Annotated in this window: 45 protein-coding genes and 1 tRNA gene (1 of these 46 cut by a window edge); 31 read left to right on the top strand and 15 right to left on the bottom strand. The window is 38.6% G+C overall.

The window, feature by feature from the left end:
* The 6 genes from serS to ABD000_RS10525 all read right to left on the bottom strand — a co-directional run.
* On the bottom strand, window positions 1-355 hold the start of the coding sequence (gene serS / locus ABD000_RS10550; protein WP_343767101.1) for a serine--tRNA ligase. 917 nt of this gene lie to the left of the window's left edge; 355 of the gene's 1272 nt are visible here — the first part of the coding sequence; the start codon lies at window positions 353-355; its stop codon lies off the left edge, out of view.
* Between the two features lie 92 nt (window positions 356-447).
* Window positions 448-1779, bottom strand: coding sequence for an HTTM domain-containing protein (locus tag ABD000_RS10545; RefSeq protein ID WP_343767096.1), 1332 nt, complete (start codon window positions 1777-1779; stop codon window positions 448-450).
* The gene (locus tag ABD000_RS10540; protein WP_343767092.1) at window positions 1776-2717 is read right to left on the bottom strand and encodes a bifunctional riboflavin kinase/FAD synthetase; all 942 of its coding nucleotides are present in this window, start codon (window positions 2715-2717) and stop codon (window positions 1776-1778) included. The genes ABD000_RS10545 and ABD000_RS10540 overlap by 4 nt, the downstream gene beginning before the upstream one ends.
* A 3-nt stretch (window positions 2718-2720) precedes the next feature.
* Window positions 2721-3347, bottom strand: a complete 627-nt coding sequence (gene pth, locus ABD000_RS10535) for an aminoacyl-tRNA hydrolase (protein WP_343767090.1) — start codon at window positions 3345-3347, stop codon at window positions 2721-2723.
* A gap of 84 nt (window positions 3348-3431) precedes the next feature.
* Window positions 3432-4073 (bottom strand): 50S ribosomal protein L25/general stress protein Ctc, encoded by a 642-nt coding sequence (locus ABD000_RS10530; RefSeq protein WP_343767088.1) that lies wholly within the window; start codon window positions 4071-4073, stop codon window positions 3432-3434.
* A 24-nt stretch (window positions 4074-4097) separates the two neighbouring features.
* Window positions 4098-5042: a ribose-phosphate pyrophosphokinase gene (locus ABD000_RS10525; protein ID WP_343767086.1), complete on the bottom strand. Its 945-nt coding sequence runs from the start codon at window positions 5040-5042 to the stop codon at window positions 4098-4100.
* 227 nt (window positions 5043-5269) lie between these two features.
* Between ABD000_RS10525 and ABD000_RS10520 the strand changes: the two genes are divergently transcribed.
* Window positions 5270-5349: transfer RNA gene (locus tag ABD000_RS10520), tRNA-Leu, on the top strand.
* Window positions 5350-5648: 299 nt separating this feature from the next.
* Here the strand turns inward: ABD000_RS10520 and ABD000_RS10515 are convergent.
* A complete protein-coding gene (locus tag ABD000_RS10515) occupies window positions 5649-6722 on the bottom strand; it encodes a T9SS type A sorting domain-containing protein (protein ID WP_343767084.1) in 1074 nt (357 codons plus the stop codon).
* A 116-nt stretch (window positions 6723-6838) separates the two neighbouring features.
* Between ABD000_RS10515 and ABD000_RS10510 the strand changes: the two genes are divergently transcribed.
* From ABD000_RS10510 to ABD000_RS10495, 4 genes are all read left to right on the top strand, one after another.
* Complete coding sequence (locus tag ABD000_RS10510) at window positions 6839-7417, top strand: HupE/UreJ family protein (RefSeq protein WP_343767081.1); 579 nt, start codon at window positions 6839-6841, stop codon at window positions 7415-7417.
* A gap of 80 nt (window positions 7418-7497) precedes the next feature.
* Entirely contained in the window at window positions 7498-7926 is a 429-nt protein-coding gene (locus tag ABD000_RS10505) for a deoxycytidylate deaminase (RefSeq protein WP_343767079.1), read from the top strand.
* Window positions 7927-9519 carry a S41 family peptidase gene (locus ABD000_RS10500; protein WP_343767077.1) on the top strand — a complete coding sequence of 531 codons (1593 nt, stop codon included), beginning with the start codon at window positions 7927-7929 and terminating at the stop codon, window positions 9517-9519.
* A 265-nt stretch (window positions 9520-9784) separates the two neighbouring features.
* Window positions 9785-10090, top strand: a complete 306-nt coding sequence (locus ABD000_RS10495) for a GIY-YIG nuclease family protein (RefSeq protein ID WP_343767075.1) — start codon at window positions 9785-9787, stop codon at window positions 10088-10090.
* Between the two features lie 785 nt (window positions 10091-10875).
* Here the strand turns inward: ABD000_RS10495 and ABD000_RS10490 are convergent.
* Window positions 10876-11076 carry a hypothetical protein gene (locus ABD000_RS10490; protein ID WP_343767073.1) on the bottom strand — a complete coding sequence of 67 codons (201 nt, stop codon included), beginning with the start codon at window positions 11074-11076 and terminating at the stop codon, window positions 10876-10878.
* Window positions 11076-11666 (bottom strand): MarC family protein, encoded by a 591-nt coding sequence (locus ABD000_RS10485; RefSeq protein WP_343767071.1) that lies wholly within the window; start codon window positions 11664-11666, stop codon window positions 11076-11078. The genes ABD000_RS10490 and ABD000_RS10485 overlap by 1 nt, the downstream gene beginning before the upstream one ends.
* 191 nt (window positions 11667-11857) lie before the next feature.
* On the opposite strand from ABD000_RS10485, the gene ABD000_RS10480 reads away from it, so the two are divergent.
* The 4 genes from ABD000_RS10480 (at window position 11858) to ABD000_RS10465 (ending at window position 16678) form a co-directional block, all read left to right on the top strand.
* Complete coding sequence (locus tag ABD000_RS10480; RefSeq protein ID WP_343767068.1) at window positions 11858-12433, top strand: DUF3109 family protein; 576 nt, start codon at window positions 11858-11860, stop codon at window positions 12431-12433.
* Window positions 12434-12460: 27 nt separating this feature from the next.
* Window positions 12461-12985, top strand: a complete 525-nt coding sequence (locus tag ABD000_RS10475) for a hypothetical protein (RefSeq protein ID WP_343767065.1) — start codon at window positions 12461-12463, stop codon at window positions 12983-12985.
* A gap of 185 nt (window positions 12986-13170) precedes the next feature.
* Window positions 13171-13782 (top strand): hypothetical protein, encoded by a 612-nt coding sequence (locus ABD000_RS10470; RefSeq protein ID WP_343767063.1) that lies wholly within the window; start codon window positions 13171-13173, stop codon window positions 13780-13782.
* 124 nt (window positions 13783-13906) lie between these two features.
* Entirely contained in the window at window positions 13907-16678 is a 2772-nt protein-coding gene (locus ABD000_RS10465; RefSeq protein ID WP_343767061.1) for a CHAT domain-containing protein, read from the top strand.
* Between the two features lie 230 nt (window positions 16679-16908).
* On the opposite strand, the gene ABD000_RS10460 is transcribed toward ABD000_RS10465, so the two are convergent.
* Both ABD000_RS10460 and ABD000_RS10455 read right to left on the bottom strand, forming a co-directional pair.
* Window positions 16909-17637: a tetratricopeptide repeat protein gene (locus ABD000_RS10460; protein ID WP_343767059.1), complete on the bottom strand. Its 729-nt coding sequence runs from the start codon at window positions 17635-17637 to the stop codon at window positions 16909-16911.
* Window positions 17637-18182: an RNA polymerase sigma factor gene (locus tag ABD000_RS10455; protein WP_343767057.1), complete on the bottom strand. Its 546-nt coding sequence runs from the start codon at window positions 18180-18182 to the stop codon at window positions 17637-17639. Before ABD000_RS10455 ends, ABD000_RS10460 begins: the two co-directional genes overlap by 1 nt.
* 228 nt (window positions 18183-18410) lie before the next feature.
* Between ABD000_RS10455 and ABD000_RS10450 the strand changes: the two genes are divergently transcribed.
* From ABD000_RS10450 to ABD000_RS10415, 8 genes are all read left to right on the top strand, one after another.
* Window positions 18411-19745, top strand: a complete 1335-nt coding sequence (locus ABD000_RS10450; RefSeq protein WP_343767054.1) for an OmpA family protein — start codon at window positions 18411-18413, stop codon at window positions 19743-19745.
* 23 nt (window positions 19746-19768) lie between these two features.
* Window positions 19769-20116 carry a DUF4870 domain-containing protein gene (locus ABD000_RS10445; protein WP_343767052.1) on the top strand — a complete coding sequence of 116 codons (348 nt, stop codon included), beginning with the start codon at window positions 19769-19771 and terminating at the stop codon, window positions 20114-20116.
* A gap of 135 nt (window positions 20117-20251) precedes the next feature.
* Window positions 20252-20764 carry an outer membrane beta-barrel protein gene (locus ABD000_RS10440; RefSeq protein ID WP_343767049.1) on the top strand — a complete coding sequence of 171 codons (513 nt, stop codon included), beginning with the start codon at window positions 20252-20254 and terminating at the stop codon, window positions 20762-20764.
* 24 nt (window positions 20765-20788) lie between these two features.
* Entirely contained in the window at window positions 20789-21328 is a 540-nt protein-coding gene (locus ABD000_RS10435) for a hypothetical protein (protein ID WP_343767046.1), read from the top strand.
* Window positions 21329-21658: 330 nt separating this feature from the next.
* Entirely contained in the window at window positions 21659-22636 is a 978-nt protein-coding gene (locus tag ABD000_RS10430; RefSeq protein WP_343767044.1) for a ribonucleotide-diphosphate reductase subunit beta, read from the top strand.
* A 228-nt stretch (window positions 22637-22864) separates the two neighbouring features.
* Window positions 22865-25357: a ribonucleoside-diphosphate reductase subunit alpha gene (locus ABD000_RS10425; protein WP_343767042.1), complete on the top strand. Its 2493-nt coding sequence runs from the start codon at window positions 22865-22867 to the stop codon at window positions 25355-25357.
* A gap of 198 nt (window positions 25358-25555) precedes the next feature.
* Window positions 25556-26902 (top strand): deoxyguanosinetriphosphate triphosphohydrolase, encoded by a 1347-nt coding sequence (locus ABD000_RS10420; protein WP_343767039.1) that lies wholly within the window; start codon window positions 25556-25558, stop codon window positions 26900-26902.
* A gap of 128 nt (window positions 26903-27030) precedes the next feature.
* On the top strand, window positions 27031-29643 hold the full coding sequence (locus ABD000_RS10415) for a T9SS-dependent M36 family metallopeptidase (RefSeq protein WP_343767036.1): 2613 nt from the start codon (window positions 27031-27033) through the stop codon (window positions 29641-29643).
* A gap of 46 nt (window positions 29644-29689) precedes the next feature.
* Here the strand turns inward: ABD000_RS10415 and ABD000_RS10410 are convergent, their stop codons facing one another.
* Window positions 29690-31459, bottom strand: a complete 1770-nt coding sequence (locus ABD000_RS10410) for a 1-deoxy-D-xylulose-5-phosphate synthase (protein ID WP_343767033.1) — start codon at window positions 31457-31459, stop codon at window positions 29690-29692.
* Between the two features lie 69 nt (window positions 31460-31528).
* Between ABD000_RS10410 and ABD000_RS10405 the strand changes: the two genes are divergently transcribed.
* Entirely contained in the window at window positions 31529-31981 is a 453-nt protein-coding gene (locus ABD000_RS10405) for a nucleoside deaminase (RefSeq protein WP_425545360.1), read from the top strand.
* Here ABD000_RS10405 and ABD000_RS10400 read toward each other — a convergent pair.
* Window positions 31978-34014, bottom strand: a complete 2037-nt coding sequence (locus ABD000_RS10400) for a kojibiose hydrolase (RefSeq protein ID WP_343767030.1) — start codon at window positions 34012-34014, stop codon at window positions 31978-31980. The genes ABD000_RS10405 and ABD000_RS10400 overlap by 4 nt on opposite strands.
* A 59-nt stretch (window positions 34015-34073) precedes the next feature.
* Window positions 34074-35093, bottom strand: a complete 1020-nt coding sequence (locus ABD000_RS10395; RefSeq protein WP_343767028.1) for a LacI family DNA-binding transcriptional regulator — start codon at window positions 35091-35093, stop codon at window positions 34074-34076.
* A 258-nt stretch (window positions 35094-35351) separates the two neighbouring features.
* On the opposite strand from ABD000_RS10395, the gene ABD000_RS10390 reads away from it, so the two are divergent.
* From ABD000_RS10390 to ABD000_RS10340, 11 genes are all read left to right on the top strand, one after another.
* Window positions 35352-38486: a SusC/RagA family TonB-linked outer membrane protein gene (locus tag ABD000_RS10390; RefSeq protein ID WP_343767026.1), complete on the top strand. Its 3135-nt coding sequence runs from the start codon at window positions 35352-35354 to the stop codon at window positions 38484-38486.
* A 10-nt stretch (window positions 38487-38496) separates the two neighbouring features.
* Window positions 38497-40077 carry a RagB/SusD family nutrient uptake outer membrane protein gene (locus tag ABD000_RS10385; RefSeq protein WP_343767023.1) on the top strand — a complete coding sequence of 527 codons (1581 nt, stop codon included), beginning with the start codon at window positions 38497-38499 and terminating at the stop codon, window positions 40075-40077.
* A 79-nt stretch (window positions 40078-40156) separates the two neighbouring features.
* The gene (locus tag ABD000_RS10380) at window positions 40157-43477 is read left to right on the top strand and encodes a VCBS repeat-containing protein (protein WP_343767019.1); all 3321 of its coding nucleotides are present in this window, start codon (window positions 40157-40159) and stop codon (window positions 43475-43477) included.
* Window positions 43478-43480: 3 nt separating this feature from the next.
* Entirely contained in the window at window positions 43481-46699 is a 3219-nt protein-coding gene (locus ABD000_RS10375) for a VCBS repeat-containing protein (protein WP_343767015.1), read from the top strand.
* On the top strand, window positions 46686-48035 hold the full coding sequence (locus tag ABD000_RS10370; protein ID WP_343767012.1) for a vanadium-dependent haloperoxidase: 1350 nt from the start codon (window positions 46686-46688) through the stop codon (window positions 48033-48035). The genes ABD000_RS10375 and ABD000_RS10370 overlap by 14 nt, the downstream gene beginning before the upstream one ends.
* Window positions 48020-48925 (top strand): GyrI-like domain-containing protein, encoded by a 906-nt coding sequence (locus ABD000_RS10365; RefSeq protein ID WP_343767010.1) that lies wholly within the window; start codon window positions 48020-48022, stop codon window positions 48923-48925. The genes ABD000_RS10370 and ABD000_RS10365 overlap by 16 nt, the downstream gene beginning before the upstream one ends.
* Window positions 48925-49368: a DinB family protein gene (locus tag ABD000_RS10360; RefSeq protein ID WP_343767007.1), complete on the top strand. Its 444-nt coding sequence runs from the start codon at window positions 48925-48927 to the stop codon at window positions 49366-49368. The genes ABD000_RS10365 and ABD000_RS10360 overlap by 1 nt, the downstream gene beginning before the upstream one ends.
* Window position 49369: 1 nt before the next feature.
* Window positions 49370-50557 (top strand): glycoside hydrolase 100 family protein, encoded by a 1188-nt coding sequence (locus tag ABD000_RS10355; protein ID WP_343767005.1) that lies wholly within the window; start codon window positions 49370-49372, stop codon window positions 50555-50557.
* The gene (locus ABD000_RS10350; protein ID WP_343767003.1) at window positions 50554-51189 is read left to right on the top strand and encodes a uridine kinase family protein; all 636 of its coding nucleotides are present in this window, start codon (window positions 50554-50556) and stop codon (window positions 51187-51189) included. Before ABD000_RS10355 ends, ABD000_RS10350 begins: the two co-directional genes overlap by 4 nt.
* Window positions 51190-51194: 5 nt before the next feature.
* Window positions 51195-52652: an MFS transporter gene (locus ABD000_RS10345; RefSeq protein ID WP_343767001.1), complete on the top strand. Its 1458-nt coding sequence runs from the start codon at window positions 51195-51197 to the stop codon at window positions 52650-52652.
* Window positions 52653-52733: 81 nt separating this feature from the next.
* Window positions 52734-54695 carry a trehalase family glycosidase gene (locus ABD000_RS10340; protein WP_343766998.1) on the top strand — a complete coding sequence of 654 codons (1962 nt, stop codon included), beginning with the start codon at window positions 52734-52736 and terminating at the stop codon, window positions 54693-54695.
* Window positions 54696-54698: 3 nt separating this feature from the next.
* Here ABD000_RS10340 and agaR read toward each other — a convergent pair whose 3' ends face one another.
* On the bottom strand, window positions 54699-55463 hold the full coding sequence (gene agaR / locus ABD000_RS10335) for a transcriptional repressor AgaR (RefSeq protein ID WP_343766994.1): 765 nt from the start codon (window positions 55461-55463) through the stop codon (window positions 54699-54701).
* A 111-nt stretch (window positions 55464-55574) separates the two neighbouring features.
* On the opposite strand from agaR, the gene ABD000_RS10330 reads away from it, so the two are divergent.
* Complete coding sequence (locus tag ABD000_RS10330) at window positions 55575-57182, top strand: glycerol-3-phosphate dehydrogenase/oxidase (protein WP_343766991.1); 1608 nt, start codon at window positions 55575-55577, stop codon at window positions 57180-57182.
* A partial coding sequence (locus ABD000_RS10325; protein ID WP_343766989.1) for an FGGY family carbohydrate kinase occupies window positions 57154-57671 on the top strand: 518 nt, incomplete at its 3' end. The genes ABD000_RS10330 and ABD000_RS10325, both read left to right, overlap by 29 nt.

The raw sequence follows: 57671 nt of genomic DNA, 5'->3' as shown, positions 1-57671 counted from the left end.
TTCCGTGAGGCACGCTCTCATTAGGAACATTAGGTAATATAAAAAGCAATTCTGTAAGCTTATCTGAAGCATGCGCCAATTCCTCTGCCAGTTCTTTGCTCTTTTGCTTCAGTTCTCCTGTTTTCGCCTTTAGCGCATTTGCTTCATCAGCTTTTCCCGCTTTAAACAGTCCGCCAATTTCTTTAGCCATCGCATTACTTTCTGCCAGGGTATTGTCCAACGCCAATTGCGAAGCCCTTCGTTTATCATCTAGCGCAATGATATCATCAAACATTTCTTTAGCGTCAATATTTCGCTTTTTCATCGCTAATATATAGGCTTCCTTATTCTCTTTAATATCATTAACTAAAAGCATGATGAATGGTCTATGAGGTGATAAAATTTGATTAGAACGTAATCGTAATGACTGTGTATTTAAAGGCGACAAAGGTACACAATGCACCTATATTAGTCCAGTTTTGATGGTAAAATCCAGGGGTTATGTTTAAAATGGTAATAAGGCGCTGCTGCCATATCAACAGTTGGATCGATTAGTATTTGAGACTTTCTACCATTTACACTTACTCTCGCCCTTACGTACACTTCTATTTCTTCTCCTTTTTCTGCATACTCTTCCTTTAATCGCTGGGCGAACTGCCATATAAAGTCAGGCTTTGTATTTATGCTCCGCAGTTGTTTAGGCGAAAGATAATCCCGCTTTCTAACATAAGTTTCCTTTCCTGTTGTTTTATTGACAATTTTAAACGAAGAACTTCCGCTTTTACTGCGTAACATCATACGCCAGCTTAGACGGTGGCCTTCTTCGGTCCACAGTACATTATCTGTAAAAAACCAGTGTCTTGATGGTAAGGCGACTTGGATAATAAACCAAACGCTAAGGGCTGCAATAAATAAATTTTTATACGGTGGAACAATAATCTTTTCTTCCTCATAATATGGCTTTCGCCGAAGAAAGAGGCGATGGATCAACTCTGAAGGAAAAAAAAACAACGTAAACGCCAATGATAAATACGGAAAAATCCCAATTTGAAAAATGATACTGTTGAACAAATGAAAAAAGATAGAAACCACAAATGCGAAGGTTCTGGTTCTTTTATACAATAATGCCGGAATGATCAACAAATCAAAGAAAATCCCTACATAAGCAATTATTTTATGAATCCAGGGTTCTTGAAGTACATCGCCTATCAACCAGTAGTCTGCTCTGGCTTTCATTAATATACCGGGCACACTTGAATCTAACCAATCCGGGTAAAGTTTTGCTAAAGCGGCGTAAGTATACACAATCCAAAGTTGTAAAATGATAAACACCAACACCCATCTGGGCATTGAGATCTTTTTGAAGGATGGTTTTAACAAAACATCAATAGACGCATATCTACTTGCCGGCAAAAAGCACATGATAAAGTTGAGAAGCATCAATAAGTAATAGTGATTATTGTACGAAGATTTTTGCATTAGATAAACACAAGCCCACATCACTGCATAGGCTAACATGCTCCAGCGGTATTTTAGCCCAATCATGACAAAAACCCCAAAAATTCCCATCAACCCAAAATAATAATACATCCCATCGCCTGGAAGTGGTTGCAAAAAATCGAATCCAATAAAATTAAAGGTGAATTGAGGTTCCACAAACACCCTCTTGACCCAGCCCGTAGCAATAGCTCCCCAGGCCTCACAGGTAATTAAGAAACCAAAACACATTCTAAAAACGACCAGTGCACTATTGTCGATCTGCTTAAAAAGATTTCGTTCAAAAAAATGTGTTGATATCATGGCCGTGTGCTGAATTTATTCAAAAACTCTTTTGAATAAGCCTCATCCTTTTTCATGGCAAGCACAAGTTCTTCAATACTCTCAAAATTTTCTTCGTCCCTAATGCGCTTGAGAAGCTGGACTGATAAATAGCTGCCATAAAGGTCTTGACTCAGCTCAAAAAAGTAGGCTTCAATGGTTTGCGCTTTTCCACCTACGGTAGGATTGTTTCCTATGTTCATCATGCCAAAATAAGGTTGGTTGTCAATCACAGATCTAATGATATAAACGCCGTTTCGGGGAATGATCTTGTACTCTTCGGCAACGTGAATATTTGCCGTAGGATATCCTAATGTTCTACCTAATTGCTTGCCTTTAACTACTTTTCCGCCTATAGAAAAAGGATAACTTAGGTATTGATTCGCCAAGGTGATATCACCTTCTAAAATAGCATTTCTTACTTTAGTAGAACTTACTGAAACAGCTTCAATTTCTTGTTTGGAGATTTCTTCGACTTCAAAATCATATATCTCACCAAAAGACCTCAATTCTTTAATACTTGCAGTTCTGTTTCGACCAAACCTATGATCGTATCCAATAATAATTTTCTTAACGTTAAGCTTGTCAACCAAAACCTCTTCAACATACTCTTGTGCAGATAAACGTGAAAATTCCTTCGTAAATGCATGTATGACTAAATGATCCAAGCCAATACTCGAAAGGATTTGGGTACGTTCCTCAATCGTATTGATCAATTTGATATCACTATCTTTTTGCAACACCATCCTGGGGTGTGGAAAAAAAGTTAATACAACAGATTCAAGGTTATAACTCTGGGCTGTTTGTATTAGCCGGTCAATGATTTTTTGATGCCCAACGTGCAACCCGTCAAAGGTTCCCACGGTAACAACCGTACGCCGACTACTTTTAAATGATGTTATCCCTTGATGTGTTTTCACTCTTTACGATTTCCCATTAAATGTATTCATTGTTCTGGCAATTCCTGCTGTACCAAAGGACTTAATCGCCTCTACACAATCATCCAAACGCTTATCTAATATTTCTTGCTCTTCTTGACTCCATTTTCCTAACACATAATCTATCTGTTTTCCTTTTGAGAATTGAGCGCTTATCCCAAATCTAAATCGATTATACGACGTCGTATTGAGTTGAGCCTGGATGTCTTTTAATCCATTGTGACCTCCATCACTTCCCTTTGTTTTAATACGTATTGTACCAAATTCAAGATTGAGATCATCTGTGATAATCAGCAAATTTTCTAATGCAATCTTCTCTTTCTCCAACCAATAGCGAACAGCTTTACCACTTAAATTCATAAAGGTACTGGGTTTAATTAAAGTAAATGATCGTCCTTTGAATTTATAGGTAGTTTTGTCTCCCAGTTTTGCAGATTCAAAGGATAATTCTTCTTTTTTAGCCAAATGATCCAAAATCTTGAACCCTATGTTATGCCTGGTATTGTGGTACTTTGGTCCAATATTTCCTAAACCGACGATCAAAAATTTTTTCATAGGATCTACCTCTTCTTTTTTTTCTGTTCTGAAAATTCTACCAAAAAATTGAAGCATGTATACGCGATATCAAATTTGAGTAAAAATAAAAAAACATCCGCCTAACGACGGATGCTTTTACATCTAATTACAAAAAAATAGTTATTCTGCGGCAACATCAGCCTGTGGCTCACCTTGCTCACTTGCCGGTACATCACCTGCTTCGGTCTCTTCATCATCCTCATCATCGGTTTCAACAATATTCCGAGAAGTACGTACTAAACAAACCACCGCATTATCGGGATGCATAAACGTATAATCTCCTGAAGCTAGATCAGACACTGATAATTTATTTCCAATTTTAAGTTTGGTAATTTCAGCTGTAATGAAATCTGGAAGTTTGGGAGGTAATCCCTTTACTCTAAGCTTTCTAAAGTTCTTTCTTAGCACTCCACCATTTTTCACTCCCTTTGGCGTCCCGATAAAATCTACAGGGATTTCCATCATCACCGGCTTATCATCAAAAATCTGGTAAAAATCGATGTGCAGAATACGATCTGTCACAGGATGAAATTGAATATCCTGTAAAATGGCATTGTGTTTTTTACCTTCTAGTTCAATTTCTACTGTATACACATTAGGAGTGTACACCAGGTTTTTGAATGCTAGCTCTGGTGCAGCAAAATGTACTGGCTGATCTCCCCCGTATAATACGCAAGGAACCTGATCAGCATTACGTAGGGCTTTAGTACTCTTTTTGCCCACGCTTTCTCTTTTAGATCCATTGATCAAAATTGACTTCATGTTAACTATTTAAAAATTAATAAATTACATTATAAACTTAGAGCTGATGGATTTATTCTTGTGTACGCGCTTCATCACATCTGCAAACAACTGTGCACAACTCACCACCTTAATCTTATTGCTCTTTTTTCTAAGCGGAATTGAATCTGTAACGATCAACTCTTCCAGCTTAGATTTTTCTACTTTTTCATACGCATCACCAGATAAAATGGCGTGTGTACAAATCGCTCTTACGCTTAATGCTCCCCGTTCTATCATTAAATCTGCCGCTTTAGTGAGCGTGCCTGCGGTATCTACCATATCATCGACCAGCACCACATTTTTACCCGTTACATCACCGATCAACTCCATGTGCGAAATCACATTAGCTTTTGCACGTTGTTTATAACAGATTACTACATCACTTTCTAGGGCTTTGCTATAGGCGTAAGCTCTTTTTGACCCTCCCATATCTGGCGAAGCCACGGTAAGGTCTGAGAGGTTTAGTTTCTGTAAATAAGGTAAAAAGATCGTTGATGCGAATAAATGATCTACCGGCTTTTCAAAGAAACCCTGAATCTGATCTGCATGCAAGTCCATGGTGATAATTCGCGTTGCGCCTGCTGTTTCCAGCATTTTTGCAATTAATTTAGCAGCAATTGGCACTCGTGGTTTATCCTTTCTGTCTTGACGCGCCCACCCGTAATAGGGTAAAACAGCGGTAATGTGTCGTGCTGAAGCTCTTTTAGCCGCATCCAGCATCAATAACATTTCCATCAAATGATCACTCCCGGGATGGGTTGATCCAATTATGAAAACACGCGTACCGCGCACAGACTCCTCAAATGAAGGCTGAAACTCACCATCGCTGTAATGCGATGTAATAATCTTCCCTAATCTAGCCCCATAAAGGTCAGCGATTTGCTGTCCTAATTCCTGACTTTGGCTACAAGCAAAAAATTTAGCTTCGGCGGTATGTTTAGCGGTCATGTTTAGATTACTTAAAACGAATGATTTACATCCTTTTTACAGGGCTGCAAATTTAGACAATAAATTACCATTATAAAGTAATCTATCTATTATTTTAAAGTGCATCCAAAAAAATGTTTTAATTTTGCACTTCAATTGCTTTATTGGCGGTACCAACGTATCGGGAGGTAGACGCCAAGCATTGAAAATAGTAATGGTGCAAGTCATTACTCCGCTTGAAATAAATAGCCTTGGTGGCGGAATTGGTAGACGCGCGCGACTCAAACTCGCGTTCTTAGGAGTGTGGGTTCGATTCCCACCCAAGGTACAATGCATCACAAAAAAGAGTGATTACAAGGCAAGTTTCAAAAATGGAGCTTGCTCTTTTTTTTTGAAATTTGTTGTAGGAATCGTTTTTTGTGATGTTCACGAGGAGCGTGAAGGGAACATTTGCTGTAAGCAAATGAATCCCACCGATGAAGTGCAATTCAAACGATTATTCCTTCTTAACTCATTCTAACGTGAGCAATCTCTTTTTTATTCTCACGAGGAGCGTGAAGAGAACAATGATTCACTTTATTTTTTCTAACGTTGTTATCTAATTTAATCTCCCAACTTCATCTATTCCTATTCTTTTACTAATTTTTTTATCGCTATACCTTCGACTGAAGATAGGTGTATAAAGTATATTCCCGGCGGCAAAAAAGAAACATCCAATTGATTTTGCTGTAGGTTAGCTGTCAATATTTGCTTTCCCTGAAGATTAAATACCTCCACCTTATCAATCACTACCTCTGAAGAAATCGTTACCACATCCTTCGCTGGATTAGGATAAATGCTTGCCACTAATGCGTGTTGATCGTTTATCCCTAACGAATTGGTTTGATAAAACACCATATCCTGATCTTCTCGAATGATGACTAAACGCTGTGCGCCATTGCCCAGTGTTTCAATTTCATACGTGAAAATTTGATTTGGATCATTATTCCCGTTATAAAATTCTTGATACAAAAGCTCAAAATCATAATTTGGATTGTTGGAACAGTCGGCAAGTGTAGAATTCATTCCTCCTGGAATCGTAAAGTCGTTGGAGTTGGCAATCTTTACGAATTGAAAAACGTGTCCATTACAAATACCTGATTGCGTTTCTTCATTTTCACTTACATTCATATAGAGATTGTCGCCGGTTTGCCCGGGGTAAATCTCATTTCCATCAATCTGTAGATGAGAAATATACCAGCTTCCTTCAAAATCATCTCCGCTAATAATTTGATTATTGTAAATAGCCGTATCACCGTCTGGATTTGTAATGATCAATTGATCAGCGTAAGTTTCAGTAGTAATCGCATACGTAAAGACTGCTCCAATAGGTTGATTTTGATAAAATTGATCGTGTATTGATTCAATCCCACCATTGGGATGACCAGAACAATCTAATAACGTGGCCGCCGCTCCAAAAAGCTCAAAATTTAAGGCATCTGTATCTAAATTAATATCCCCATATAAGCCATTACACGATCCTCCTTGAAAATTAGTCCCGCTTTCATCAAACTGCATGAGGTAAGCAAACTGATTGGACACAAATGATTCATCCCCATCAATGACTACTTTATCTAAATACCAATCATCAAAAATGATAGCTTCTTGAGCAAAATTAAAAAATGTAATAAGGCAACATACTGCTGTGTAGATGTGTTTCATGTGGTCATAATTTCTTTAAAATTAATAAAATAAGCTGAAAACTTATATGAAACACACTCTTTTAGATGAATTCCCGTTAATGTTTACCTTAGCAGGTATTAACAAAAAGAAATACTTTGTCACAATTTTGGATATATTTTGAACTGGGTTTATCTCATGTTCTGGATTGGAATGGTTATGATCATATTTTATTTTTAATTGTTTTAGCCGCTCCCTTTACGTTTAGAGATTGGAAAAAAGCACTCATTTTAGTCACTTTATTCACACTGGGGCATACAGCAGCGTTAGTACTATCTATCTATGAAATTATTGCGGTTAATGCTTCGTTGGTTGAATTCTTGATTCCGGCGACAATTCTTGCTACAGCCGTGTATAATATCATTACCGGAGGTAAAACTGCAGCAAATTCTAAAATACTATGGATAAGTACTATTTTCTTTGGGATTATTCACGGGTTGGGATTCTCTAACTATTTTAGACTTATTGAGAGTGGCAGTAGTTCAAAAATGCTTCAGTTAGTCTCTTTTGCTTTAGGTATTGAACTCGCGCAAGTGCTGATCGTTATTTCGGTCATTATGCTTACCTTTTTAATGACGAGTGTCATACGCTTTTCAGAAAAAGAATGGGTCCTTATTGCCTCTTCTGTCGTCATTGGGCTTTGTTTACCTATTCTAAGAGATACTGCCTTCTGGTAATTTTCCGAAGAAAAAACAAGACCCATATCAATAAAGAAAATAGCATAAATCGTATCTTCGAAACATAGAGATATTTCTGAATGACAGATCAAAAACAACTTAAATTTGACAAAGCTTATTTGCGTATTGCCGAAGAGTGGGCACAGCTTTCGCATTGTAAACGCAAAAAAGTTGGCGCAATAATTGTTAAAGATCGTATGATCATTAGTGATGGGTATAATGGCACTCCAACAGGTTTTGAAAACCCGTGTGAAGACGAGGATAATTACACCAAATGGTACGTGCTTCATGCCGAAGCGAACGCGATCTTAAAAGTTGCAGGATCTACTCAATCCTGCAAAGATGCCACACTCTACATTACCATGTCACCATGCAAAGAATGTAGCAAGCTAATACATCAATCGGGTATAAAGCGTTTGGTATACCGCAATCCCTATAAGGATAACAGCGGAATCAAATTTTTACAAAAGGCCGGTGTTGAAATAGTTTTAATTGAAGAGCTGATATAAATGAGTACGTATTCAAAAAAATATCTTCCGCTTATCATTGGTGCTGCCTGCTCTATCGGTATTATTATCGGCGGCAGACTGGATTATTTTGATGATTCAGGGTCGGTATTTAGTACTCCTAACAGTAAGAAAAAACAAAAACTTACCCGCCTAATCGATTACATAGACTATGAATACGTAGATGATGTAAATACCGATAGTATTGTGGATGTGACGGTCAATGGGATACTTAAAAACTTAGATCCTCACTCTACGTATATTCCGCCAGAGCAGTATGAACGCGTTGCTCAAAATATGAAAGGAGATTTTGTAGGCATTGGCGTAAGCTTTTACAATATTAATGATACCATTGTCGTGATAAGAGCACTGGAAGACGGCCCCAGTGAACGTGCCGGGATAAAAGGAGGGGATCGCATCTTATTTGCTAATGGGCAACAACTTTTCAATCGTAACCTGGATAATGATTCCATTACCCGCCAACTTAAAGGCGCAGCAAATACAAAGGTTAATCTTAAGGTATATCGCAAAACCGAAGATCGATTACTGGACTTCACTGTTACACGGGGAACCGTTCCGCTTAAAAGTGTAGATGCAGCTTACATGATCACCGATGACCTAGGCTACATTAAGATCAATCGTTTTGCAGAATCGACCTACAAAGAATTTAAGAAAGCGCTTAAAAATCTCAAAAATCAAGGTGCCAATCAACTTATTCTGGACTTAAGAAATAATGGTGGCGGTTACTTAAGCGAAGCCATTAAAATAGCAGATGAATTCTTAGAAGATGATAAACTCATTCTTTTTACGAAAAGCAAAAAAGGTGAAATCGATAAAACATTCGCTACAAATGCCGGAATGTATGAAAATGGGCAGGTATATGTGCTTATGAATGAAAATTCAGCTTCAGCTAGCGAGGTAGTCGCCGGCGCGTTACAGGATAATGATAAAGGAACGATTGTAGGTCGCCGATCTTATGGCAAAGGGTTAGTGCAACGCGAGATGTCATTAGGTGATGGCAGTGCAGTACGTCTAACGATTGCCCGTTATTTTACTCCGACCGGAAGGTCAATCCAACGTCCTTATGACGATGGGAAGGAAGCCTATTTTGATGAATACCTGGACCGATATGAAAATGGAGAATTGGAGGATGCCAAAAATATTGAAGTAGCAGATTCTTTAAAGTTCACCACTCCCGGTGGAAAAGTAGTGTATGGCGGTGGCGGGATCATCCCTGATGTTTTTGTCCCGAAGGATACCAACTACCAAAGTGAACACCTCAACTATCTATTGCGCAGTGGTGCAATGAACCAATTTACCTTTGAATACATTGAAAAAAACCGAAGTTATCTCAATTCTTTAGATAAGAAAACTTTTGTAGATGATTTTGAAGTAGAAGATCAAACCGTTCAAGATTACCTTTCTTATCTAAAGGAGTTCAATTATAATCTCACGATTACTGAATATAAAACGCTCTTAAAACGTTACCTCAAAGCCACAATTGGACAACAACTGTTTGGGAATACTATGTTTGAAAAGTTAGTCAATCAAGATGATCCATTGATTGATAAAGTAAAAGAGTTGGTAGAAGAATAGTATTTCTGCTCCCAAAGCCGTCATCGACAGGCTCTGACTGACAATTCTATATGTATCCGTTAACTCGATGTCGTCTTGAGCACTTCGTCAAAGCTTAGTAAAGGCTTGTCGAAGGATAATCAGTAAAATGAAAATATACAGTTCACAAGCCGTCTTCGACAGGCTCTGACTGACAACTGAAAACGCATAATCAAAACTTACTGTCATCCTGAGCTTGTCGAAGGATATCCTAGGAAAATTGGATTTTTCTTCTTTATCTTTCAGAATGAAATTTTATTACGTATACATTCTTCTATGTAGTGATGGTAGTTACTATACGGGTATGACAAGTGATTTAGAAAAACGAATTCAGCAGCATCTAGAAGGAAAAACTTACGACAATTACACAAGAAGTAGAAGACCGATACACCTAAAATGGTTCTTGCAGTGTTCCACACCTGATGAAGCCATACGAATGGAAAAGAAAATTAAAGGTTGGTCTAGGAGTAAAAAAGAAGCATTGATAGAAGAAAATTGGGATGATTTGGTCAAGTTTTCTAAGAATTATACACAATTTGGGAAACCTGATTGAAATTTGATTGAGTTGTAGACTTAAAGTGATATAGAAGTTGATTTGAACTAAATGTCATCCTGAGCACTTCGTCAAAGCTTAGTAAAGGCTTGTCGAAGGATAATCAGTAAAATGAAAATATACAGTTCATAAGCCGTCTTCGACAGGCTCTGACTGACAACTGAAAACGTAGAATAAAAACTTAATGTCATCCTGAGTACTTCGTCAGTGCTCAGTACAGGCTTGTCGAAGGATAATCAGTAAAATGAAAATATACAGTTCACAAGCCGTCTTTGACAGGCTCTGACTGACAACTGAAAACGTAGAATAAAAACTTAATGTCATCCTGAGTACTTCGTCAGTGCTCAGTACAGGCTCTGTCGAAGGATAGCCTAGAAAGACTTCATCTAATTTTTGATAAAATTCTTAGTTTCAGAGCCGTCTTCGACAAGCTCTGACTGACAATTCTATACGTATCCATTAACTCGATGTCATCCTGAGCACTTCGTCAAAGCTTAGTAAAGGCTTGTCGAAGGATAATCAGTAAAATGAAAATATACAGTTCATAAGCCGTCTTCGACAGGCTCTGACTGACAACTGAAAAAGTAGAATCAAAACCTACTGTCATCCTGAGTACTTCGTCAGTGCTCAGTACAGGCTCTGTCGAAGGATATCTTATAAAATACTATCTCATTAGTAACAGAATTTTTATCCTAAAACCGTCATCGACAAGTTGTGACTACAATGCATTTCAATGTCATCCTGAGCAATTAGGCAACACTCAGTACAGGCCTGTCTAAGGATAGTTACCTGCCTTTTGACTTAGCAGCAATTTTTTTAGAAACCAATAAAATCGTCATTAGAACTATAGCACATAGACAAGAGATGACTCCAATGAGAGCAATCTTACTGTCTTCTGCAAAGAAATCAGTATAGTTAACTAAGGTTAGATTATAGATCATCAAGGCAGCAGCAACGCCAATTAAGATGTAAGTGAAAATTTTCATTAGACAAATAATTCTTTAATGTTCGCAGCAAAGAGTTTCACTGAAATCGTTAACAAAATTACACCAAAAACCTTACGTATAATGTTAATTCCGTTTTTACCGATCAAACGCTCAATTCGGCTGGAGGTTTTAAGCACCACGTAAATCACAATTACGTTGAGTAATACCGCCACGATAATATTTTGAATGGCGTATTCTGCTCTTAGCGAAAGTAAGGTGGTGATGCTTCCCGGTCCCGCTATCAATGGGAAAGCCAGCGGAAAAACGGTAGCATTTAATCCTTCCTCCTCATCGGGTTTATATAAGGTCACATTAAGCACCATTTCTATCGCAATAAAGAATAGCACAAGGGCTCCCGCCACAGCAAAACTGTTTACATCTACGCCAATAACATTTAGGATGCTTTTCCCTAAGAATAAAAATATGATCATGATAACCCCGGCAATGATCGAAGCCTTTTCTGACTGAATATGACCTACTTTTTTTCGCAAATCAATGATAATAGGGATGTTGCCTATGATATCAATCACGGCAAAGAGCACCATAAAAGTGGCAAATATCTCGGTAGAATTCAAAGCGATGTCTTGCATTTTCAAATTTTTTGCAAAATTACTGCTATTCCAACTTATTTCTAACCAAGCACGTTAAATAAATATCAAATTTATGTAAGCTTAAAAAGGGTGGTATATTTGTGTTTTTATTATTTATGATTCAGGATGTAGAATTAAGAACAACAAGTAAATACTAACAACTAGAGACTACCAGCTAACAACTAAAAAAAATGTTCCAACTGGGTAAAACCATTGTTTCTGAAGAAATTATTACCAACGACTTTGTGTGCAACCTCAACGCGTGTAAAGGCGAGTGTTGCGTGGCGGGTGAAGCAGGTGCTCCACTGACCGAAGCTGAAATAGACATTTTAAAAGAGATTTACGATGATGTAAAGCCCTTTTTACGTCCGGAAGGTATTAAAGCCATAGAACAACAAGGAACCTCTGTGATTGGTAAAGATACCGAACCTGAAACTCCGCTAGTCAATGATAAAGAATGTGCTTACGTCACCTTTGATGAGCAAGGCATCACCAAATGCGGAATCGAAGAAGCCTACAACGCCGGTGCCACAGATTTTAAAAAACCCATTTCCTGTCATTTATACCCGGTTCGTGTGCAGGATTACAGCGAATTTTCTGCGGTCAATTATCACCGCTGGCCAATTTGCAGCGATGCCTGCACCTTAGGAAAAGAACTGCAAGTACCTGTTTATAAATTTGTTAAAGAAGCATTAGTACGTAAATTTGGTGCAGCTTGGTATAGTGAACTAGAAAAAACAGCAATCAAATTAAAAAATAATGTGTAGCTTTATCTTTACTAAAAATACTACTTTATGAAAAGTAAACTTGCATTACCCCTAATTCTTTGTATCCTTACATTATTTTCCTGTACCACCGAAGAAAACGAAATTCAATCTCCTTTAAATGATCAAGGAGTCAATGTAGAAGATAGATCATCTTCTAGCGCGAGAGAGTATGTCGAAGATCAACTTTATGATTATTTCTTAGATAACATTCCTGAACAATATAGTCATGATCAAAATGGCAGAGATATTATAGTACTTCCTCCACCACCGAAACCAAGTCCTTGCTTTGCCATTTGTCCGGTTCCAAGAAGCCCATCACCTAAAATCTTAGCAAACGACCGTACCTTAAGCGTAGTGATTAAGTTAGATGGGAGAATCTACCAAACTGTAACATCTTCACCAAGCAACTTAACCATCTACAATGAGAATGGCAATCAAGTTTTAATCACTCAAACATTCACGCTTCCAGTTTTAGGTAATGGAGATTATAGTTTTGAAGTGACTAAAAGAATAGATGGTAGAGAAGTGTCTTATGAAATTCCTCTTGAATAGGCAGGCTCATAACTATTGCATAAAAACTCAATTAACACGTTAATCATCATTTGGTTAGCGTGTTTTTTGTCTATAAAAATAGTAGATCGTCTAAAAACATTGGAGTAGCCCAAAAAAAGTGTGTATTCTTGTTAACCTGTTTGCGTCCCCAACACCAAATAGTGTATAATTTAAACCAACACACAATGAAAAAAGTTAATTTTTTTGCGCTTATTGTAGGCGCATTTATGATCGTAAGCTGTAATAGCTGTACCCCCGGGGATGCAGGAGATCAAAATGAAATCGAAGCTGGAGAAGCCTATTTTGAACTTCAACTACACCAGCATTATTTGACAAATGAATTAGTTCGTTTGGAACAAGAACTTCAAAATCCAGATGCAAATCAAGATGAAGTTCAGCAGCAAATAGAAATGAATGAGGGCTATTTGGATTACGTATCCTCAAACCTTAATAATTTAGAAAAATTAGGATTTGTACTACCTCCATTGCCTAATCCTTGTGACCCTGATCCAGGAGTATCTATCTGCCCGGTTCCTAGAAAACCTAAAAAACTTCCTGTCATATTTATTGGTCAAGAAGATCTTATAGATTTTAATGTAATAGAAAGTAATGAAGAACCCGGTGGAGAAGTGGTTGAAGTCGTTAGCCCAGGCGATCTTGGATTTGAAATTGATCAGGAATCCTTCGGATTTATCATTGAGTTTTCAGATAGTGAAACCCATTGGCTCAGCGTTGAAAAATTCTTTGAACCTACAGGTGAGATGATTAGTTATAGTGTTGCTGTGGAAAGAATGTAAATCGAAAAAATAATTTAACTTTAAGCCCTTGTAAATCAAGGGTTTTTTTATGAATCGAATTTATCTTTGTATTTTATTATTACTCCACTCGCTTGTCGGATATTCTCAATCCTCAGAAAATCTAATGTCTAAGGCGGAGAATAACATTTATAAAAATAAAGATAGTACTCTGATTTTTTTAAAAAGTGCCCAAAAATTACAGCTTGATGAACATAAATTTGAGGAGTTTTTCCATACATATCGATGGATGGTCTTTCTGCATAGTTATTATAACGACTTATCTCAATTAAATAAAACGTTAGAAAGTTTTATTAAAGATTTATCGAGATATAAAAACCAATTAAGCAATACACTTTTTGAAAGACAATTTAATGACGCACTACTTAATAAAGCTATTCTTGAGTATAAATTAGGTAATAACAATAATGCTAAAAAAATTCTAAAATCCCAACTAAATAAATTAAATGACACTCTAAATTTCAAATATTTTGATGACCCTCATGGAAATATTGTAGTTACTTCTAACTTTTTACGCGAAATTTATATTAGTGAGAATAAACTAAATTTAGCACAAAATATAATTACTGATCAGCTTAATAGTTTAGAACAGTACAATGAAATTATTGATAATTGGCAATCTTATAAGGTAGATGCAAATTTTGCCCTTGGTAAAATTTATAGTAAACTGAATAAGTTTGATGAAGCTATTGACCTTTACGAAGAAACTATTTCTTATCTAATAGAGTTTTCTAATAATGATTTGACGAAAAACTACAAATTCTCTGCACAAACCAAACTCTTAAACCTCTACATCAAAACCAATCAGTTTGATCAAGCCAAAGCTTTAATCAACCAATTAAATGAACAGGATTATCTCTATAATGACAACCCAAAGTTTACTATTGAATACACCATGTCAAAAGGCGATTACGCCTTAGCCACTAAAGATTATGAGCAGGCCATTACCTTGTATCAAAAAAGCTTAGCACAAACTAAAGCCTATCGTTCTACCGCAGTTCATGAAGACCTAGCTCAAGCACATGCCAATAGTGCGAAGGTGTATGCTGCGCAGGGAAAGTTCAACAAAAGTCTGCAACAGCTTCAGGAAGGATTGCAACGCTTATCTGCCTCGTTTAACGCTTCAGAGATTGCACAAAATCCAACACCAGACCAGGTGATTTCCAAGATTGCACTGCTGCCCATACTTCGGCAGAAATTAGAACTCCTTCAACAAGCCTATTCCGCAGAAAAAAAGAATAGCTACCTCACTCAGGCACACCAAACGTCACTTGCCATCGTAGCAACACTAGATGCCTTAAAACCAGAGTTTGAAAGTAAGCTGGACAAACAATTCCTGATTGATGAGACGTATCCATCGTTTAATCTCATGATGGCGAATGCCTACGCGTTACACCAACAGACTAACGACGACCAATACCTTGAGGATGCCTTTTTATTTTCAGAAAAGAGTAAAGCCATTTTGTTATTAGAAGCACTGCAAAGTTCACAAGTGGAGTCGTTTGCAAACGTACCACAGGAAATCATCACCAAAGAACAAATTTATCGCGCACAGATCACTCAGCTGGAAAAACAGCAAATGGAACAAGGCGCTACGCCTGGGGTTGATGAACGACTGGTTGGGCTTCGCGGAGATTATTTTAGCTACCTGGATAGTATTAAAACGACCTATCCCAAATACCATGAATTAAAATATAACGTTGGTGTCACCTCTTTATCAGAACTGCAGCAAAAACTGGATGACCAAACCACCTTAGCCTCTTTTTTTAGTCAGGATAATACTACGTATGCCATTCTGGTTTCTTCTCAAGAGAAACATTTTATAAAGCTTTCTGCTTCACAGGAGGATATGACTGAATTAACTAATTTTTGCAAGGATATTTCGATCATTGAATCAAATTCATCCCTTGACCGTCTCAAGCAAACCTCAGCCGATATTTATACTAACCTATTTAAAACTATTTTTGATTCAATTAGCACTCCGCGTGTCGTTATTGTGGCAGATGGTGGTTTGAATTATCTCCCGTTTGATCTATTGTATGATGCTGAACAAGAGGCTTACTTAATTAATGAATTCGCTATAAGTTATGCCAATTCTGCGACCCTTTATACCAAGCAACAAGATAAAAAGCCCAGTGATCAACATCAATTGATGGCATTTGCACCAAGCTTTAGTGGTGAAGTACTACCTATTGCGTCAGAACGGGTAGACTTTGGACCTTTAAAGTATAATACGCAAGAAGCTGGGCTGATTTCAACCTATTTCAACGGGCAACAACTGGTGGGTGACCAAGCATCGCTCTCTAGATTTAAGGAGATTGATGATACCTACAACATCTTTCACTTTGCTACGCATGCAGCGGCAAATGATGAGTTTCCAGATTATTCCTATTTGGCCTTTGCACCAAAAGACTCCATTCAAGATTTATTGTACGTCAAAGATTTGTATACGTATTCCCTTAATGCAGATTTAGTCACCTTGAGTGCCTGTCAAACCGGGGTAGGAAAACTCAAAGAAGGTGAGGGAATGTTAAGCATTGCACGTGGATTCAACTATGCAGGAGCTTCATCTTTGGTCACTTCACTATGGAAAGTGAACGATAAGTCGACCGCTACCCTGATGAATTACTTCTATACACATTTAGATGAAGGAGAAAACAAAGCCGAAGCCATGCGCATGGCTAAATTAGATTATTTAAACAATACAGATGATGAATTGTTAAAACATCCCTACTACTGGGCTGGATTTGTAGTTTCTGGCAACACACTGCCGCTAACTGCTGCGTGGAGTTATTGGTGGTATGTGTTGATTGGAGTTGTGCTATTGGCAGGTATACTGTTTTTTTCAAGAGGCAGAAATCTTCGTAGTAAGAGTTAAGACTTTCAAAGATGCTAAGTGCCTGTTTGAAGAGGAATTTAGGGAGATATATTATGTTATAAAGGTAGTATGTGTGGAAGTCTTTTCTGCTAATACGACATATACATTACAACCATGACATCTTGTTATCCACTTATGCGAATTCGCCGGTGGTAAACAAAAGAAGGGAGCTACGTTGAGTAGACAGAAAAAAGAAAAGTCCTTCCCTTTGGGAAGGATTTAGGATGGGACTACAACTCCTCTAAAATCTCTTTCGACTTGGCAGCTTTATATCCATTGTTTGAAACCAGCAATTCAAAAAGAGGTTTAGCCATATCGGCACGTTCGGTCTTTAAATAACTCAATCCCAGATACCATAATGATTTAGGTTGAAAGTCATCCTTAAGAGCTATGTGTTTCTCCAGTAAAGGAATTGCCTGATCGTATTGATCTAATGCCATGTAGGCATTAGCTTGATACAGCAGATAATATCCCTCATTAGTAATAGTATATAACGAGTCAAATTGCTTAATGGCAAACTGATAATTTTCCATTTCATATGCAGCAAAGGCTTTTGTAACAGCATCCTCACTAACTTCACCTCGTTCAATAGGCTTTACCACATTTTCATAAGGTTCATAGTATGCAAGATATAATTCATCTGGACTTTGACTGGAAAACTGCAATGCACCATAAATACCTACTGCAATTAATGCAACGATAGAAGCTGCTACCAACCAAATCTTTGGTGTAGTGGATTGTTGAGATGTTGTAGCGTTATTGAGTTCTTCTTCAAATCCCTGTAACAATGCCTTTTGTTCTTCTCTTTTGTTGAGATTGATGGCTTGTTTTACATCATTTCTAAAATCCACTTCTTTAGAAAAAGCCGTGTCATTTTTAAGAAGAGCATCAAATTCTGCTTGTTCCTCTACAGTAAGCTTTTGCTCAAAATACCGTTCAATTAGTTCTTCGCGTTCCATTAATTTGTAGGATTTAATACAGCTTGCCGCAAGCTTTTTAAACAGCGCGATTTTTGGCTTTTTACTGTATTGTTATTTTCATAGTTTTCAGAAACCCGTATCTCATCAATCGTGTATCCCCGATAGTAAAATAATTCGAGGATTCTCTTACAGCGATCTCCAAGCATACTAAAGCCTTCTTTTAAAAGAATCTGCTGTTCGCTTGGGGCGTCTTCATGCAGATCCAGATCGTATTCTTCCTCCTTTAGTGTGTTCTCTTCTACCAAGGTTAACTTGCTCTGCTTCCTAATTTTTTCATAAATTTTATACTTGCCTATTCCAAATAGGTACGTTTTAATACTACTGCTTAATGAGGACAACTTACCAGAGACGATATTTTCTTGCAGCGCAATAATAGCATCCTGATATACATCTAAAATTTCATCTCGGTCCAAGTTGAATTTTAATGCATAATTGATAAATGGCTCACGGTTAGAAATATAAATTTCTTGCAGAGCCTCTTCATCTCCTTTTTTAAGCGCTTCCAGGGTGGTTTGTTTAGTCATTTAGTGTTGGATTGCGTTGCAAGGTTAACCTTAACTCTCAAATAAAATGCCTTTTATGTTAACCTATACGCAGTAGGCACATAAAAAGATAATTCAATATAATTTATTTGAATTAGCCAACAAAGATAAAAGCTGCTTTTTCAAAGTGGCTTTTACAATTTTATCCCCTTAACGTGTTAACCTGTCCATTTAAAGAACATCAATAAGAAAACCAATACCTAAAATATCATGAAACTAAAACCAACACTAGTACTTTTGATAGGAATATTCTTTTTTTCGGTCTCCGCCGAAGCACAATTCCTTAAAAAATTAGGAAAACGCGTTGAACAAGCGGCAGAACGAACCGTACTTAACAAAAGTGAACAAAAAACATCTAAAGAAACCGGAAAGGTCTTCGATAAAACCGTAGAGGGAAAAGGAAAGAAAAAAAAGAAGAAGTCTAACTCCTCTAAAAACAAAGATAATGCAGAACCCGGTGAATCAACAACAGATGATTCTATAGAAAATGAAGGACCGGGGTTTGGGGTCAATAAAAAGTTTGACTTTGTCCCCGGCGAAAAACTTATCGCCTATGAGGATTTCTCGCAGGACGAAGTTGGTGATCTGCCCGCTAAATGGAATTCATCCAATAGTGCCGAAGTAGTCACACTCAACAATCAAGAAGGACGTTGGATTGAAATCGGTCAGGGTAAAGGAGCTTTGGTGCCAGAATTTATCAATACGTTTCCAGATAATTTCACGCTGGAGTTTGACGTGGTCTTTGACTATAATGTTGATACGTATGCGTACGTAAGAAACTTTGTTCTTGGTATTTCTGACCTTTCTAATCCCGCATATCAAATGGATAGACCCGATACCGGTAAAAACGGATTTATGTTCGCTATAAATGGTGGAATTGGAGGTGGTGGAAGCGTGAAATACGCAAAATACACGACAGATAAAAACCTAAATCTAAAGGGTGAAAAGAAAATTGGTCAACTCAATAAAGATAATCGTGGGCGAGGTGAAAAAATGCACATCTCGGTATGGCGACAAAAACAGCGTTTACGCGTATATGTAGATGATCAAAAAGTCTTTGACGTTCCCCGTGCATTTGAAAAAAATACAGACATCAATCACCTAAGGTTCTATGCAAATATTTCTCCAACAGACATGTATTACTATTTGGGTAATGTTAGGTATGCGGTGGGCAAACCCGATATGCGCAGTAAATTGATTACCGAAGGTAAACTCGTCACCTACGGGATTACCTTTGATAGCGGTAGTGCTCAAATTAAACCAGCTTCAAACGGAACACTCAAAGAGATTGCTTCAGTATTAAACGAGAATACTTCCAAAAACGTAACAATTATCGGTCATACTGATATTGACGGATCTGATGCGTCTAACCTTGAACTTTCTAAAAAGAGAGCAGCTTCGGTCAAGGAGTATCTCGTAGAAAATTTCGGCGTAAGCCAAAAACAACTCAGCACTAATGGAAAAGGAGAAACAGACCCCTTAGAAAAAGGAACTGATCCTGCCAGTAAAGCTAAAAATCGCAGAGTAGAATTTATTGTCAACTAAACTTATAAACGTAATACAACATCATGGAAACTAAAACTGAAACAAGCCTTACCGATAGCGGCCAGGACAAAACCATAGCAATTATCGCTTATCTTACTCTAATTGGGCTAGTCATTGCATTTGTGATGAATAGTGAAAAAAAGCATGAATTTGCCTCATTTCATATTAGACAATCCCTGGGATTAATGCTCACCGGTTTTGTGGTAAGCTTCATTAATATCATTCCCATTCTAGGACAAATTATTTGGTTAATCGCGGCTGTTGGTCTATTAATCTTTTGGATTATGGGATTGATGAATGCAATTAATCACAAACAAAAACCGCTTCCTATTTTAGGAGACAAGTATGCTCAATGGTTTAAGGGAATTTAATATCAGTTGACCAACTGATGCTTAGAGAAAAAGTCGCATGACCAGGTGTTTTGCGGCTTTTTTGTGTTTGTGTGTTAACCTTCTTTACAAACACACATAAAAGAGTGTAATAACCTAATTAACAAACTTTTTATTATGAAAACAATAAGTAAATTACTAGTGGTCGCAGCAATCACTTTATGTTCAATTCAATCAAACGCACAATTTTCTGCGGGTGCACAAGTCGGTTATGGAACCGAAAGTGACTTTGCTGGACTAGGTATAGGAGTAAAAGCCATGTATGACATTACCGATACCTGGAGCGGTGCGGGAGATTTCCTTTATTTTTTTGGTGAAAGTGGAGACGGTTTTGATTCATATTCAACTTCTATTAACCTGGACGCACACTACAACTTTCTAAACGAAGGCGATGGCCTCAAAGTATATGGAGCTGCAGGAATTAACATTACCAGTTTCACAATTGAATATGACGATGATTTTGGCTTTTTTGGTCAAGATTCTTTCTCGGCCAGTGAAACAGGATTAAATATAGGTGGCGGAGTATTCTATGACTTATCTGATCAACTTATGCTCAACGGCGACTTAAAATATGTCCTCTCAGATGCAGATCAGTTGATTCTATCAGCTGGTGTGATGTATAAATTCTAATCCAAAATTCTTAATAAAATAATCATGAAAAAATCTCAACACGTTTTAAAAAATCTATTTCTATGTTTATTCACAATCGCTCTCGTCATTTCTTGCGATGAAGTTGAGGAACTTACACAAGTGGACATTGACAATACGATCACAGAAAATATATCGGTACAAGTTGCTGCCGGCGATGAAGACATTCAATCTTTCTCAAAATCCATGACCATTGGTATTGATAATCAAGAAATCAATAACAACCGCGATAAAATTGAAGGATTAGTCATTAACGCTATGTCTTATACCTTTAAGAATGTAAATGGTAATGAAGAAGCCTTGGTTTCTGGTAGTTTAAACATTGGAGGGAAAATAGTTACGATTGATCAGACCAATCCCTTAGAAGATCAAGTGAATCAAATTGTAACACAAATACAAGATCCTTCTTTTTTAAATGATGTCGCGGTATTACTAAAAAATAATGAAAGCATCGATTTAATCTTAACCGGCAATGCAGAAAATGCGCCTGTCGATTTCACGATGGAATTAAAATTAGACGTCACTGCCACGGTAGAAGGATTATAATTTCATCCTAATCCTGTTAAAAAGAGCGCTTTTCAAGCGCTCTTTTTTTTGCCTAAAAATCAATCGATTTTTAGGATGACATTCATCGATCAACCACTGTAAAAGCCCTTGCTATGGGTGTTTTGCCCAGGAAAATATTCTGTCTAAAAATTAAACGCAACTAACTGAATTTCAAAAAAGTATATCATCTAACGGTTTTACTGGTGTTTTAAGCGATGTTAAAAAATTGTTGAAAACCCACCCAAAGGTTTGTCGCTTTTACGCTTCATTTTTTGTCATCTTTGTTATCTAGCTAAAAAAGAAAATAAGTACTCATAAAAAATAAATCACATGGCCCAGGTAGAACCAATTTTACAAGAAAACAAAGATCGTTTTGTCATTTTTCCTATTCAACATCACGATATCTGGGAATGGTATAAGAAATCTGAAGCTAGTTTTTGGACAGCCGAAGAAATTGACCTTCACCAAGATCTTACCGATTGGTCTACCAAGTTAAACGCAGATGAAAAGTATTTTATCAAACATATTCTTGCGTTTTTTGCAGCTAGTGATGGAATAGTAAACGAAAACCTGGCTGAAAATTTTGTCAATGAAGTTCAGTATAGTGAAGCGAAGTTCTTTTATGGTTTTCAAATCATGATGGAAAATATCCATTCTGAAACCTACTCCCTTCTTATCGATACTTATGTAAAGGACGAAAAAGAGAAAGATCTTTTATTTAATGCCATTGAGAATTTCCCTGCCATCAAGAAAAAAGCCGATTGGGCGTTAAAATGGATCGAGTCAGATTCATTTGCAGAACGCTTGATTGCGTTTGCCGCAGTTGAAGGTATTTTCTTTTCAGGTGCCTTTTGTTCTATCTTTTGGTTGAAAAAACGCGGTTTGATGCCCGGGCTAACCTTTTCTAATGAATTAATTTCTCGTGATGAAGGCGTTCATTGTGATTTTGCCGTACATCTGCATAACAATCACTTAGTAAATAAAGTGCCTAAAGAACGTATTCGTTCCATCATTATTGACGCATTAAATATTGAACGTGAGTTTATAACAGAGTCACTCCCGGCAAGTTTAATTGGGATGAACTCTAACTTAATGACGCAATATCTAGAGTTCGTTACTGATCGCCTTTTAGTAGAATTAGAATGTGAAAAAGAGTACGGTACTGCCAATCCATTTGATTTTATGGATATGATATCGCTACAAGGAAAAACAAATTTCTTTGAAAAGCGCGTATCAGAGTATCAAAAGGCCGGCGTTTTAAGTACAGATAAAGAAGATCAAAAAATCAGCTTTGACGCAGATTTTTAATATCCTTTTCTTTTGCCTTACGGCAGAAGTCAATAAAACATAAATTCTTCAGGACAGTTAAAAGCTCAATCCTGAAATTCATCTTCTGCAATAACCGGAAGATTACAGAGACCGCCAACTCTTAAAACGTGCTGCTGATGACCTTAGCAGTAATTATAGGCTTTAAACAACTCGTTTTCCGCCTTATTTATTAAACCAACTATAAAATAAACCCAAAAAAGTACACCTATGCATGTTGTAAAAAGAGACGGTCGCAAGGAGCCGGTCATGTTTGACAAGATTACTGCCCGAGTAAAAAAATTATGTTACAGCCTTAATCCGCTGGTTGATCCTACAAAGGTCGCCATGCGCGTAATTGAAGGATTATATGATGGCGTAACAACCAGTGAATTGGATAACTTGGCGGCTGAGGTTGCAGCAACCATGACGACAAAACATCCTGATTACGCACAGCTTGCTGCACGAATTTCTGTCTCTAACCTGCATAAAAACACCAAGAAAAACTTTAGCGAAGTAGTTACCGATTTATATGAATACATTAATCCACGTACCGGTAAGAAAGCACCACTCATTGCAGATGATGTATATGAAGTGATACAAGCTAACAAAGAGAAATTAGACTCTACTATTATTTATAATCGTGATTTTGGGTACGATTATTTTGGGTTTAAAACCTTAGAGCGTTCCTATTTATTGAAACTCAACGGCAAAATCGCAGAGCGTCCTCAACATATGCTGATGCGTGTTTCGATCGGGATTCACCTCAATGATCTTGACGCTGCTGTGGAGACCTATGAATTGATGTCTAAAAAGTTTTTTACTCATGCTACGCCTACCCTCTTTAATGCAGGTACCCCTAAGCCTCAAATGTCATCTTGCTTCCTACTCACAATGAAAGAAGACAGCATAGATGGTATTTATGATACACTCAAGCAAACAGCCAAGATTTCACAATCTGCCGGCGGGATAGGACTATCTATGCATAATGTACGTGCAACAGGATCCTATATTTCTGGTACTAACGGTACCTCTAATGGAATCGTGCCTATGCTTCGTGTATTCAATGATACAGCACGATATGTAGATCAGGGTGGTGGAAAACGTAAAGGCTCATTTGCTATTTACCTTGAACCATGGCATGCAGATATTTTTGATTTCTTAGACCTCAAAAAGAATCACGGTAAAGAAGAAATGCGTGCACGTGATCTATTCTACGCCATGTGGATTCCAGATTTATTCATGAAGCGCGTGCAAGAAGATGGCACGTGGACCTTAATGTGTCCTAATGAATGTCCCGGCTTATTTGACTGCCACAGTGAAGCTTTTGAAGAGTTATACTTAAAATATGAAGCCGAAGAAAAAGGACGTAAAACTATAAGGGCAAGAGAGCTTTGGGAGAAAATCCTGGAATCTCAAATCGAAACCGGTACTCCTTACATGCTCTACAAAGATGCCTGTAACCGCAAATCAAATCAGCAAAATTTAGGTACGATCCGTTCTTCTAACTTATGTACTGAAATTTTAGAGTACACCAGCCCAGATGAAGTTGCGGTGTGTAACCTGGCTTCTATCGCACTCCCTATGTTTGTTAAAAACGGCGAGTTCGATCATAAGGAATTATTCAAGATCACAAAACGTGTTACGAAGAACTTAAACCGCGTTATTGACCGTAATTATTACCCGGTAAAAGAAGCCGAAAACTCTAACATGCGCCACAGACCGGTTGGATTAGGTGTGCAAGGTTTGGCTGATACGTTCATTAAGTTAAGACTTCCGTTTACGAGTGAAGAGGCTAAAAAGTTAAACCAAGAAATTTTTGAAACACTGTATTTTGCTGCGGTCACCGCATCTATGGAAGAAGCTAAAGCAGATGGAACCTATGAAAGTTATGAAGGATCTCCCATTAGTAAAGGAGAATTTCAGCATAACTTATGGGGAATTAAAGACGAAGAATTAAGCGGTCGATGGAACTGGGAAAAACTGCGTAAACAAGTCAAGGAGCACGGTGTACGTAACTCGTTATTGGTTGCCCCTATGCCAACGGCGTCTACTTCTCAAATTCTTGGAAATAACGAAGCCTTTGAGCCATATACGTCAAATATTTATACCCGCAGAGTACTTTCTGGCGAGTTCATCGTAGTAAACAAGCATTTATTAGAAGATCTGGTAAACTTAGGACTTTGGAATGATGATCTTAAAGACGCCATCATGCGTGCAAATGGATCTGTACAAAATATTGATATTATTCCGCAAGAATTAAAAGAACTATATAAAACCGTGTGGGAATTATCCATGAAAGATATCATTGACATGGCGCGCCACAGGGGATATTTTATCGATCAGTCACAATCGCTCAATCTGTTTATGGAAGGAGCAACCATGGCAAAATTGACCTCTATGCATTTTTATGCGTGGAAAAGCGGACTCAAAACAGGAATGTATTATTTAAGAACGAAGTCTGCCGTAGATGCCATTAAATTTACGCTTAAAGCAGAAAGTAAAAAACAACCTGAAGCAACGGTTGCGGCCAATGCAGAGCAAGTAGCTGCAAAAGCTGCGGCAACGTTAAAAGCGCAAGCCGCACCGTCACCTGCACCACAACATGTAATGCAACCTGCGGCTGTTTCTGAAGAAAGCTCACTCACTCCTGAAGAATTAAAAGCGATTATCCAGCAGTCAAAAGAAGCCGAAGGAGATGATTGCCTGATGTGTGGGTCGTAAAAATAAGATTTCTAGATTTTTCAGGTGTCATAATCTTGCTGTCACATTGAGCGTAGTCAAAATGTTGAAGAAACACAAAACCTAAAAAAATCTAATTAAGAACAACCAATAAACAGATCCCCGCGAATGCGGGGATTTTGTCTAACAGTGAGCAGCTATGCTGAGAACGCTCTAACGTCTAATATCTAAATTCTTATTTTGAACTGGGAACAACTGCTTTCGCTCAAGCGATTAGGAGATACGAATAAACGACTGCGTAAAGAGCAGGATGATACACGTCTAGGGTTTGAAGTAGATTACGATCGCATTATTTTTTCTTCGGGTTTTAGAAGTTTACAGGACAAGACTCAGGTTATTCCGCTATCTAAAACCGATTTTGTCCATACTCGTCTTACGCATAGTCTGGAAGTCTCTGTCGTTGGGAGGTCGTTAGGTAGAATTGTGGGTAAAAAATTAGTAGAAAAACATCCCCACCTCCACCAAACCTTAGGATACCAATTTAATGATTTTGGCGCAATCGTAGCAGCGGCTGCACTCGCCCATGATATTGGTAATCCTCCCTTTGGTCACAGTGGTGAAAAGGCCATCGGCGAATACTTTAGCCGCGGAAATGGGAAACGTTTTAAGGATTCGCTTACGCGGAAACAGTTTCAGGATCTTACCCACTTTGAAGGTAATGCGAACGGCTTTAAATTATTAACTCAAAGCAGACAGGGAATTTCGGGCGGATTACGCCTCTCCTACGCCACCTTGGGAGCCTTTATGAAATACCCCAAACCATCACTTCCGCATAAACCCACTCAGCATATTGCACATAAAAAATTTGGCTACTTTTCGTCAGATGAAGAGCACTTTTACGAGATTGCAGAGGAGTTAGGCCTCTCCAGCCAAAAAATGGAAGGTGAAACGCTGTATTCCCGTCATCCACTTACCTACTTAGTCGAAGCGGCAGATGATATTTGTTATACCATCATAGATTTTGAAGACGGTATTAACCTAGGCTTAATTGAAGAAGATTTTGCATTAGAATATTTAATAAAGTTGGTCAAAAATCAACTTGATGTAAAAAAATACGCAAAATTAAGCACCACAGCAGATCGGGTGAGCTACTTAAGAGCCTTAGCCATCGGAGTTCTCATTAATGAAGCCGCAGAAAACTTTATTAAGCACGAAAAAGAAATTTTAAACGGTACCTTTTCAAAGGCATTGATGGATGTTTCTGCATATTCAGCTCAAATCAACGATATTCTTAAAATTAGCGTTGAAAATATCTACCAAAGCAAGGAAGTCGTCGAAAAAGAGATCGCAGGATATAAAATTTTATCCACGCTCTTGGATCATTTTTGCGGAGCTATTGAGAGGATTAATACTAATACTCCATCTAATTTTGACATGCTCATCAAAAAAGGCATGTTATCTGATGTTGTTATTGGGGACGATCTTTACGCTAATTTGATTAACCTTTGTAGTACAGTAGCTTCTTTTAGCGACAGCAACGCCTTACGCTTATTTAAGAAAATTGAAGGATTAGAGCTAAACCTTTGATGATATTGGAGTAAACAGGTGTTAAATCTGAGATTTACAATTCAAAATCCCAGATTGTGTTATATTTTCGTAACCTTTCCGTTAAACTAACGACTATTAGTTTAGCAATACATCATTAAAACCAGAATATGAAAAAAATAATTACCCTCGTGCTTTTGGCGTTTTTAACCTTAAGCACCTATGCACAAAAGGATTATATCCCTGTGATAGAAACCTATTTACAGAATGAATCAAAATCCTTGAATCTTACTGAGTCTGATGTAGACCATTTAGTAGTGACTAATCAGTATTATACTAAAAGTCTTGACGTGGAGCACGTCTATGTGCAACAAACGGTTAATGGAATTCCCGTATTTAACGGAGTAGCTAATTTTGCCATCAAGAATAACAAGGTAGTAAGTTTTGCGAACAGCTTTATAAAAAATATTACAGCTAACGTAAATACCAGTTCACCAGCCTTAACACCTCAACAGGCGGTAGCTTCTGCTGCTTCTAGTTTGAACTTAGGGAACCCAACCGGAATAGAAATTATCTCCCAAGGCAATACGAGGTATATATTGGATCAAGGAAACGTTTCATTACAGAATATTACGGCTAATCTGGTCTATGCTCCGATTGAAAATAATACATTAAAATTGGCGTGGGATCTTTTTATAGAAACTACAGATACTAAACACATGTGGAGTATAAGAGTTGACGCGTTAACCGGAGAAATCATTAATAAAAATGATCTTGTAATTTCATGTACGTTTGAAAGTCACAATCACGATGGGGTGAGAAGTACATTACCTTCAAAGATAAAAACAGAGAAAGAGCTTGCGTTTGGAGAAAATAGTCTTAGCATATTAAATGACGGCTCACAATATAATGTATTTCCTTTACCGGTAGAATCTCCAAATCATGGGGATCGGGCACTGGTTCAAGAACCGGTTGACCTATTAGCTTCTCCTTTTGGATGGCATGACGTCAATGGAGCAGCTGGAGCAGAGTTTACTGTTACCAGAGGAAATAATGTATGGGCACAAGAAGATCGCAATTCGAATAATGGTATAGGATACTCACCTGATGGAACTGCTGATTTGAATTTCGATTTTGAGTTAGAGTTCAACGGTCCACCATCTTCATTTCAAGATGCATCTTTAGTTAACCTCTTTTACTGGAATAACGTGATTCATGATGTTCTCTATCAGTACGGCTTTGATGAAGCAAGCGGTAATTTTCAAGAAAACAATTATGGAAATGGTGGTAATCAATCTGATAGCGTTAATGCAGATGGCCAAGATGGTAGTTCATTAAACAACGCCACTTTTGGAACCCCACCAGATGGTCAAAATCCAAGGATGAGCATGTTCCTATGGAGTGCTTCTGGCAATCCCGGTAATTCTCTAATCATTAATACTGCCGGACCTTTACAGGGAGATTATTCTGTGGTTGCTGCAGGTTTTGGAGGAGTCTTACCCTTTGATGACCCACTTATTGCTGATGCAGTTGTTGTTATAGATGACAATTCTGGAGTGTCAACTGACGAGACCGATGCGTGTGATACTATTTTAAATGGGGATGATCTAACTGGATCCATAGCTATTATTAGACGAGGAGAGTGCCAATTTGGTTTTAAAGCGTTGGCAGCAGAAAATGAAGGAGCAATTGCAGTGATTGTTGTGAATAACGTACCGGGACCGGCACAAGGAATGTCTGGTGGCGATGTTGGTGATCAAGTGACTATACCTGTTGTCATGATTGCCCAAGCTGAAGGAGAACAAATTATTACAGAACTGCAAGGAGGTGGAACATTAAATATGACATTATTTGATGCTGGTCCGTATCAAGTTGACGGTAGTTTTGATAATGGTATTGTGGCTCATGAATATGGTCATGGATTATCAACGCGCCTTACTGGTGGACCTGCAAATTCAGGATGTCTTTTTAACGCAGAACAAATGGGAGAGGGCTGGAGCGATTTCTTAGGACTTATTCTTACGATGGATGCAGATGATTTTGCTGAACAACCCAGAGGAATAGCTACCTATGCAGTTAGCCAGCCGATAACAGGTTCTGGTATTAGACCGGCCCGCTACAGCACAGATTTCGCTATAAATAGTTTAACCTATGGGGACACTAATAGTGCCGGTATTTCACAACCTCATGGAATAGGAACTGTTTGGGCTTCCATACTTTGGGATATGACGTGGGCACTTATTGATGAATATGGTTTTGATGCTGATATTTATAATGGTACAGGAGGTAATAATATCGCATTTCAACTAGTCGTTGATGCCTTAAAGTTACAACCGTGCGGTGTTGGATTTGTTACTGGTAGAGATGCTATTCTAGAAGCTGATATGCTTTCAAATGATGGAGCCAATCAACTATTAATTTGGACAGCTTTTGCAAATAGAGGAGTTGGTGAAAATGCGTCTCAAGGTTCTACAAATAGCCGATTTGATCAAGTAGAAAATTTTGATATCCCGGCGGGAGTTCTTTCTACAGCATCATTTGCAACTGGAGATTTTGGACTTTATCCTAACCCGGCTAAAGATCAGGTTGTTATTCAGTCAGGTAATTTGAATGGAACGGCAACTATTGCTATATATGATATTAATGGTCGTATAATCTTATCTCAGGATGCTGATTTGAGTAATGATGTTGTTTTAAATACCTCTTCATTCTCTCAAGGCATTTACTTAGTAAAGATTACAGCTGAAAAAGGTACCTTCTCTACGAAACTTGTGATCGAATAACACAAGGTGTAATTCTACACAAAGACCACCAAAAGGTGGTCTTTTTTTATATCATATCTTGAAGCAATTTTTGAATATTTCCAGTAGATATCCCTGCAATCTCTTTTAATTCCATGGTGCTCCCGTGTTCGATAAACTGATCTGGAATTCCCAACACCTCAACATGTTTACCCTGCCACCTTTTAGCGAAATAACAGACCACAGCTTCTCCAAATCCTCCTTTGATCACACTATCTTCTACCGTAATGATATGGTCAAACTGCGTTACGATTTGATCCAGTAATTCATGATCTAAAGGTTTCATCCACCGCATATCGTAGTGGGCTACTTTTTCTTGATCATGTTGGGGTAATCCCTGAATGGCCATTGTCACATTACCTGCAATCGCTCCTAAAGAAAGTACAGCGACCGTAATTCCGGCTTTTAGCTGTTTTCCTTTGCCAATCTCTAGTTGCTTAAAGGGCCGTTTCCATTGGAGCACTTCTCCTCTACCCCGTGGATAACGTATCGCAATAGGACCGTCTTGATCTATTGAGGCAGTATATAACAGATTTCGCAGGTCAATAAGAGTAGCCGGTGCCGCAATACGCAAGTTGGGAATTGCGTTGAGATAAGCTAAATCAAATACACCATGGTGGGTAGCACCATCGTTCCCAACTAATCCTGCCCGATCAATACAAAATACGACCGGTAAATTTTGCAAGGCCACATCATGTATAACCTGATCGTAAGCGCGCTGTAAAAATGTAGAATAAATCACACAAAACACCTTGAATCCTTGAGTGGCCATCCCTGCCGAAAAGGTAACCGCATGCTGCTCCGCTATACCTACATCAAAAGCGCGTTTAGGAAAGCGCTCCATCATATAGGTCAAGGAACTTCCGGTAGGCATAGCCGGGGTGATCCCTATAATTTTTGAATTGGCTTCAGCTAGTTCAACCAGTGTTTTTCCAAACACCTCCTGAAACTTTTCAGGTAATTGTTCATGAGCGTTGGTGACCTTAGGAATATCGCCCGTAAGCTTGTCGAATTTACCCGGTGCATGGTAGCGTACCTGATCTTCTTCCGCTTGACGGAGACCCTTTCCTTTTTTAGTGACAACATGAAGAATTCTGGGGCCTTTTAATTCCTTCTGTCGCTTTAATTCTTTCACTAAAGCGTCAAGATTATGCCCGTCAACCGGACCTTTATAGGTTAAGCTAAGTGCTTCAAAAATGGTTCCGCCGGGTGTATCCCCAACTGTAGTTTTAGCAAAGTATTCTTTGAGCGCACCTACACTTGGATCAATTCCTATCGCATTGTCGTTTAATATGATCAACAGGTTGGCATTAGTGACTCCGGCATGATTTAAGGCCTCAAATGCCATCCCACTTGCAATGGACGCATCTCCAATAACGGCGATATGCTGCTTCGTCCCCTCTCCTTGAAGCTGCGAAGCAATCGCCATACCTAAGGCGGCTGAAATCGAGGTAGAACTATGACCAACACCAAACGTGTCGTAAGGGCTTTCTTCACGTACGGGAAAGCCTGAAATCCCCCCTAGCTGCCTGTTGGTATGAAACCGGTCTCTTCTTCCTGTAAGTAATTTGTGCACATAGGCCTGATGCCCTACATCCCAGACCAGGAGATCATCTGGAGTGTTGAATACATAGTGTAGTGCAATGGTAAGCTCCACAACGCCCAGACTTGCCCCAAGGTGACCTTCTTTTGTAGCGACGATATCAATGATAAACTCACGCAACTCTTGCGCAAGGTCAGGCAGCTGTATTAATGACAGTTTTCTAAGATCTTTAGGCGAATTGATATCGTGTAGCATCGCTCAAAGGTACAATTATACGCGTTTGAATAGAAATGAATTTGTAGCTTTGACCAAACCCATTGCAGTATGCTGGAAGATGTTTATGACGACGCGTATTTTATGCGAAAAGCACTTGCCGAAGCCAGGTTGGCCTATGAACGCAATGAAATACCCGTTGGAGCTGTTATTGTTTCGAATCAACAAATCATTGCACGTAGTCATAATCTAACCGAACTGCTGGTTGATGTTACTGCTCATGCCGAAATGCAAGCCATAACCGCTGCTTCTAATTTTTTAGGCGGAAAATACCTCAAAAATTGTACATTATACGTTACGCTTGAACCTTGCCAAATGTGCGCGGGAGCTTTGTATTGGAGCCAGATTAGCCGAATCGTTTTTGCAGCCCCAGATGAGCTACGCGGCTACTTGAAAATGGGAGTAAAATTACACCCCAAAACTGAGGTCACCATGGGCGTTTTGAAAGATGAAGCTTCTGCTTTGCTAAAGCGTTTCTTTATGGAGAAAAGAAATTTGAATTAATCAATTCGATACGTTTTCTTCTCTGGACCTACCCCTTTAATGGTTAATGATTTCCATTGCTTAGGTAAAATTGGATTTTTTTGGATAATGCCTTCTTCCGTAAAATGCAATCCTCCAAATCCAAATAAAACGGTTTGCAGCATACCTCCTGCACCCGTGGCAAAATATGGATTGTTGCTTGTAGCAGCTTCGGCCAGAGCACCAAATGGAGGGCGCTTATTTGGTTCATAACTTTCTTTAAACAAACGATATGCTTCTTTGGCATTGCCAAGTCGTGCGTAAATCACCGCAAATATCGCTTTCCCCATAGCGGGACCTTCAGCGGCTAATTTAGGTTCATAGTAATTTAAATCTTTCAAAACAGTTTCAGGATCATTTACGATATCTAAAGGAAAAGTAAGTAAGTTTACATCGGCCTGTTTAATACGTTCTCCATCATATTCAGCATGTTCCATCGTTGTTCCGTCAGGAAAGCGGTGAATTTTTATGCGGTCAGCAATTTGATTCCACTCCGGATCTGGTTTTTGTTCTACTGCTTCCGCCGCAAGGCTGGCATAGCGCAGCGCAGTAATCGCAGAACCATTTGTAAACGCATTATCAGTTACATTTGGAGCAAACTCATTGGCTCCTACAACATTTTTGATGCTGTACGATCCATCTGAGTTTTTAGAAACCCTGCTTACCCAATAATCCGCAATTTCTTTTAGCATTGGATAGCCTCGTTCCTCTAACCATTTTTTATCTTTTGTTACGCGATAATAATTCCAAAAAGCGATAGCAACATCTGCCGTAATGTGATGCTCAAAAGTTCCCGTTAGTGCCCAGGCTGGAGTAGCTTCTTCTCCTGTATCGTCACTCTCCCAAGGGAACATAGCACCTTTATATCCAAAATTAATGGCCTTTTGCTTGGCTTTGTCCAATCGATCTGACCTGTAATTCACTAAGGATCTTGCAATATCCTGATTAAAGATCAGCAAGGGAGGATACATCCATAACTCTGTATCCCAAAAGATGTGACCGTTATAATTTTGAGAGGACAACCCCATTGGGGCAATGCTTAAATTAGAATCACCACGTGCAAACGCGTACAGATGATACAGACCAAGTCTAACGTCTTGTTGCGACTGCACATCGCCTTCAATAACAATATCACCTTTCCATAACTCTTTCCATAGGTTGATGTGATCCTGAAGTAGATCTTTTTTAGGAGTAAGTAAATTAAAAATCACAAAACGTTCTGATTCGTTCTGCGGATCCTCAAAATCCTGGGTCGTCGTTTGTGCTGCAGTCCAAGCAAAGTCAAGCGATTCTCCTTTTTTTAGCTTACGCTGAAATGTAATTGCGTGATTGTACTCTGACGTTTTTACATGTGTCAATGCAGGTCGTACATGCTCATCACCACTATTAATATCATGCCAAATGAATGTTCCTGAAGCTGCTACTGTGTGTTTTCCCATCCTACTTTTTGCAACTGTTTGAAGAATGGGCATCGTAACCTCTGCATCCCTTAAAATCCTAAACGTACTCATTGGATCTTGGTATTCCATCGAAGTTTTAATTCCGCCAGAAACTTCTACTTCAATTGCTTTTTTAGACCGAACCTGTATATCTACATATCCGGCGTAAGGTACGTTGCGTAACGCATAAAAGGTATAGGTAACTTCGGCTTTATCCTTGAAATCAAACGATGTTGAAAATGAAGCCTCTTTCATGTTCAACGTTTGAGACCAGTTTGAAACAGAAGAGTGATCTATTTTCTCTCCATCAATAGTGAGGGATAGACTCATAAAATCCATTCCTTTCAAAATTTTACTTACTCCCAGTGAAGAAGCTTTATCATACACATTATTTAAAATAACTTGTTCTACTCCTAAAATTTTTGAAGAGGGAAGAATACCTAGGCGGCCGTTGGCAACTACAATCCCGGTATAATTACTCGTATCTTTTGTGGTAATGTGCCAGCCGTCTTGCTGTGCAGATAAAAGTTGAACACAAAAAATGACAGAACTAAGTATGCTAAAAATCTTTTTCATGATAACGTGCGATATGATACCTATTTCGCTAAGCTACAAAAAAGTTAATTACACTGGGTTTATCGTGTAGACTGTCGCTGAACAATTTTTGTGGGAATTTTTATTATCTCTGGCAAAATGATTTCTTGATCCTTGGTCATTTTGATTTCCTTACAGAGTTGCTTAAATGCTTCCTGACCCATGCGATATCCCGGCTGGTCTACCGTAGAAAGTGTAGGGGTAGTAATTCGTGCTAAAAACCAGTTACTAAACCCCATGATAGAAACCTGATCGGGAATTTTGATTCCCATCTCGCGAATTTTAGTTAGTGCCCCTGTGGCGACTAAATCTGTAAAGGAGAAAATACCGTCCACATCAGGATGATCGATTAAAATTTGTTCACCAAGAGCGTATCCATCTTCATATGATAAATTCTCGCTGGTGTAGACCAATTCTTTTTGAAACGAGATACCGTGTTCTTTTAAAGCATCCTTATATCCCAGATATCGATCAATCGTAGTTTGAGGTTTTAGAGGTCCACTGATATGAGCAATTTTTTGACAGCCACGCAGAATAAGATGAGTAGTAGCATCTTTTGCTGCTCCACGATCATCTATTATGATCTTTGAACAGTCTAATGATTTTGAGATTTTATCGTAGAGTACAACAGGCATACCGGCATCAATGACTTCTTTAACATGTTTGTAGTGAACAGTCTTATCTGAGAGCGATATTAAAATCCCATCTACATTTTTTTCTAAGAGTAACTGTAATTGTTCTTTTTCATGAATGTAAGATTCATCTGATTGTAGAACGATAACAAGATATCCTTCTTTTTTTGCTTCATCAATGACGCCTTGTATGATATTGGCGAAAAAATGATGCACAATTTCTGGAATAATAAGTCCTATAAGATTGGATTGCTGAGTGCGAAGACTTTGCGCAAAGGAATTAGGATGATAATTCAACGATTTCGCTAATTCCTGAACACGTTGCTTAGTGGATTCGCTAATGTCAGGATAACCTTTTAATGCTTTAGATACTGTCGCAATTGAAATGCCCAGAGTTTCTGCAATTTCTTTTAATGTTACACTTGGCATTGAAAAAAAGTAAGGATTATTAAGATCATTATATCGGTATGTTCAAATCTAGTTAAAATATTGAGAGATATACTATAGGATTCAGCTTAAATCATAAAATCATTAAGAAGTTTGTGAAATATGTTGTAATTTTCGAAAACGTTTTCGGTGAGATATTCACTGTTTTAATCCTTATAATTTTTGAATATTGTAAAAAATCCTAATATTCGTTATACGATTCTTTACAATAGGATTACACAAACTAAACAATAACCAAACATGAAAAACACGTTACTAAGTAAAATAATGCCATTACTCGCATTGTTTTTTAGCAGCATTTTAGGTGCTCAAACCGTTACAGGTGTCGTCTCTGATGCCACAGGACCGCTCCCGGGAGTAAATATTGTGGTAAAAGGCACAACTAATGGAACTCAAACAGACTTTGATGGTAATTATTCGCTGGATAATGTAACTCCAGAAGCCACATTAGTTTTTAGTTACGTTGGATTTAAAACAAAAGAAGTCGCTGTCGATGGACGATCCACGATTAATGTACAACTAGAGGAAGACGCTGCCGTACTGGATGAGATTGTGGTAATTGGTTATGGTACGACAACTGTAAAAGATGCCACGGGGGCAGTAACCGCCGTAACGGCAGAAGATTTTAACCAAGGAGTCATATCTTCGCCAGAACAGTTAATACAAGGTAAAGCAGCAGGTGTGCAAATCACTCAATCTAGTGGTCAGCCTGGAGCAGGTATAGATATTCGAATTAGAGGAGCGAGTTCTATTCGATCCAATAATAACCCATTGTTTGTTGTTGATGGTATTCCATTAACAGGAGAAAATATTACGCCCGAAGGTAGTAATGTTGGGGTTGGTTCCAGTTCGGCAAATAATCCATTGTTATTTCTAAATCCAAATGATATTGAAAGTATCAGTATTTTAAAAGATGCATCTGCCACGGCAATTTACGGTTCAAGAGGGGCAAATGGGGTCGTGATAATAACCACTAAATCTGGCAAGGGTGCTAGGGGAGGTAAATTTACCTTTAGCTCTAATCTGAATTATTCGTATTTGAGAGAAGATTACAATTTACTTAGTCCGGAGCAATATATCGCTGAAAGTGAAGCGATAGGCGAAGACGAGAGAGACTTTGGAGCGAGAACAGATTGGCAAGATTACATCTTCAGAACGGCAGCTTCTCAAGAGCAAAATCTATCCTATTCTAATAATTATGGAGATGGTAATGTTAGAGGAACTTTTGGATATGCTACACAGCAAGGTATCGTAGAAGGTTCTGAATTAGAACGCATAACTGGACGAATTAATGCCAACCATAAATTTCTTGACGAAAGATTGCGCTTTAGTTTTCAAGGAACTATTTCGCAGGTTAATGACCAGGCTGCACCAATTGGGGGTAATGCTGGTTCTTCGGGAGATCTACTAGCAGGATTATTCCTAAATCCCACGATTCCTGCTGATCCATTTTTCGATGGAAATCCATCAAGACTTAATCCAGCAGCAGCACTAGCCTTTTCCAGAGACATTACTAACACTGACCGCTATTTAATAAGTTTATCAACAGAATTTGATATTTTGAGTAATCTAACTGCGAAAGTTAATTTAGGATACGATCAATCAGAATCAGAACGTAATAGTTTAGCAAATGATAATGCTCTTGGATTTGGACAAGGAGCTTTTGGTAATGGTGTGGGAAGTTTAAACGAATTAGAAACTGAAAGTAATTTATTGGAAGCTACGCTAAATTGGAAAAAAGAATCCGATAACTCTAATTTAGATATTCTAGCAGGTTATTCTTATCAAGATTTTCAAAGAGAAGGTAGAAATATAAGCGGTTGGGGATATCAAACTAATAATTTTGACCAAATGGAAGATGCATTAGGTCGTACAGCTTCATTATTAAGGGATCAATTTGGCGGTAGTTTTCAACAATACGGTTTTTCAAATAATTATGTGAACTTTTCTGAACAATCAGGCAATATATTTGTTAATCGCTTATTTCCGACTGATGATGAAGAAGCGAGAGAGTTTTTTGCGAATACACAATCATTACCTGTCAGTACAATCTATGTTGATACATTTGACAACACAGACGAATTACAATCATTTTTTGGAAGGGTGAATTATACCATCGCTGATAAATATTTATTTACAGGTACATTTAGAGCAGACGGTTCATCACGTTTCTCTGATGATAATCAATACGGATATTTTCCTTCGGGAGCATTCGCCTGGAAACTATCTGAGGAAGACTTTGTAGGAGACAAAATTTCTACATTGAAGCTTCGTTTAAGTGCAGGTATAACTGGTAATCAAGATGGCGTAGGATACGGTAATTTTGCGAGACGTGAACGTTTTACACCAATCACTGCGTTCGATCCAATACGCGATGATGGCGCTCTAGAGGTAGGTACATTGGAAGTTCAAGCAAACCCCGAACCAGATCTCAAATGGGAAGAAACTACCCAGTTTGCCGCGGGAATAGATTATGGTTTTGCAAATGATAAACTTTACGGTAGTTTAGATTTCTATAGAAGAGTAACTACTGATTTGTTACTTTTTACAGAAGCTGCACAACCGTCAAATAATACATTTAACTTTAGGAACGTTGATTCTGAGATTATAAATCAAGGTGTTGAATTTCTTATTGGATACTATTTTGTAGATAATGAAGATATGACATTTGAATTGAATGCCAATGTTACTTACAATGAAAATACGATTGAAGAATTAACTGGAAATTTCCCGGCAGGAGCTATTTACGGTCAGGGCTTATCCAATGCATTTGTTCAGCAATTGTCTGAAGGACAACCATTATATTCATTCTATCTTAGGGAGTTTGAAGGGTTTGATGATAATGGTGATGCCATACAACGAGACGAACAAGTATTTGTTGGGAAAAGTGCTCTGCCAGATGTAATTGCAGGTATGAACGCTAATTTTAGGTATAAAAATTGGTCAGCAAATGCTTTCTTCACGGGTCAATTTGGTCACTATGTGTATAATAACACATTTAATGCCTTTAATACTGCTGGTGCTTTTCAAACTGGTGGAAATGTTACAGCGGATGTTTTGACTACTGGGGAATCACCTGGCGCTCTTGTAGATCCCTCAACACGGTTTTTAGAAAGTGGAGATTTCGTCCGATTGCAAAACGCCTCGGTTTCGTATAATGTCCCCTTAATGGATAAGACATTTTTTGATAGTTTTAGAATTTCGTTAACAGGTCAAAATCTGTTGCTCATCACGGATTATTCTGGACTAGATCCTGAAGTAAGTTCTCGACCGTCTAGTGGTGACTTACTTAATGATTTACCTACAGCTGGTGTTGATTATACTTCATTCCCCAGACCAACAACTATAACATTAGGAATTAACGCATCATTTTAAATTCGAACTTATGAAAAAGACAAAATGGATTAATAAACATTACATATACGCCTTATGCATGTGTGTTATTACTTTTGTTTCCTGTACTGACTTAGAAATAGAAGAAACAGACTCGATAATTACAGAAGAAGGTATTTTTACCGGGTTAGCAGACGTAAGTAACTCCTTAGATGGACTATACTCTGATATTTATTCTCAATTAGAAACTCAGGAGAGTCTATTTGCTTTAAATGAGGTTACCTCTGATGCCTTAATAGTACCCACCCGAGGAACAGACTGGGGTGATAATGGTGTATGGCGGCAGCTTCATGCACATAACTGGAGCTCAACTCATCTTTTTATTTTTAATACGTGGAATAACTTAAATCAAAACGTACTCAGAGCTACTGAGATAATAGATCCATTAAGTGAAGGTTCAGCACAAGAGGTTGCAGAGGCAAGATTTCTTAGGGCGTTTAATATGTATTTTGTACTAGATTTATGGGGAATTGCTCCATTTAGAAATCCTACAGATGGTAATGATGTCTTACCATCAGTTTTTTCAACTCAAGAAGCGTACGATTTTATTTTAAATGATCTACAAGAAGCTTTGCCAGATTTACCAAACAATGGTCCCGGAGCTAATCCAACAAAAGCTTCTAAAGCTGCAGCGAATTTCTTACTTGCCAAAATTTATCTAAATGCAAATCGTTATAAAGGTACCTCTGATTTTAGTACTGAAGATATGCAAAATGTGGTAGATGCTGTTGATGCAATTGAAGATGCAGGATACGGATTACAAAGTGGATACTTCGAATTGTTTGGTCCTGAAAATGATGTTGAAACAGTCTGGGCTGTATCAACAGGAATAGGGCCACGCGTTTGGAATACACTGCATTATAACCAAAACGATCCAAGGGATGGCGAAAATAATGGTGGAGGATGGAACGGCTTCAGTACGTTGGCAGAATTCTATGATAGTTTCGATGGAGATTCAGAAACTAATTTCCCCGGGGATGCAGAGGATGAGCGTAGAGGTTTTGTGCCAGTTACAGAAGAAGATAACGATTTTGGTAATAAGGATTTATTCGGTATAGGTCTAGGATTTCTAGTTGGACAACAATATGACGGTGATGGTTCTGCTTTAACAGATCGTAATGGTAATCCATTAGTATTTACCAGAGATTTTCCTGGTCTAATCGGAAACAATGAAAGAACTGGAATTCGGGTAATCAAATATCACCCGGGTATTTCAGGTACTTCCTTTTTTCCCTACCAAATTATGTTTAGATATGCAGACGCACATCTTATGAAAGCGGAGGCCATGTTAAGAATGGGATCCGATATTACAGGTATGGTAAATGAATTGAGAAGTCTACGTCAGGCCGATGACCTTGATAATGTTGATTTAGACGAATTATTGGCAGAACGTGGAAGAGAATTATATATTGAGTATTGGAGACGAAACGATTTAGTTCGATTTGGTAAATTTACAGATGACTGGGAGTTTAAAGACCCTGCATCTGTTGGTGATCCTAATAGAAATTTATTCCCTATCCCAAGTAACGCATTGGTAACTAATCCTAACCTAACTCAGAACCCAGGCTACTAATTTTGTTTTATATTTTGAATGCTACAGGTCGTCATTTATGGCGGCCTGTATTACTTAATATACCCCCGATTGCAGAGCTATGAAGAAGATTTTTAACCTATTCGCAATCATACTACTTATAGGATGTACTCTTTCGTGTTCTACTAAAAAAAGTAAGGACAAAGCACAATCTATAACGCTGTTTGAACTTCTTTCTCCTAAAGAAACAGGGATTGATTTTTTTAATGAGATTAAAAACCAAAAGGACTTTAATATCTTCAAATACCGCAATTTCTATAACGGCGGTGGTGTGGCACTTGGCGACATTAATAACGATGGATTAGTCGATATTTATATGACGGCTAATATGAACGAGAATAAGCTCTATCTAAACCAAGGCAATTTTACCTTCAAGGATATTTCTAAAGAAGCCGGTGTCACTGGCAATAAACCCTGGAGTACAGGAGTGACGATGGCAGATGTTAATGCTGACGGCTTATTAGATATTTATGTGAGTAACGCCGGCAACATGAAAGGTGATAATCACAATAATGATCTCTATATAAATAATGGGGATCTTACCTTTTCTGAAAAAGCTCAAGAATACAATTTGGCAGAAACGGGCTTTAGCACACATGCATCCTTTTTTGATTATGACCGCGATGGAGATTTAGACGTTTATGTCCTCAATAATAGTAATGTTCCTGTTCAGGGGCTGGGATTTGCTCACCAACGAGAAGTTCGTGCGCAGGATTGGGATATCCCAAAAGCTTTTAAAGGTGTGGGTGACATGTTATTGCGTAATGATAATGGATATTTTACCGATGTAAGCGAAGAAGCAGGAATTTATGGAAGCCTCATTGGATTTGGACTTGGAGTAATGATTAGTGATATCAATCAGGATTTATATCCAGATATCTATGTGTCTAACGATTTTTATGAGCGGGATTACCTGTATATTAATAATCAGGACGGTACGTTTACTGAAAATATTACGGCGCAAACGGCTCATTTATCACTTTCAGCGATGGGCGTTGATATTGCGGATGTGAATGGAGATGGTCTGTCAGATATTTTTATTACAGATATGCTGCCAGAACCTGAAGAGCGGGTAAAGTCTGTCATGGAATTTGAAGGAGTTAAGATTTTCGACATCAAACGTGAAAAAGACTTCTTTCAACAATACATACAAAATACACTTCAAATCAATAACGGCAATCAGACTTTTTCAGAAACAGCCTATTTTAGCGGAGTATCAGCAACAGATTGGAGTTGGTCGGGTCTTCTATTTGATATGGATAACGATGGCCACAGAGATATTTACATCACTAATGGAATTAATCACGACCTTACTGATCTTGATTTTGTGGATTTTTTTGCCAACGACATTATTCAAAAAATGGCGCTCACCGGTAAGAAAGCAGCTATTGATTCTATTATTGAAAAAATGCCCTCCACTCCTATTCCTAATTATGCATATCAAAACAAAGGTGACTTAACTTTTGAAGATAAAGCCGAAGCTTGGGGATTAGGGAAACCTAGTTTTTCAAATGGAGCTGCGTATGGAGATCTGGATAACGATGGAGATCTAGACCTTGTTGTCAATAATGTGAATATGCCTTCTTTTATCTATAGAAATAATACAGACGTATTAACTAAACATCATTACCTGGGACTTTCATTTAAAGGAGATAGCTTAAATCCATTTGGTATTGGCACAAAAGTTTTAGCGTATGCCAAGGATGCTCTTTTTGTTCAGGAGTTAGTACCTTCAAGAGGCTTTCAATCTTCTGTAGATTATACCATTACGCTTGGTCTGGGAGAACATGCCAAGCTTGATTCTCTGCGGGTCATCTGGCCAGATGCTTCCACTCAAGTACTCAATGACGTTTCTATCGATCAGCGATTAACTCTACATAAAAAAAATGCTATAGATCAATACGTGGTGCAAAAGAACATTCCCACACCTCTATTATCTGAAATTGAAAATGCCGATTTTTTGTCCCATACTGAAAATTCTTACTCAGATTTTGACATTGAAGGCCTCTTACATATGAAAACTTCACAGGAAGGTCCTGCACTAGCCATTGGAGATTTAAATCAAGATGGTCTTGATGATATATTTATGGGTGCAGCCGAAGGTCAATCTGCGGCGATCTATCTTCAAAAAAATAACTTCTCATTTAAGCAGTTAACTACTTCTGGTTTCGAACAAAACGCATTTACTGAAGACGTTACAGCAACTATTGAAGATTTAAATAACGACGGACTAAATGATCTGATTATTGGAACAGGAAGCAATAATGTGAATCAACAACAACATGATGCTATTTTATTGTATCAAAACAAAGGAAACAATCGGTTCGAGATTAAACCCCTACCCATTATCAAAAACTCGACTAACATTAGTAGTATTCAAGCAATAGACTATGACAATGATGGTGATCAAGACCTAATGGTATTTTCCCGCTCCCTGGTTGGCATCTATGGTATTTCACCTAATCATTATTTGTTGGAAAATACCGGCAATTTTACGTTTAAAAATGTTACAAAAGAAAAAGCTGATGTTTTAAAAAACAGCGGTATGGTAACCGCAACAACGAAGCTTTCTAAAAATCGTTTTGTTGTGGTCGAAGAATGGGGAACTCCAAAACAGTACGTTTTTGAAAATAATCAGCTAAAACTTGAAAAAACCAACCTATCTGACTTATATGGCTTTTGGAACGCCGTTCATGCTGTGGACATAGATCAGGATGGCGATCAGGATTTAGTATTAGGAAATCAAGGACGTAATCTTCACTATAAACCTTCAAAAGATGACGTAATGAAACTATGGATCAATGACTTTGATGGCAATGGATCCATAGAACAAATCATGACATTATCTCAAGATGGAAAAGATATGCCCATTCATCAAAAAAAGGAACTCACTGGGCAACTAGTTTCTCTAAAGAGAAAAAATCTTAAAGCATCAGATTATGCTAAACGCAGTATTCAGGATTTATTTCCTTCAACAGTTTTACAAAAAAGTATCGTTAAAAAGGTGAATTTTACCTCTAGTATCGTTGTCATAAACAATGAAGATAATAGTTTTGAAATTATAGAATTACCTCCTCGTGCCCAGCTCTCCTGTATTAATGCAATCTCAAGTAGAGATATTAATAACGATGGGTTTGCTGATCTGATTTTAGGAGGGAACAATCATGAGTTTAAACCTCAATATTCACGCCTTGATGCTTCATTAGGGGAAGTGCTTATAAATAGAGAAGGGAAAACATTTGAATGGCAATCACCAACTATCTCAGGAGTTTCGATTAAGGGAGAAATACAAGCTATTGATCAACTTAAAACCAAAGCAGGAGATACTATTTTTATCTTTGGTATAAATGATCAACGCCCTCAACTTTATCAAATCAATTAGAAAATGAAAAAATGGATATGCCTATTAACCATCCTAATCTTGGGCTGTAGCAAGAAGAAAGTACCTCTTTTTACCATGGCAACACCGTCTAAAACAGGGATAGAGTTTCAAAATCTCCTAAAAGATCAGCCCGGCCAAAATATTTTAGACTACCTCTATTTTTATAATGGTGGTGGCGTTGCTATAGGAGATATTAATAATGATGACCTGCCAGATCTCTTTTTTACCAGCAATCAAAACAAAAATAAACTCTATCTAAATCAGGGAAATTTAAAATTTAAAGATATTACCAATGTAGCAGGAGTAGCTGGTCAAAGCGACTGGAATACAGGCGTTGCTATGGCAGATGTAAATGGAGATGGATTTTTAGATATCTACGTATGTGCCGTTGTAGGTATCAACGGGTTTAAAGGCCATAATGAGTTGTTTATCAATAATGGTGATGGAACCTTTACCGAAAAATCTTCGGCCTATGGATTGAGCATTGAAAATTACAGCACCTCAGCAAGCTTTTTTGATTATGATCTGGATGGTGATTTGGATATGTATCTGCTTAATCATGCTGTGCATACACAGGATTCCTATCAGAAAGCTTCTGCAAGAAATGTCAGACATCTAAAAAGTGGGGATAAGCTTTTTCGTAATGATGGGGGAGCATTTACAAATGTGAGTGAAGAAGCAGGTATTTATGGCAGCCTGCTGGGTTACGGACTTGGAGTAGCAGTTTCAGATTTAAATTTAGACGGGTTTCCCGATATTTACGTGAGTAATGATTTTCACGAAAATGATTATTACTACATTAATCAGACTGATGGTACCTTTAAAGAACAAGGAAAAGAGGCTTTTGCTCACATGAGTAAATTTTCTATGGGGAGCGATATAGCAGACCTTAATCACGACGGATTTCCAGATATTGTTACCCTTGATATGCTGCCATTTACTGAAGATGTTCTCAAATCATCAGCAGGGGATGATAACATGCAACTTCAAAAACTGCGTACACAAGATTATGGGTATCAGTATCAGTACAGCCGCAACATGCTTCAAATCAATCAAAAAGGAGCTTTTTTTGTTGAAAATGGTCTGCTGTCGGGAATAGCAGCGACAGACTGGAGTTGGAGTGCCTTAGTAGCTGACTATGATCAGGATGGAAATCAAGATATTTTTATTGCAAACGGAATTCCTAAACGACCAAACAACCTGGATTTTATTTCATACGCGTCTAATGATCAAATTTCTAAACAGCTTAATAACACCACTAGTATTGATCAAAAAGCATTGGACCTAATGCCACAGGCAAAGCTTAAAAACACTTTTTTTAAAGGTGCTTTTGATGTAACATTTAGTGACCAAACTGATCAATGGGCCAATCATCTTCCTTCATTTAGCAACGGGGCGGCATACGGGGATTTAGACGGTGATGGTGATTTGGATTTGGTAACAAACAATATCAATGCGCCAGCATCCATTTACATTAATACTTCAACTAATAACTATCTTCTACTAAAAACTGAAAGCGGCCAGTCCACTGGATTAAAGGCTCTGATATATACAGGTAACACACTTCACTATAGAGAACTTTATCCACAACGTGGATTTCAATCCTCTTCTCAACCTATCATTCACGTTGGCATGGGAACAAAGCAACGTGCAGATTCAGTACGGTTGATTTGGCCTGATCAACGCACGGAGTTACTCAAAAACGTAAAATCAAATCAAATAAAGCGGCTAAGGCGAGAAACTGCAAGAGACACATTTAATTACGCTCATCTCCATCCCGTAATCAAAAAAAGCTTCAAAAAAGTTGCAGATAGTATGTTTTTTGAGTTCAGGCATCGTGAAAATGACTACTTTGATTCTGATCGAACCCCACTTATCCCATATCAAATTTCAGATCGCGGTCCCGCCCTGGCCGTTGGAGATTTTGATGCCGACGGAAAAGAAGATATTTTTTTCGGTAACGGAAAACATCAGGAAGCAACTATCTTTCTTCAAATAGAAGATAGCTTTGAGCCGCTAAAAAGTGAGTTTTTTAAACAAACTGCTCTAACTGAAGCTGTTTCTGCACAATTCATTCAACTGGATAAAGACCCCGAAAAAGAACTTGTCATTGGCAACGGCGGCGGCGAGTTTTATGGGGACGCCATTCCACTTCAAAATTTAATACTAGATTTAGAAAATGACACTCTTAGTTCAAAATCCCTTACCCCATCATTTGAAGATACCGCTGTCATTAAATCAGCTGATGTGGATGGTGATGGAGATACAGATGTTTTTGTAGGTAATACCACCTCCAGCCGGGAGTTTGGCAAGGTTTTAGAGAGCTATATTCTGGTGAATGAAGGGGGTGATTTCAACCAAGTTTCGCTAGGTAAAATAGGTATGGTAAGGGATGCGGTCTTTACTGATTTTAACACTGACGGTCAACCTGACTTAATTGTAATTGGTGAGTGGATGCAGCCTGTATTCTTAGAAAATCAACAAGGTAAATTTACAGACAAAACAGATCAATACCTTCCTGAAAATCTTCAGGGATTATGGCAGGCTATTCTTCCTTTTGATATTGACCATGATGGAGATATGGATTATGTGTTGGGGAATTTTGGACTAAATACAAGATTTTCCGCGACAGCAAAATTTCCACTGACCATGTATGTTAACGATTTTGATGATAATGGTACGTCGGAACCTATTATTACTATGGCTAAAAATGAGCAATACTATCCTATTTATACACTGGATGAGCTAAGCAAACAACTCGTAAGTATCACCAAAAAAAAATTCACCTCCTATAAATCGTATGCAGGTAAAACGATAAAAGAGGTTATTGACCCTAAAAAGCTTAACGAATCACAGGTTTTCAACGTGCGCACACTGGCTTCTGGTTATTTGCAAAATGGTGGGGGAACCTTTAATTTTATACCCTTTAAGAGTGAGCTGCAAGTCGCGCCCATCACAACCTTTGAACAGGTGGTTGTTAAAGGTGCATCGTCTGTACTGGCTGCGGGAAATTACTTTGGAGTAACTCCATACCACGGCAGGCTGGATGGATTTAGCGGAGCACTAATTAAAGATGATCAAACGATAGAAATGGGTCACGATATAGGTCTTGACTTTTATCGCAAGGCGATCACTCAACTGGAACAAATACAAATTAATAATAAACGTTATCTAATTGTCGCAATCAATAATGATACTGCACAGATGTATGAAATGGAATAAATACATAATATTACTTGTGGTTAGCCTATTATTTTCTGCCTGTGGAGAGAAGCAGGATTTAGACACCAATCCGGCGCAATTTTACGCGTTAGTAAATGAGGTTACCAACACTATGGTGCATGATATTTTTTCACCGCCTGTAGCCAGTCGCGTGTATGTATATCCTAATATCGCAGCCCACGAGATTCTAACGCTACAATCAGATAAATATAGTTCGTTGGCAGGGCAATTAACTGATTTAACTTCTATCCCTAAACCGCAAGATCCTAATATTAACCTAAACGCTGCCGCCATTATTGCTCATCATAACCTAAGCAAACAGTTAGTTTTTACAGAGGATATTATCTCCTCCTATACTGATAGTTTATTTCGTTCATGGGAGGTCATCAACAAACAACAGTTCAAGGCTTCAAAACAATACGCACAACAAGTCACAGATCATATCACCGCATGGATGAGTAAGGACAACTATGCGCAGACGCGTACCATGCCTAAATTTAGTATTCAAACTAATGATCCTTCACGATGGCAGCCTACTCCCCCAGCCTATATAGAAGGTATTGAGCCTAATTGGAAAAAGATGCGAACCTTAGTATTGGATTCTGCCGCACAATTTAAGCCTGAAAAGCATCCAGAATTTTCCATGAAAGAAAATAGCGATTTCTATAAGGAGTTGATGGAGGTGTATGAGGTAAGTCAATCTATTACTAAAAATGGTGACCAGTCAAAAGAAATACAAATCGCCCAGTTTTGGGATTGTAATCCTTATGTTTCGGTTACCCGTGGTCACTTAATGTTTGCCACTAAAAAAATCACTCCAGGCGCACACTGGATGGGGATTGCAGAAATTGCCTCAAAAAACAACCAAGATTCGCTGGACGATGCCGTATACGCATTCACTAAAACATCCATCGCGCTGTACGATGGATTTATAAGCTGTTGGGATGAGAAATACAGAAGTAATTTAATTCGTCCTGAAACCTTGATCAATCAACATATTGATGAACAGTGGAAACCTATTCTACAAACTCCGCCTTTTCCAGAATATTCCAGCGGGCATTCAGTAATATCTGGAGCGGCAGCCACCGTATTGACTCAAATCTATGGAGACAATATTCCTTTTGATGATGATACCGAAACTAAGTATGGTCTCCCGGTAAGAACTTTTAAATCTTTTAACGCTGCTGCGGAAGAGGCTGCGTTAAGTCGTCTTTATGGCGGAATTCATTATCGTGCGGCCATTGACAATGGATTAGTGCAAGGCAAAAATGTCGGTGAACATATAGTGAAAACAGTTAAGCTGAAAAAAGACGTACTGGCATGGGAAAAAAATTAGCTCTTATAGGATCCACCATTCTCTTACTGCTCGCAGGCTGGTATTTTTTGGTGAAAGAGCACGATTACCAAGTACGTTTTACCACCCAACAGACTCCGGGGGTTGTATTTAATTATCTCAAAAAATGGAATAACTGGCAGTCATCAGATACTAAGAAAGTCCAAACTGTAAGCTACGCTCCTTTTAAAGAAATTACTCAGCATGTGGAACAGGCTGACTCATTGTTTACCTATCGATGGACAATTGAACGTATCAATGACTCTACTACTCAGGTTATTGCCTTTGTAACTGATGAAAAAAATAGCCTTAACCAAAAACTTTTTGTTCCGTTTTCAAAAAATGCCTTTGTTCAACGTGTTATTTCAACGGTAACTCAAATAAGAGGAGACTTAGCGCTATTTGATGAAAAATTGTTGATAGGAAAGGTGACTAAAACTTCTTTTGAAGGATTAAATACAATCTACATTCCTGTTCGCACCACCATTGCCAATAAGGCCAGAGAAATGATGATGACAAACGCCCGCGTGATGGAATATTTTTATAAACATGAGTTACCCCTTTTGGGGAAGCCTACCCTTGAGGTAACCCAATGGGATCAAGAAACAGACAGTATCACGTTCAACTTTCATTTTCCCATTCCCGAAAATGCTAAAACTCCGCCCGAAGCAGACATTCAACGCGGTAGCCTTCCTGCCCAAGAAGCAATCCAAACGACATTTAATGGAAATTACCGTATTAGCGATCAAGCCTGGTATACACTGATTGATTACGCAGATCGAAAAGAAATTGACGTAGAAAAACTCCCCATTGAGGTATTTATGAATGACCCACATCAAGGAGGAAATCCATTGGAGTGGGAAGCAAAAATATATATGCCGATTAAAAGCTGATGAAAGATTTCTTTAGAGACATTTTAAAATATCATCATCATTTCAATCAAGAGCTGTTAATTCAGTTAATTGAGAATGAAAATCAACTTGAAATTGAAATTCAGCAGCTCATGTCGCATTCAATATTAGCTCAAGAAATTTGGAATTCAAGGGTAACTAAATCTACTGTTGAAGCAGTAAATACATTTTATAGATTACAGGAATGTAAGACCTTAAATGATAAAAATCATAGTGAGGCTTTATCAATTTTGAACGATTTTGATCTCGACATGAACATCGCATATTCAAATTCAAAAGGTCAACATTTCAACAACACTCTTATAGAAATTTTCTACCATGTAACGAATCATTTTACCCATCATAGAGCTCAAATCATTTCTTCTTTAAAAAATAAAGGAATAACACCCATCGCAACAGATTATATTTTCTATAAAAGAAAATAATATGAACAATCTCTACCAATCAGCCATTACTCGCTTAAAACATCTCGCTCATGAGCAGGGTTTTTTAGCTAGCGGAATTGCATTAGATAATTATAAGCGGGTTTGGGCGCGTGATAGTGTTATTTGTGGATTAGCAGGACTCCTAACTAATGAAGAAGAACTAATCGTAGCCCTTAAAGACAGTCTTCTTTCTCTGGCAAAGCATCAAAATGAATGGGGATGTATTCCGTCTAATGTTCCGGCGGATTCTATGGAAAAAGATGTATCCTACGGTAGCCTGGTAGGTAGAGTTGATACAACTACTTGGTTTATTATAGGGGCTTGTTTGTATTATAAAAAAACCGGAGATCAAACTACATGGGAAACACTCATTCCTATCATTCGTAATGCGAGAAAATACCTCAACACCATAGAACTCAATAATAAAGGTTGGTTATATACGCCCTTGAGTGGAAACTGGGCAGATGAGTATCCCATTCATGGGTATACGCTCTACGACAATATTCTTAGATTATGGGGTGAACGCCTTTGGCTAGAGCTCTGCGATAAGGATACCTCTGATTTTGAGGCAATTTGTGAAAAAACCAGACTCAATTTTTGGCCTTCGGCAGAAAATCAAGATCACCTGTATCATCTAACTGCTTATCAAAAAGTCTGTGAGGAAACTACTGAGCACTTCTGTTCGTTTGTTCTTCCAGGAAAGTATGACATACGATTTGATGCTGCCGGTAATGCGTTGGCCTTACTTTTTTTCCGCGTAAGCGAAAAACAAAAAAAAGCTGTTTCAGCCTACATTGATCAACTAAAGTTAGATATCTCTGCATCTTTGATTCCGGCATTTTGGCCTCCTGTAACTCCGCAAAGTAAGGATTGGTCATTACTACAACATAATTATTCGTATGATTTTAAAAATCATCCACATCACTTTCACAACGGCGGAATTTGGCCCGTGTGGATGGGACTATTTTGTTTGGGATTAGCACATCAAGGAATGCAACAACAGGTGGATCAAATCATCAAAGCTTTTTTGCCATTTACAGAAAAAGAGGATTGGAATTTTAATGAATATATCACTTCAGATCACTTAGAACTTGCAGGGAAAGAAGATATGGGCTTCACCGCCAGCGGAATCGTATTTATGCATCATGCAAGGCAAGGTGTTGATTTTGCTAAAATTCTTGGACTATGATTGGCGATACCTTGACCTATTTTAAATCGTATGACCAAATAATTGAACATGCGTTAAGTGCTTTGGGAGAGGGTATAAATCACAGACCATGTATTGGCATAGCAGGAGAGTCTGGCTGCGGAAAATCCTCTTTAGCACACGCGTTCAAAATCTATATTGAACGAGAGTATAGTAAAAAAGTCCTGGTGCTTCATCAAGACGATTATTTTCATCTTCCGCCAAAAGATAATCACAACAAACGACTAAAAGACATCACTCATGTTGGACCTCAAGAGGTGGATTTGAGTACCATGAAGCAGAATCTTTTGGCATTTAAAGGAGACTTATCTAGCGCAAAAAAACCCTTGGTTGATTATCATAAAAATACGATCACAACTGTAGATATAGCCCCACGTGACTATGATGTTTGTGTTGTAGAAGGTACCTATGCACTACACTTAGATCCCCTTGACTTAAAGATATTTATGGAAAAAACTTATCTTGAGACCAAAGTCCTGCGTGAAAAAAGAGGAAGAGATGAAATGAGCAATTTTAATGAGCAGGTACTTAATATTGAACATCATATTGTCAAAAAACAATATGACAATGCACAACTCATCGTTCACAATGACCTAACCACCACTAAACGATAACGACCATGAAATTTAAAAAGCCTAATCTCTCCTTTTGGCAAATCTGGAATATGAATGTGGGGTTTTTTGGGATCCAATTTAGTTTTGGCTTACAACAAACCGCAGTCAATCCAATTTTCTCATTTCTTGGAGCTGCCCATGATGAACTACCCCTCCTTAATCTAGCAGGACCGGTAACCGGCTTACTCATTCAGCCCATAATTGGAGCCATAAGCGATAAAACTTGGCTGCCAAAATGGGGCGGCCGTAGAAAACCCTTCTTTTTAATTGGCGCAATTGCAGGCAGTTTGTGCCTGCTCGTATTCCCCTTTAGTTCTAATTTGTGGTTTGCAGTGGGTTTATTATGGATTCTTGATGCTGCTAACAATACTGCCATGGAGCCTTATCGGGCGTTTGTTGGAGATAAACTCAATGATACCCAGCTTACCTTTGGGTATCAAATGCAAAGCTTATTTGTAGGTGCGGGGATTACCATCGCGAACTTTTCATTATTTCTTTTTCAGGACTGGTTTAGCGTTCCTGCAGTTGAAGGGGCCAGTTTGTGTAGTACAGATGTTGAAGTAGTCTCCTCCATCCCCCGCTGGGTGTATTATTCATTCTTTCTAGGGGCATTTGCCTCTGTCGCTACCATCTTATGGTCGGTGTGGAAGACACCAGAGATTCCGCCGACAGATGAAGAACTTGCTAAACTCAAAAAAGACAAACAAGAGCATACCTTTTTGCAACGCGCAACAGAGCCTTTTACAGAAATTGCCGGGGCTATCGGCAGTATGCCTAAAATGATGTGGAAACTGGCCGGGGTGTATTTCTTTCAATGGTACGCATTATTTTGTTACTGGCAATTCATTACGCCTATGCTTAGAACAAGCCTCTACGGAGTTTCCACTGCCGATACTGAACGTTTGGAAGGCATTATGCAATCCTGCCGCGCTGGGGGCACCATCAGTGCTACAGATACCTCATTCGCTCAAAATTTACAATTAGTGAGTGAGCAAGCTTTAGCTCAAACCGGCCTAATGAATGGAACGTATAATCTGGTGACCATGTTCGTGGCATTGGCCTTAGTACCTTTTGCGCGAAAATACAGTTCTAAAGCGGTCTATGTGGTCTGCTTATTCCTAACCGGTATGGCCATGATTTCTATGCCGTATCTCAATGACGAATATTTATTGCTTTTACCTATGATCTTGTTTGGGATTGGCTGGGCTGCGATGATGGGAATTCCATACGCTATGGTCTCTAAAGTAATCCCTGAAGAACGTCGTGGGGTGTATATGGGTATCGTGAACATGATGATTGTCATCCCTATGCTCATTCAAACGGTCACCTTTGGTCCAATTCTTAAAAACCTATTAGGCAATAATGCGGTGAATGCGATCTTATTCGGCGGAGTCTTTTTCTTTATTGCTGCCTTGTTAGCGCTTCGTATTAAAAAACACGTTCCAAAACGAATTGAAATATAAAGTAAGTGATTCTCCCCTTTGAAGGGGAGTTAGAGGGGATGTTTTTGTAATCCTTCTCTCCATATAATTAAAGTAATAGACATGTTAAGATTGACTTATAAGTGCATTGGTTTTAGCTTCTTATTAATTGGACTATCAATCTCCTGCAAAGACGAACCTGCGAACAATGCCATTGGTGACGATTTACTAGAAGCATTGTTGGACCAGGAGGATACTGATGGGGATAAAAAAATCACCATTGAAGATCAAGGCCCTAAAGAATTTACTTTCAAGAATAAAGACGGGAAACCTTTTACCGCCAGAGGAACCTATGAACTTTCAAATGTATTGCAGGAGTTGGTCATTAATGACTCCAATGAGATAGATTCAAAAAACATTACTGAGGCCCCTGCAGATCGTATTTCACGTATGATTAAAACGCGTTACTGGGATGGTCTTACCCGCACCATGGATAGCGCAGGGATTGAAAAATTGATCAAAGACACTAAAAATGCGTCGCTTACTGCGCAGGTGCTTCCGGTATACGTGCCCTACAATGATACGCTGGCCATAAACTATTATAAAGAATTAGAAAAGAGTTTAGCGATTAGAACGGTTCGCCTTCCGGCAGAAGTTACTCCGCAGTACGTTGCTTCAATCAACGACAAACCCGGGATACTTTCGTTAAAACTCTTCCGCGAAGACGGAAAAATTAAAGGAGCACCCTTTGTTGTTCCAGGTGGGAGGTTTAACGAAATGTACGGTTGGGACAGTTACTTTGAGTCCATTGGTTTGATCATCGATGGGCGGGTGGATTTAGCCAAAGCCATGGCTGATAATTTTCAGTATGAAATTGAGAATTACGGCAAAATCTTAAACGCCAATCGTTCGTATTATCTCACCAGAACTCAGCCTCCCTTCTATACTAGCCTTATCAAAGAAGTGTTTGAACAAACAAAAGACACTACCTGGCTTAAAAGCCACTTAAAAACAGCCATTAAAGAATATGAAACCGTGTGGATGGTACCGGGAAAACGCCTTACAAAAACAGGATTAAACCGTTATTTAGCCGAAGGAATAGGAATCACCCCAGAAACTGAAGAAGGTCACTATGATGCTGTGATCAAACCTCTTGCTGATAAGGCCGGGATGAGTATAGAGGAATATACCCAGGCCTATAGAGACGCAACCGTAGGTAATGCAGAGTTGGACGATCGTATCGCCAAGGATCGCATCAAACTGGACACCTACTTTATGCACGACCGTACGGTACGTGAATCTGGTCATGATACCTCCTATCGCATTGAAGGAATTGCAGCAGATTTGGCTCCCGTGGCGCTCAATGCCTTTTTATATCAATATGAATCCGACTTTGCTCAATTGACAAAGGATGTTTTTGGCGGAAAGTTTTCTGCAAACGATAAAACCTACACCACAGCCTATTGGCAAGAACAAGCCGAGAAAAGAAAGAAACTAGCCACGCAATACCTATTTAATCCTGAAGCCGGTTACTTTGTAGATTATAACATTTCTGAAAAAATGCAGCAGGACTTTTTAGCCGCAACGACCTTTACTCCGCTTTGGTCCAATATGGCCACTAAAGAGCAAGCCGAAGCTCTGATCAAAAATGCCTTCCCCAAATTGAAGGAGTTAGGTGGGATTGCAGCCAGCACCAAAGAAAGTCGCGGACCAATTTCTGCAGAGCGTCCTCAGCGGCAATGGGATTATCCCAATGGCTGGGCACCCCATCAAATCATGGCGTGGAAAGGCATGATCAACTATGGTTATGAAAAAGAAGCTCAGGAACTAATCTACAGATGGCTGTATATGATTACCCGCAACGCAGTAGATTATAACGGCACCATCCCCGAAAAGTACGATGTGGTTGAAGCTACCCATAAAGTATTTGCAGAATACGGCAACGTAGGGACTGATTTTGAATACATCACCCAAGAAGGTTTTGGGTGGATGAACGCCTCGTTTCAGTATGGATTATCTTTGCTTAAAGAGGATTTAAGAAAGGAGTTAAATGAGCTGACTCCTCCAGATCAGTTGTTTGATTGAACATTAAACAACACAAACTTCAACTCCGGCATCTTCTAGGGCTACTTTACTGTCTGCGGCTAAATCTTTATCGGTGATCAACACATCCACTTGATCTAAGCCGGCAATTTTCCCAAAACTTCGCTTACCAATTTTTGAAGAATCAGTAAGTACGATCACCTTTTCGGCACTTTTGATCATGGCTTTATTGAGTTGAGCCTCATCAATATTGGTAGTGGTTAGTCCAAACTCAGGATCGATCCCATCAACCCCTAAAAACAAGGTGTTGCATGAAAAATCCTGTAAAGTTTTTTCGGCTAATGGACCTACCACAGAATTGGAACTCTTACGTACGCTCCCTCCTAATTGGATGACATCTACCGTGGGTTGTTCACTTAATTCTGTCGCTACACTGAGTGAAGAAGTAAGCACCGTAAGCTTCTTGAGCGTAGAGAGCATTCTTGAAAGATAGAGTACTGTTGTCCCTGAAGATAAAATAAGATGATCTCCATCCTGAATATATCGCAATGCTTGCTGAGCGATCTTTCGTTTTTCTTCGACTTGTATTCCTTCTTTCTCTCCTACATTGCGTTCAAACGCATAGAGGGATTGCTTGCTCGCGCCACCATGCGTACGATGAAGCAATCCCTTTTCTTCTAAAAAGCTTAAGTCTTTACGAATCGTAACCGTTGATACATCTAATTTCTCGCAGAGTTCACTCACCTTCACAAAACCTTTTTTGTTTAGGCGTTCAATAATCTTACTCTGGCGTTCGTTGATTCCGGTCATGATACAAAGATACATCAAAGCACAAAATTTCACGATTTCATAACATTTAGTTTTATTTCGATTAATTTCGTTTTTACTATTTTTGTATAAATATGAAAGTTTTCGAAAGAAATGAATAGAGAAAATGAATTAACGCGCTTGGAGAACACTACTCAATTTGATGTTCTCATTATAGGTGGTGGTGCGACAGGTCTGGGTTCTGCGGTAGATGCCGCTTCACGCGGTCTTAAAACAGCTCTTTTAGAAGCGGTGGATTTTGCAAAAGGAACCTCAAGCAGAAGTACTAAATTGGTTCACGGTGGAGTACGATACCTAGCGCAAGGCGATGTGAAAATGGTTGCCGAAGCACTAAAAGAACGTGGGCTTCTTGCTAAAAATGCCGAGCATCTGTTTATGAATCAAACTTTTCTTATCCCCAGTTATGCATGGTGGCAAGAATACTACTACGGCTTTGGGATGAAGGTATATGATGTCTTGGCACGAAAGCTTTCCCTGGGTGCATCACGACGAATTTCTAAAGAAGAAACCCTAGCGAGAATTCCCATGCTTGAACAACAAGGGTTAACCGGCAGTGTGACGTATAAAGATGGGCAATTTGATGACGCACGATTAGCCGTTAATCTTGCTCAAACAGCGCATCAACAAGGAGCGGTCGTACTAAATCATATTAGAGTGACCGGCTTGCTTAAAGACGATCAGGACACAATTTTAGGAGTTAAGGCCGAAGATCAAGAAACCAAGAAGATCTACGAAATTAACGCTAAGGTTGTCATCAATGCCACCGGAGTATTCTCCAACAAAATATTAAAAATGAATAAGGCCGATGATGATGTAAAAGTCGTTCCCAGTCAGGGGGTTCATTTGGTGTTAGATAAATCCTTTTTACAAAGTGATGAAGCCCTAATGATTCCTAAAACCAGTGACGGTCGTGTGTTATTTGCCATCCCTTGGCACGATAAAGTAGTCGTGGGCACCACAGATACACCTATTAAAAAACCACGCTTGGAACCAGAAGCTCTAGAGCAGGAAATCGATTTTATTTTAGAAAATGCACAGCAGTATTTGGCCAAAAAGCCTACGCGAGAAGACGTGCTTTCTGTTTTCGCAGGACTACGCCCTTTGGTTAAGCCTTCCGGTAAAAATCAGTCTTCTAAAGAAATCTCAAGGGGGCATAAAATCATTGCCTCCTCTTCGGGATTGATCTCTGTAATTGGTGGCAAATGGACTACCTACAGGCATATGGGCGAAGAGGTTATTAATAAGGCAATAGCTTCAGCAAGGCTAACTTATTCGGCCTCGAAAACCGAAACTTTGCCCATCTATGGTAACTATGAGGGTGCCGCCTTTGATGCGAAGGATGTTCTCTCGGTCTACGGATCTGATGCATTATCTATTCATAAATTGATGAAAGATAATCCCGCTTACGCGGAAAAAATACATCCGGATTACGACTATACCATTGCTCAAGTCATCTGGGGCATTCGTTACGAAATGGCACGAACTGTTGAAGATATTTTAGCACGCCGGATACGTTTACTATTTTTAGATGCCAAAGCAGCTATCCAGGCAGCCCCGGTAGTTGCAGAAACCATGAAACAACAACTCAACTCTACCGAAGCCTGGAAACAAGAACGGCTGAATAATTTCTATAAAGTAGCCCATAAATATATCTTACAACCAAAATCAAACCATGAGCAAACCTTACCTTCTGTCGCTTGATCAAGGCACCACCTCTAGCCGAAGTATTCTTTTTGATCGTGATGCGAATATTGTTTCCAAAGCTCAACAGGATTTTACGCAGATTTTTCCGAAGCCGGGTTGGGTGGAGCATGACCCTGTGGAAATTTGGGAGTCTCAGCTTGCTACAATTAGGAATGTCATTAATGATCAGGTTTCAGTTGAAGATATCGCCGCGCTAGGAATAACCAATCAGCGGGAAACCGTTGTGATCTGGGACAAGACTACAGGCGAACCAATATACAATGCGATCGTTTGGCAAGATCGTAGAACGGCTGCTTTTTGTGATGATTTAAAAGCACAGGGTAAAGAAGAGCTTATTCAGCGAAAAACAGGATTGGTCATTGACGCATATTTCTCGGCCTCAAAAATAGCCTGGATGTTGAATCATGTAGATGGTGCGAGAGCGAAAGCTGAAAAAGGTGAACTCTGCTTTGGTACCATTGATACCTGGCTGATTTACCAACTTAT

The sequence above is a fragment of the Gangjinia marincola genome, from assembly GCF_039523415.1.
Classification (GTDB): domain Bacteria; phylum Bacteroidota; class Bacteroidia; order Flavobacteriales; family Flavobacteriaceae; genus Gangjinia; species Gangjinia marincola.
Note: the sequence above shows the minus strand (reverse complement) of the source record. Positions and strands in the feature narration are given on the sequence as shown.

Coding starts and splice junctions, on each gene's coding strand:
- ABD000_RS10400 (WP_343767030.1), bottom strand. CDS start 34,014: ATGAAAAAGATTTTTAGCATACTTAGTTCTGTCATTTTTTGTGTTCAA.
- ABD000_RS10455 (WP_343767057.1), bottom strand. CDS start 18,182: ATGACTAAACAAACCACCCTGGAAGCGCTTAAAAAAGGAGATGAAGAG.
- pth (WP_343767090.1), bottom strand. CDS start 3,347: ATGCTTCAATTTTTTGGTAGAATTTTCAGAACAGAAAAAAAAGAAGAG.
- ABD000_RS10355 (WP_343767005.1), top strand. CDS start 49,370: ATGAACAATCTCTACCAATCAGCCATTACTCGCTTAAAACATCTCGCT.
- ABD000_RS10525 (WP_343767086.1), bottom strand. CDS start 5,042: ATGACCGCTAAACATACCGCCGAAGCTAAATTTTTTGCTTGTAGCCAA.
- ABD000_RS10505 (WP_343767079.1), top strand. CDS start 7,498: ATGACAGATCAAAAACAACTTAAATTTGACAAAGCTTATTTGCGTATT.
- ABD000_RS10515 (WP_343767084.1), bottom strand. CDS start 6,722: ATGAAACACATCTACACAGCAGTATGTTGCCTTATTACATTTTTTAAT.
- ABD000_RS10465 (WP_343767061.1), top strand. CDS start 13,907: ATGTCTAAGGCGGAGAATAACATTTATAAAAATAAAGATAGTACTCTG.
- ABD000_RS10440 (WP_343767049.1), top strand. CDS start 20,252: ATGAAAACAATAAGTAAATTACTAGTGGTCGCAGCAATCACTTTATGT.
- ABD000_RS10395 (WP_343767028.1), bottom strand. CDS start 35,093: ATGCCAAGTGTAACATTAAAAGAAATTGCAGAAACTCTGGGCATTTCA.
- ABD000_RS10345 (WP_343767001.1), top strand. CDS start 51,195: ATGAAATTTAAAAAGCCTAATCTCTCCTTTTGGCAAATCTGGAATATG.
- agaR (WP_343766994.1), bottom strand. CDS start 55,463: ATGACCGGAATCAACGAACGCCAGAGTAAGATTATTGAACGCCTAAAC.
- ABD000_RS10330 (WP_343766991.1), top strand. CDS start 55,575: ATGAATAGAGAAAATGAATTAACGCGCTTGGAGAACACTACTCAATTT.
- ABD000_RS10365 (WP_343767010.1), top strand. CDS start 48,020: ATGGGAAAAAAATTAGCTCTTATAGGATCCACCATTCTCTTACTGCTC.
- ABD000_RS10410 (WP_343767033.1), bottom strand. CDS start 31,459: ATGCTACACGATATCAATTCGCCTAAAGATCTTAGAAAACTGTCATTA.
- ABD000_RS10350 (WP_343767003.1), top strand. CDS start 50,554: ATGATTGGCGATACCTTGACCTATTTTAAATCGTATGACCAAATAATT.
- ABD000_RS10450 (WP_343767054.1), top strand. CDS start 18,411: ATGAAACTAAAACCAACACTAGTACTTTTGATAGGAATATTCTTTTTT.
- ABD000_RS10340 (WP_343766998.1), top strand. CDS start 52,734: ATGTTAAGATTGACTTATAAGTGCATTGGTTTTAGCTTCTTATTAATT.
- ABD000_RS10500 (WP_343767077.1), top strand. CDS start 7,927: ATGAGTACGTATTCAAAAAAATATCTTCCGCTTATCATTGGTGCTGCC.
- ABD000_RS10470 (WP_343767063.1), top strand. CDS start 13,171: ATGAAAAAAGTTAATTTTTTTGCGCTTATTGTAGGCGCATTTATGATC.
- ABD000_RS10375 (WP_343767015.1), top strand. CDS start 43,481: ATGAAAAAATGGATATGCCTATTAACCATCCTAATCTTGGGCTGTAGC.
- ABD000_RS10490 (WP_343767073.1), bottom strand. CDS start 11,076: ATGAAAATTTTCACTTACATCTTAATTGGCGTTGCTGCTGCCTTGATG.
- ABD000_RS10380 (WP_343767019.1), top strand. CDS start 40,157: ATGAAGAAGATTTTTAACCTATTCGCAATCATACTACTTATAGGATGT.
- ABD000_RS10435 (WP_343767046.1), top strand. CDS start 20,789: ATGAAAAAATCTCAACACGTTTTAAAAAATCTATTTCTATGTTTATTC.
- ABD000_RS10430 (WP_343767044.1), top strand. CDS start 21,659: ATGGCCCAGGTAGAACCAATTTTACAAGAAAACAAAGATCGTTTTGTC.
- ABD000_RS10385 (WP_343767023.1), top strand. CDS start 38,497: ATGAAAAAGACAAAATGGATTAATAAACATTACATATACGCCTTATGC.
- ABD000_RS10415 (WP_343767036.1), top strand. CDS start 27,031: ATGAAAAAAATAATTACCCTCGTGCTTTTGGCGTTTTTAACCTTAAGC.
- ABD000_RS10360 (WP_343767007.1), top strand. CDS start 48,925: ATGAAAGATTTCTTTAGAGACATTTTAAAATATCATCATCATTTCAAT.
- ABD000_RS10445 (WP_343767052.1), top strand. CDS start 19,769: ATGGAAACTAAAACTGAAACAAGCCTTACCGATAGCGGCCAGGACAAA.
- ABD000_RS10480 (WP_343767068.1), top strand. CDS start 11,858: ATGTTCCAACTGGGTAAAACCATTGTTTCTGAAGAAATTATTACCAAC.
- ABD000_RS10390 (WP_343767026.1), top strand. CDS start 35,352: ATGAAAAACACGTTACTAAGTAAAATAATGCCATTACTCGCATTGTTT.
- ABD000_RS10495 (WP_343767075.1), top strand. CDS start 9,785: ATGAAATTTTATTACGTATACATTCTTCTATGTAGTGATGGTAGTTAC.
- ABD000_RS10485 (WP_343767071.1), bottom strand. CDS start 11,666: ATGCAAGACATCGCTTTGAATTCTACCGAGATATTTGCCACTTTTATG.
- ABD000_RS10460 (WP_343767059.1), bottom strand. CDS start 17,637: ATGGAACGCGAAGAACTAATTGAACGGTATTTTGAGCAAAAGCTTACT.
- ABD000_RS10545 (WP_343767096.1), bottom strand. CDS start 1,779: ATGATATCAACACATTTTTTTGAACGAAATCTTTTTAAGCAGATCGAC.
- ABD000_RS10405 (WP_425545360.1), top strand. CDS start 31,529: ATGCTGGAAGATGTTTATGACGACGCGTATTTTATGCGAAAAGCACTT.
- ABD000_RS10425 (WP_343767042.1), top strand. CDS start 22,865: ATGCATGTTGTAAAAAGAGACGGTCGCAAGGAGCCGGTCATGTTTGAC.
- ABD000_RS10475 (WP_343767065.1), top strand. CDS start 12,461: ATGAAAAGTAAACTTGCATTACCCCTAATTCTTTGTATCCTTACATTA.
- ABD000_RS10370 (WP_343767012.1), top strand. CDS start 46,686: ATGAAATGGAATAAATACATAATATTACTTGTGGTTAGCCTATTATTT.
- ABD000_RS10530 (WP_343767088.1), bottom strand. CDS start 4,073: ATGAAGTCAATTTTGATCAATGGATCTAAAAGAGAAAGCGTGGGCAAA.